A 46821-nucleotide genomic window follows, 5' to 3' on the forward strand; every position below is an offset into this window, starting at 1 on the left:
GTTAAGCTCCTTAGCGCCGATGGTAGTCGGACTTACGTTCCGCAAGAGTAGGACATTGCCAGGCAAACCGAACCCGAAAGGGTTCTTTTTTTACGGCTTAGAAAGAGCTTAACTTCTTTATTTATCTCCGTACGAATTATAATAATACTTAAAATAAAGTATAAAGTTTTATGTTTGAATTATGAATATTTATAACTTATTAGACATTTACTTTTTTATAAAAGTAAGATACATTAAGTATAGAAAAAGAAAAAGGAGAATTTCATCGTGGAACAAAAAAATGATACAAGTTTAAAAGTATTTATTATTCTAGGGTGGATTTTTAGTGTCATAGCTTTATTCATAGCACCAATTATTTTTGGTATTCTTGGTATTGTTTTTGGAGCTTTAGTAATAGCTAAAGGTAGAACAAAACACGGTATCATAATAATTGTAGCTGCAATTGTTTTCTCCATTATAAGCACTGTGGTTGGTACTATGATTTTAAATAGTGCTTCATCATTTATTTATTTTTAATAAAGTAAGAGGAGCCTAAGTGGGCTTCTTATTTCGTAATATTAATAACCTAAAATTTGATTTCTTTTATCCATGAAAGAAAATGGCTAAACTAAGTACATTAGAAGAAAAAGATATTTACTTCTCAATAGATATAGGCTATTATATAGAAAACGTTAAAGGAGAATAACAACATGACACAAACAACGAATACGAGTTTAAAAGTATTTATAATACTAGGATGGGTTTTTGCGGGAGTAGCGCTACTTCTTTTACCACCTATTTTTGGTATAGCAAGTATTGTATTTGGAGCACTAATTATTGCTAGAGGAAGAACGTTGCACGGAATATTAATGATAGTAGCAGCTATTATTTGTACACTTATTGGTTTAGTACTTGGAGCTATAGTTACAGAAATTCTATCATCAGCATTTATTCAGTTTTAACTTTGTGTTAGAGGGCTCCTTGCCCTCTTTTTTGATTTTACGCTTAAATCACTAAAGTATTAACTACTTTAATATGAAAGTTTCTCTAATAAATGTGTGGTATAAAACCAATTAATTGTCATCCACTGTTACTTCAACTACACTTTATTCAAACCCAAAGACCTTATAGAAAGAATAAAGATAGGTGGTAATAAATATGAATATACTACTCACAGGTGCGACAGGACATTTAGGTACGCATATCACGGAACAGGCGATAGAAGCTCTAATTCCTAACTTTTATATCGGTGTGCGTAACACGAATAAAGTGCCCAAAGAATGGACGCAATCAGTAAATGTTAGAACGTTGGACTATTTCGATAAAGACAAAATGGTAAAAGCCTTTGAAAATATCGATCTAGTCATCTTTATACCAAGTATTATTCACCCATCATTTAAACGACTTCCTGAAGTTGAGAATTTGGTGGCGGCAGCTCAATAAGCGCAAGTGTCACATATTATGTTTATCGGTTATTACGCAGATCAGCATAACAACCCGTTCCATATGAGTCCGTACTTTGGATATGCTGAAAGATTGCTTGCCTCAAGCCCGGTTGACTACACGTATGTGAGAATGGCGATGTATATGGACCCGCTCGTACCTTATTTACCTGAGTTAAAGGAACGTGGAAAATTAATTTATCCAGTAGGCGAAGGTAAGATCAATTACATTTCTAGAGCAGACATTGCGAAAGGTATTGTTGCGTTATTACAACAACCTGAGAAATGGGGGCAACGTTATTTGCTTGCAGGCTATTCATATACGATGAATGAGCTTGCTGACATTTTATCAGAAGTGGCTGGTAGCCCTATTCAATATGACCCTGTGACGCGGGAAGAATTTGGCAAGATGTATGATGAGCCTCGAGGATTTGGTCCGTTACTCGCTTCTATGTACCAAGCAGGCGAGATGGGACTACTTGATCAAACTTCTCATGACTTTGAACAACTTACAGGCGAACGACCTACACCTTTCAAAGATTATTTACAGCAACATTACACTGAGTAGTGCGAGTCATCATTCATTAATAATAGAAGTCCATCATGCGTGATATGCTTCAACAACGTATCATTTCGTTGAAGTCCACCGCATCTGTGGGCTTCTTTTAATATGCAAAGCTTCTCCCATCCCCCTAAAAAATGCTCACCACCTATGTCCCCCTCACTATTTAAAATTTGTCACAATAATACGAAATTAAAGTAAATTTTATAAAAATCTAAAAAAATCAAATAATATTATTAATTATGTGTTTAATGCATCTATCTTCGGTTATTACAAGAAAGGTGACTATTTTATGAAGAAATTGAAACACATCTAATCATAGATAATAGAAGGGAGTTTTTTGGGATGCAAATGCTACTAGGTGGAGGGACATTGCTACTCCTACTTGTAGCGATGATTCTATTCTTGAAATTTGCACCTTATGGTAAGTCGGGACTTGAAGCGCTATCAGGTGCAGCCTGTGCGACATTCCTACCTCAAGCCTTTCTCAGTTATGTGATTGGCGGTATTTTTAATATTGAATTTATGAAACAAATCGGGGACAATCTCGGTAGCTTAGGCGGACTCGCAGTCGGGGTGCTCACTTGTCTCAAGATGAAGACGAACCCTGTTTATGCGGTAATTATCGGTCTTGTGCTCTATAACTTCAGTTTACTACCAGCATTTATCGCAGCCTATCTCATCTCATTTGGACTTAAATTTATCGATAAGAAAGTGCCTGAAGGTTTAAATCTTATCGTCGTGATTCTCTTAGCGCCAGCGATTACATATGGAATTGCTAGCCTGATCAATCCAGGTATCACGCTCATGCTTGAAGCAATTAGTAACGCGGTGAATGTAGTAGGTGACAGCAACCCTTACTTACTTGCAGCGATTCTCGGTATCTTGATGCCTATTACAGGTATGACGCCGTTAAGTTCAATGGTTGTTGCCAGCTTCTTAGGCATTACAGGCAACCCAATGGCCATCGGTGCGTTAACTTGTATGGGTGCGTCATTCGTCAACTTTATCTTATTCAAACGCTTAGGTATCGGTAATTGGGGTACGAGCATTTCTGTCGGTATTGAGCCACTTACTCAAATTGACAAGATTGTTCAATATCCACTCCAACTTTATAGCGTGAATGCGATTGTCGGGATTATCAACGGCTGTATCATTACGTTTAGCGGTCTCATCATCAATGCTGAAGGTGTCGCAACGCCAATTGCTGGACCTATCGTGCTCTTCGGTTTCAACGGTCCAGTTCAATCTATTATTACCATCGTAGTTGTTGCGGTGAACAGCTTAGTTTGGAGCTTTATCTTTAGTATCATTATTAAACACTTCAATTTAGTGAATATCGATTTCAAATCGCTTTTCAAAGGTAAAAGTAAAGGCTCTCAAGGCAGTCAGTCTTAATTAGATTGAACGAGCCAGAAGAGTGATATAGACGGAGGTAGAATAGTCTTCTGCCTCTGTTTTTTATTTGTTGTAAAATGACTGAAGTTACCCGCCCATTTATGACATACTCAAGAACGTGCTATAATAATTTCTAAAAGTGCTAACTTACTTAACACAAAATTTTACAGAAAAAGGTGTCTGTATGACAACGCCACTTTATCAACGGCTACAACAATACATCAATAACGAAGCAATCTCACTACACGTGCCAGGTCATAAAAATAATACAATAGGTCAGCTCGATAAGCTGGACTGGTCGATGGATATGACGGAGATTACAGGGCTAGATGATTTGCATCAACCTGACGATGTCTTAGCACAAAGTATGGCGGGAATACATAAGCATCGCGACTACCAAGCTTACTATCTCGTTAACGGGACGACATCAGGTATTCTTGCGGTAATGCAAGCCTTTCAACACGTCAAAGGAGACTATTTACTCGCACGTAATGCTCATAAATCAGTGTTCAATGGTCTAGATCTCGTTGAAGGTCAGGCAGAACTTGCAGCAACTACAGTGAGTACTGACACGCATCAGTACGTCGCACCTCTATTTGATCAAGAGCGGTTACAGAATAAGCGTTTAGCTGTCGTTACCTATCCCAACTATTACGGTGAGACATTCGATATTGCAAGCCTCGTTAATGACGCACATCAATCAGGCGTCCCCGTATTAGTAGACGAGGCACATGGTGCGCATTTCGGTCTTGAAGGCTTTCCCGATTCAGCTCTGCAAACTGGTGCCGACTTCGTGGTGCAGTCGTATCATAAGACGTTGCCGACGTTAACGATGGGTTCAATCTTATTTATTCATAAAGATGCACCTCAGAAAGAAGCGGTTGAACGTTATTTAACGTATTATCAATCATCGAGTCCGTCGTATATAGTCATGGCGAGCTTAGAATTAGGGCATGCCTTTTACCAGAAGTTTCACGACACGCATTTTACCTGTAAAAGAAATCGACTCATCGCAGCGTTACGAGAATGTGGTTTAGTGGTAACAGAAGTGGCAGATCCGCTGAAGTTGGTAGTGTGTAGCCGGGGATATGATGGTGAAACGCTTCAACGTCTCTTCGAAGAGCAAGAAATTTACTGTGAGTTAGCAGATGATCAACAAGTACTACTGATATTGCCTCTATGGCATGAAGGAGATACGTTCCCGTTCGAGAAGCTCATTGAACGCTTGCGCCATATCCAAATTGAAGCGCGTGCTTCAGAGACTCCTGTTCAAGATTCGATGTGCTTAACGAGGACTCATGGTTATATCGCAAGTCAACGAATTGAAGAAGTTAAAGCGGTCCGTCTAGAGGACAGTCTCGGGTGCGTCTTAGCGGAATCACTAATTCCGTATCCACCAGGTATTCCGCTCATGTTTAAAGGTGAAGTGGTCACAACTGAAATGATTGAACAATTACGTCAATGGTCAGAGCGACAATTACGCGTCGAAGGCTTGAGACACGATACTATACGAGTGAAGGATGAGTGATATGTCAAAGTTTATTACCTTTGAAGGTCCAGAAGGTTCAGGAAAGACAACAGTCTTGCATGAAATTGCCCAACGTTTAGAATCAGAAGGCTGGGAAGTCATAGTTACACGTGAGCCGGGTGGGGTGAAGACCGGTGAAGATATCCGCAAGATTCTATTAGAAGGCGAAGCGATTGATGACCGTTCAGAAGCCTTGTTGTTTGCGGCGTCGCGTCGTGAACATTTGGTGAATAAAGTGTTGCCTTCATTGCGTGAGGGGAAAATCGTGCTGTGCGATCGTTATATTGATAGCTCTTTAGCATATCAAGGTTATGCGCGAGGTATTGGAGTAGAAGAGGTACGCAGTATTAACGAGTTTGCGATTAATGGGCTGTATCCTGACCTCACACTTTACTTAGATATTCGTGCTGCAGTTGGTATTCAACGTATAAATGATAATCAAAGAGCACAAAATCGTTTAGATCAAGAAAAGTTAGATTTTCATGAGAAAGTAGTTGAAGGTTATCGCCAAATTATCCATAATGAACCTAACAGATTTGCTGTGATTAATGCGGAACAAAGTATTGAAGAAGTAGTCAACTCTGCGTATGAATCTATCATCAAATACTTAGAGAAAATATGATATAATGTTACGAAGAGGTGTTATGTTGTTATGAAGATGATTATAGCAATCGTACAAGATCAAGATAGTCAAGAGCTATCAGATGAACTCGTAAAGCATGATTTCAGAGCGACAAAGCTTTCTACTACCGGAGGCTTCTTGAAAGCAGGAAACACGACGTTCTTATGCGGTGTAGAAGACGAACGTGTCGATGACATCCTCAAGGTAATTGACGATACTTGTGGTAACAGAGAACAACTCGTTTCTCCAATTACACCAATGGGTGGAAGTGCAGATTCTTACATTCCTTACCCAGTTGAAGTAGAAGTTGGAGGCGCTACAGTCTTCGTCATGCCTGTCGAAGCGTTCCATCAATTCTAACTATAACGGTTGCTTTATATGCCTTGGTTTCTGCGTCTAGATGAGATGATTGCTTCGCGCGATGTCTTTGAACAGCAATCATGCATATTGAGCAGCCTTTTTACATAAAGGAGTCAAAGTGATGGATGAACAACAAATGTTGACTCAAGCATACCAATCGAACCGACTCTCACATGCCTATCTCTTTGAAGGCGATGATGCAGAGTCGATGAAACAAGTTGCGATGGCGTTTAGTACCATGATTCTGTGTGACGATGCGGAACAATGCCGCTCGAAAGTAGAGCATCACAACCATCCTGACTTTCTCTACGTCTCAACAGATGAGAATACGATTAAGAAAGAACAGATTGAGCGACTCGTACGTCACATGAATCAATTGCCGATTGAAAGCACGCACAAAGTTTATATCATCGAATCCTTTGAGAAACTCAGTGTCCAAGGTGAGAATAGTATCCTAAAGTTTCTCGAAGAACCTCCAGAGAACACGATTGCGATACTACTCACTACGAAACCGGAGCAAATCCTAGATACGATCCACTCTCGCTGCCAACACATTCACTTTAAACCGATTGATAAACAGCGTTTCATCCAACGTCTAGAGGACCGTGATGTGCCTCGTGCGGCTGCTGAAATGTTGAGCACTTATACGACACAGATTGAGACGGCTCTAGCGTTACATGAGGAAACAGATCTTCTTGCTTTGCGTAAAATAATCTTAAAGTGGTGTCAGCAATTAATGACGCAGTATTCTATGGCACTCATCGGCATCGTCGACTTATTGAAACATGCGAAGAATCGACGTTTGCAATTGCTCACACTCGCTGCAATTAATGGGTTCTTTGAAGATATGATGCATGTTAAAGTAGGTTTGGATCAACAATTAATTTACTCTGATTTAGGTGAACAATTTGAGCATTGGGCTCAGAAACTGGACTATACACAAATTGTGTTAATGTATGATCGCATCACAGAAGCACATAAGAAGTTAAACCAGAATGTGAACCCTACATTAGTATTTGAACAAATCGTCATAAATGGGGTGAAATGACAATGCAAAATGTGGTAGGCGTATATTTTCCTAAAGCAGGAAAGCTTGAATATTATTCTCCACAAAGCTTCGATTTAAGTGAAGCACAATACGTCGTAGTTGAATCTACGCGTGGTATCGAAATGGGCTACATTAAATATGGACCGTTAAACGTGGCAGATGAGGATGTCACTTTGCCTTTAAAGCACATCATTCGTGTAGCTACAGAAGCGGATAAAGCCCAATTTGAACAGAATGAGCAGGATGCCGAAGCAGCATTCGACATATGTAAGACAGTCATCGATCAACTTAAATTGGATATGCGTCTCGTCAATTGTGAATATATATTGGACAAATCTAAAGTGATCTTTAACTTCACCTCAGATGACCGTGTAGACTTCCGAAAGTTGGTAAAAATACTCGCTCAGAAGTTAAAGACTCGCATTGAATTGCGTCAGATAGGGGTGCGCGACGAAGCAAAGTTGCTAGGTGGGATTGGCCCATGTGGCAGATCCCTATGTTGTTCAACCTTCTTGGGAGATTTCGAACCCGTCTCTATCAAGATGGCGAAAGATCAGAATCTCTCACTTAATCCAACAAAGATATCTGGAGCGTGCGGCCGTCTGATGTGCTGTCTGAAGTATGAGAACGATCACTACGAAGAAGCGCGCGCACAGCTTCCAGATGTAGGCGAAGCGGTCGTTACTCCAGACGGACAGGGGGAGGTCGTAGGACTCAATATTCTAGATATTTCAATGCAAGTGAAGATCGAGGGCGTTGAACAACCTTTAGAGTACAAGATGGAAGAATTAGAAGCATTGAAATAGGAGGCGTATGCACGTTGAATCGAACAGAAATATTTGAACGTTTAACGTGGTTAGAGAAGAACGTAGAGAGCATTAATCAGAATATGTCTGAGCTCAAGACATTAGCTGTTGAACTCGTAGAAGAGAACGTTGCGCTACAAATTGAGAATGAGAATTTACAAGCACTTATCGAGAAGAATGAGTCAGCTAAAGATACCGATGTGGAACAGCGTAAACCTAAGAAACCATTGAGAAGTAAAGATAACTTAGCGATGTTATATAAAGAAGGTTTCCACATTTGTAACGGGGAATTATTTGGAAAGCATCGCAAAGGTGAAGATTGTTTATTCTGTTTAAAGGTGCTAGACGATTAATTAAGTAATAGAGAGAAACGAAGGGATAGGATGTTTGCGATAGGCTTACTACAAGCATCGCCATCCTATCCTTTTAATTTGAATGGAGGACGTGGTAACACATGTTACGTGAGCACGAGCGTTTAGATTATTTAACGAAAGAACATTTGCGCATCATTCAGAATGATGAGGTCTTCTCTTTTTCAACAGACGCCTTGTTACTTGCGCATTACACGACTGTGCGTAAGAATGACAAGATAATGGATCTGTGTTCAGGGAATGGCGTGATACCTTTACTGTTAAGTGCGAAGAGTACGCAATCTATCGAAGGTATCGAAATTCAGTCACAACTCGTAGATATGGCTAAGCGTTCTTATCATTATAATCAACTTTCAGACCGGTTGATGATGCATCATATGGATTTGAGAGAAGTTTTCACGCATTTTCAACCTGCTCAATATTCATTAATTACGTGTAACCCTCCATATTTTAAAATGAACCAACAACATCAGCACCATAAAGAAGCGCATAAGATTGCACGACATGAAGTCATGTGTACGCTGGACGATTGCTGTAAAGCGGCACGCCATCTACTCAAAGAAGGCGGTCGTTTCATCATGGTTCACCGTGCGGACCGTCTCATGGATGTCTTAACGACGATGCGCCAGTATCGTTTGGAGCCAAAACGCTTAAAGATGGTATATAGTAAACCCGGCAAGTCTGCTCAGATGATGATCGTAGAAAGCCGGCGTGGCGGCCAACAAGGCTTGGAAATCACTCCGCCGTTCTATATTTATACAGCAACGGGTGAGTATTCTGAAGAAATGCGAGCGATTTATTATGGATAAACATTATGTGTATATCGTAAAGTGTAAGGACGACAGTCTTTATACAGGTTATGCTAAAAATGTGGAACAACGAGTGGAAAAACATAATAAAGGTTTAGGTGCCAAATATACGAAAGTAAGACGTCCTGTCGTGTTAGTTTATCAAGAAGTGTACGAGACAAAGTCAGAAGCGTTGAAACGTGAGTATCAAATCAAACAATATTCGAGAAATAAGAAGTTAGCGTTGATTAAGGAGGGATAGTGATGGCAACTTTATACTTAGTAGGTACGCCAATCGGTAACTTAGCTGACATTACTTACAGAGCGGTTCAGACACTACAGTCCGTAGATCTCATCGCATGCGAAGATACGAGAGTAACGCAGAAGTTATGCCAACATTACGAGATACATACACCATTGAAGTCCTACCATGATCATAATAAAGAGAAAGAGACCGCACATCTCATCGAGTTATTACAGCAAGGAAATGACATTGCGCTCGTTTCTGATGCGGGATTACCCTTGATTAGTGACCCAGGTTACGAATTAGTAGTGGCTGCCAGAGAAGCACAATTGCGTGTAGAAACGGTCCCAGGTCCTAATGCAGGGCTCACGGCATTGATGGCGAGTGGACTCCCATCTTTCACCTATACTTTTCTAGGCTTCTTACCACGTAAGGATAAAGAGAAAGTTGAAGTACTCAAGCAACGGATGTATGAAGATAGTACGTTGATTATCTATGAATCACCGTATCGCGTGAAAGATAGTTTACAAGCGATTGCACGTGTGGATGATGAACGTCAGGTTGCGCTTGGGAGGGAATTGACGAAGCGATTTGAACAAATTGAAACAGGAACGCCAAAGACACTGTTGCAGATGATTGAGCGAGACGACATACGTCTAAAGGGTGAATTTGTCATTCTAATACAAGGTGCTGCTCCAGAAGCTGATAATGCCTGGTTTGAAGACTTAACGATTCACGAACATGTCGACTACTACTGCGAACAAGGACAGAAACCAAAAGCAGCAATCAAACAAGTAGCGAAAGATAGACAGATGAAGACAGGCGAAGTCTACGATATTTATCATGAAGTGTAGTGGAAGATATCGGTAGTGTCCGGGATGGATAACGAGCCTGGGAGATAGTTGAAAATGTGTGGTAGAAATAAAATAAAGTCATTTGTGTTTAAATTTTATTCCAGACCATTTTACTATCGAAAAAATCAAGATGAATATGCCCATAGCCTACGTGAATTATGGTATTGTTAATAAGATAGGGCATTTGAAATACGAACGACAAATGATGATGATAATCAACAAATACGAAACTCAATATGTGACGAATATCCAATACTAACGAGGTGCCGGATTGGCTCAATCAGCCTACCATCGTCCATTGAAACCATAGTTGAAGTTAGCTATTATTTATAATGTAAGAAATGAGGAGGAACACTGATGGCTCAAGAAACATTTTACATTACAACGCCAATCTACTATCCTAGTGGCAATCTACACATCGGCCACGCTTATACTACAACAGCAGGAGATGTCATTGCGCGTTATAAAAGAATGCAAGGCTATGATGTGCGTTACCTAACTGGAACTGACGAGCATGGTCAGAAGATTCAAGAGAAAGCGCATAAAGCCGGCAAGACGGAGAAAGAATACTTAGACGAAATGATCGCGGGCATTCGCGCGTTATGGGACAAACTTGAAATCTCTAACGACGACTTTATTCGTACGACAGAAGAGCGTCATAAGCAAGTCGTGCAACAAATCTTTGAACGTCTGCTTAACCAAGGAGACATCTACCTCGGTGAGTACGAAGGTTGGTATTCTGTACCTGACGAAACGTACTATACTGAAACACAATTAGTAGATCCGGTATACGAAGACGGTAAGATTGTCGGAGGTAAAAGTCCAGATTCCGGCCATGAAGTTGAGTTAGTTAAAGAAGAAAGTTACTTCTTCAAACTTTCTAAATATACGGATCAACTCTTAGAATTCTACGACGAGAACCCAGATTTCATTCAACCTGCTTCTCGTAAAAATGAAATGATTAATAACTTTATCAAGCCTGGCCTTGAAGACTTAGCTGTGTCACGTACGTCATTCGATTGGGGTATTCGTGTGAAATCGAATCCTAAGCACGTAGTCTACGTATGGATAGACGCATTAGTAAACTATATTTCTTCACTTGGCTACTTATCAGATGACGATAGTTTATATCAAAAATATTGGCCAGCAGATATCCATATTATGGCGAAAGAAATTGTACGTTTCCACTCTATTATTTGGCCAATCTTACTCATGGCGTTAGACCTTCCACTTCCTAAGAAAGTCTTTGCGCATGGTTGGATTCTCATGAAAGATGGCAAGATGAGTAAATCGAAAGGTAACGTTGTGGATCCTAATGTACTTATCGACCGTTACGGCTTAGATGCGACACGCTATTATTTAATGCGTGAACTCCCATTCGGCTCTGATGGGGTGTTTACACCTGAAGGTTTCGTAGAGCGTACGAACTATGATTTAGCGAATGACTTAGGTAACTTAGTGAACCGTACGATTTCTATGATTAACAAATATTTCGATGGTGAACTTCCTGCTTACCAAGGTCAGAAACACGACATTGACCCAGACTTAGAACAACTTGCGACAGAAACAGTAGAAGTGTTCCACGAGAAGATGGATGAACTTCAATTCTCAGTCGCGTTATCTACAGTATGGAAATTGATCAGCCGTACTAATAAATATATTGATGAAACAACACCGTGGATTCTCGCTAAAGACGAGTCTCAACGTGATATGCTAGGCAATGTCATGGCGCACTTAGTAGAGAATATCCGCTACATTGCGGTCTTACTTCGTCCATTCTTAACGCATGCGCCTAAACAAATCTTTGAGCAACTTAATATCAATACACCTGAGTTATTCGAGTTTGAAAGTTTAACAACATATGGTGCCTTAACTGAACCTATTATGGTGACTGAGAAACCACAACCAATCTTCCCACGCTTAGACAGCGAACAAGAGATTGCGTATATTAAAGAATCTATGCAACCACCGAAAGCAGCTGAAAGTAACGAAAGTGAAGCGGCAGAAGAGAAAGAAGACAGTAAGCCACAAATTGATATCAAAGCTTTCGATAAAGTGGAAATCAAAGCAGCAACGATTACAGATGCGGAACAAGTGAAGAAGTCGGACAAACTTTTACGCATCCAAGTTGAACTTGCTAACGAACAACGACAAATCATTTCAGGTATCGCTAAGTTCTATCAACCTGAGGACATTATTGGTAAAAAGGTTGCAGTAGTGACGAACTTGAAACCTGCGAAACTCATGGGTCAGAAATCTGAAGGTATGATTCTGTCAGCTGAAAAGGATGGCGTATTAACGTTAGTCAGCTTGCCAAGTGCCGTACCAAATGGCGCAATCATTAAATAAACGACTAACAGGACGCAAGTCAGGGAATAAGTTGAATGATGACAGGCTGCGAGTAGCTGGAAGAGGGAGGATAATGTGAAATGTTTCTTTCCTAAATCATCGCAGCCTACCTTAATGGAGGAGTGTTAGTATGTTAATCGATACACATGTACATCTTAATGCAGAACAATACGACGAAGACTTAGAAGAAGTGATCCAACGCGCACGCGATAACGGCGTGGATCGCATGTTCGTTGTTGGCTTCGATACACCTACTGTAGAGAGAGCGATGGAACTCATCGATCAATACGATTTCCTATACGCGATTATTGGCTGGCATCCGGTTGATGCGATTGATTGTACAGAAGAGCGTCTCAACTGGATTGAAGAGCTTGCGCAACATCCTAAAGTAATAGGAATTGGTGAAACAGGTCTTGATTACCACTGGGACAAATCACCGAAAGATGTACAGCAAGATCTATTGCGCAAACAGATTGCATTAGCTAAACGTGTTAACTTGCCGATTATCATTCACAATCGTGAAGCGACACAAGACTGTGTAGATATCTTGCTTGAAGAGCACGCAGAAGAGGTCGGAGGCATCATGCACAGTTTCAGTGCCTCTCCAGAGATTGCAGATGTAGTGATTAACAAACTAGATTTCTACGTCTCTCTCGGTGGCCCTGTGACGTTTAAAAATGCGAAACAACCGAAAGAAGTAGCGGAGCACGTGCCATTTGATCGCTTGCTCGTCGAAACAGATGCACCGTTCTTGTCTCCGCACCCTTATCGAGGCAAGCGTAATGAGCCTGCCCGCGTGACTTTAGTAGCGGAAAAGATTGCTGAACTCAAAGGCGTTAGTTACGAGGAAGTTTGTCGTCAAACAACTGAAAATGCAGAACGTCTATTTAAATTATCATAGACAGAAACGAAAGATGTCGGTTAAGACTGAAGATCATCCATGTGTTGTCGTTCTTCATAGCCAACCGACATCTTTTTTAGTCAATAAAGCCACCAAAGGAAGGGATGAATCTCACACTTTAGCAGGTGTGAACAGAATGAGAGAAAGGTGTCATCTATAGTGAAGATTAATGAGTTTATCGTCGTTGAAGGACGAGATGATACAGCACGTGTTAAGCAAGCAGTGCAATGTGATACGATAGAGACGAATGGTAGTGCCATCAATCGGCAAACGCTAGAGGTCATCGCACAAGCACAAGAGACACGTGGTGTGATTGTCTTAACGGATCCAGACTTTCCCGGGGACAAGATTAGATCAATTATTACCGAACATGTGCCGGGCGTTAAACATGCATATCTCGACCGCGCTTTAGCTAAGAACAAGCGAGGTAAGATTGGTATTGAACATGCCTCAGAAGATGCGATTCGCCAAGCGTTAACACATGTGAGTAGTCCTTATGAAGAGGGCGAAGAATCGATTAGTAAGGCAACGTTGATTGATCTAGGGTTGATCATCGGACCGGATGCACGCAGACGTCGTGATTTGATTGGAAGTCGTTTGCACATTGGGCATTCTAATGGTAAACAGTTATTGAAAAAGCTTAATGCGTTTGGTTACACTGAAGCTGATGTGCGTCGTGCATTAGCTGAAAGCGAAGAAGAAAGGTAGGAACGTAATTCTATGGAGCATAAAGATATAGCGACGCCGAGTCGAACACGGGCGCTGTTAGAACAACATCATTTTAACTTTAAGAAAAGCCTTGGTCAGAATTTCCTTATCGATGTAAATATCATTCGTAAGATTATTGATGCCAGCGAGATTGACGCGACGACAGGTGTGATTGAGATTGGTCCAGGAATGGGTTCGTTGACTGAACAGTTAGCCAAGAAAGCGCAGAATGTCTTGGCGTTCGAAATCGATCAACGTCTCATACCGATATTGGATGAGACCCTCGCACCCTACTCTAATGTTCAAGTGATTAATGAAGATATTCTGAAAGCAGATATTGCCCACTACGTCCAAACCTACCTTGGCCATTGTGAACGTATCATGGTGGTAGCGAATCTACCGTACTATATCACGACACCGATCTTGCTCAATCTGATGCAGCGTTCACTTCCTATCGATGGATACGTGGTCATGATGCAGAAAGAGGTGGGCGAGCGTTTAAATGCGCAAGTAGGAACGAAGGCCTATGGTTCACTGTCTATCGTTGCGCAATATTATACAGAGACGAGCAAAGTCTTAACTGTGCCTAAGACGGTATTTATGCCGCCGCCGAACGTGGATTCCATCGTCGTGAAATTGATGCAACGTCCGTATCCGCAAATCGATATCGATGACGAAGATCGTTTCTTTAAGATGACAAAAGGCGCTTTCACGCAGCGACGTAAGACGATTAACAATAATTATCAGAGTTTGTTTGTAGATGGTAAAAAGCATAAAAAAGCGATTACGGCATGGCTTGAAGCGGCGAATATTAATCCGAAGAGACGTGGAGAAACGCTAACTATTGAAGAATTTGCGACACTTTATGAGCAGTTGAAAAATTTTCCGGAATTGGAAATTTAAAATATTGACATCCTTATAGTAGGTTGATAAAATTGAATGTTTGTTTGACAAATCGCTTCAAATTGTGTTATTATACAATATGTAGCGAGGTGGAGCAATATGCCAAAAAGTATTGGAGACATCAAAAATTCACTTGATTGTCATTTAGGAAACCGAATTGTACTTAAAGCAAACGGAGGACGTAAGAAGACGATTGAACGCTCAGGCGTATTAAAGGAAACATACGCTTCAGTATTTATTGTGGAGCTCGACCCTGAGAAACACAATTTCGGTCGCGTATCATACACTTACACAGACGTGCTTACAGATAATGTACAGGTTTCTTTCGAAGAGGATAATCAGCAAGAAGCAGTTGCACACTAATTGAAGACAGTGATGTGTTGTAGATGAAATGAGATACATAATGTACTGCAGAGTGAAACAAGCGTAGGATGAGAGCCTAGTCGGTAGACGAGATGCTTGTACGGCACGCAGACATCTACAATGAGAGGATAGGTTGAAGAGATATATTGGTAACGAGCTTGCCAATATATCTCTTTTTCATTATGTGAAAACTTGCTACACTGTTAACTAACGACGCAAACGAATGATAATAACACTTAATGCGCGATCCAAAGGAGTAGTAACTCTTTTTATAAAATAGTTAATAAATAGACGATTGTAAATTGGAAAATAAGGACGTCAATATGCGGATTATGTTAAAATTTAAAGCAGAGAATTATTGAAACGAAAGAAGGTGGGAAGATGATAATAGAAACGGCTCCAGCGAAGATCAATTTCACATTAGATACACTGTTTAAGCGACCAGACGGCTACCATGAAGTTGAAATGATCATGTCGACGATTGACTTAAATGATCGCTTGTCTTTCGAACGGCGACAAGATCGACGCATCGTTGTGGAAGTCGAACAGAATTATGTTCCTACCGATAGTAAGAATTTAGCGTATCGTGCAGCAAAGCTAATGACTGACACATATCATCTCGAGCAAGGTGTCACCATTACACTAGACAAAGATATTCCAGTTTCAGCCGGACTCGGTGGAGGCTCATCTGATGCTGCAGCTACCCTTAGAGGTATCAATCGACTATTTGATTTAGGATGTTCGATGGACGAGCTCTGCCAGCTTGCGATACAAATCGGTACGGACGTGCCTTTCTGCGTTCAAGGTCATACGGCTTTCTGTACGGGAAAAGGTGAGCATATCCAACCGCTCAACAAACCACCTTCTGCTTGGGTCATCGTGGCCAAGCCAGATTTAGGTATTTCTTCGCCAGATATCTTTCGAACGCTTAATTTAGAAGAAGAACACGAGGTATATACACAATCGTGTTTACAAGCGCTAGAGACCGGAGATTATGAACGCTTGTGTCGTAGTCTTTCTAATCGGTTAGAGCCGATATCTGGAGAGAAGCATCAAGAGATATTGAAGATTAAAGGTAACATGCTACGCAGTGGGGCAGATGGCGCTGTGATGAGTGGCAGTGGTCCTACTGTATATGCACTCGCACAGAAAGAACGCCAAGCCAAGAAGGTCTTTAATGCTGTTAGTGGTTGTTGTAACGAAGTATATTTAGTTAGATTGCTAGGATAGAAGGGATGAATAGAATGCGATTTAAGAGAAGTGAACGTATCGTCTTTATGACACAATATTTAATGAACCACCCAAACGAAGTGGTGCCACTCACTTTCTTCGTGGACAAGTTTAAACAAGCGAAATCATCAATTAGTGAAGATGTCCAAATTATTCGCGAAACATTTTTAAAGGAAGGGTTAGGCGTTGTGAAGACCGTAGCTGGTGCAAGTGGCGGTGTAACCTACAAACCTAAGATGGGCGCCGAGGAAGCGCGTAAAGTCGTTGACGAAGTGATTGACCGCTTACAAGAGAAAGATCGCTTGCTTCCAGGTGGCTATCTCTTCTTGTCAGACTTGATGGGTAACCCTGCTTTACTCAACAAGATTGGTAAATTGATGGCGACGCTCTATATGGATGAAGATTTAGACGCTGTTGTGACGATCGCAACGAAAGGTATTTCTTTAGCCAATGCGGTGGCAAACATCTTAAACTTGCCAGTTGTAGTTATTCGCAAAGACAACAAAGTCACAGAAGGCTCAACAGTTTCAATTAATTACGTCTCAGGCTCTTCACGTAAGATTGAAACAATGGTATTATCTAAACGAACATTACCTGAAGGTTCGAACGTTCTTGTCGTCGATGATTTCATGCGAGCAGGTGGCTCTATTAACGGCGTGATGAATTTAATGAATGAGTTTAAGGCACGCGTAAAAGGGGTATCAGTACTTGTAGAATCCAAAGAAGTTAAACAAAGATTGATTGAGGATTATACTTCCTTAGTAAGACTATCGAACGTAGACGAATACAACCAAGAATTTACGGTAGAAGAAGGTAATAGTTTAGATAAGTTTGTACAGGAGGAGAGTCAACAACATGAGAGTGATTAATACTACTAAAGCACCGGAAGCTTTAGGACCTTATTCACATGCAACAGAGGTCAATGGTGTTGTCTTCACATCAGGTCAAATTCCACTAACACTGGAAGGAGAAATTGTGAGCGACGATGTGAAAGCACAGACGAAACAAGTATTAGACAATCTTAAAGTTGTTCTTGATGAAGCAGGATCAGATTTAGATTCTGTCTTTAAAGCAACTATTTTTATTGCGGATATGAACGATTTCCAATTTATTAATGAAGTTTATGGTCAATACTTTGAACAACACCAACCAGCAAGAAGTTGTATCGAGGTTTCACGATTGCCGAAAGACGTAAAAGTTGAAATCGAACTTGTTGCTAAAGTAAAATAGTTTAAGGAATATAATTTTAATTAAAGATTGTTAAGCTTCTATACAAAGAGATACTAGGGGGGCTCACTACATGAAAGTGACAGATGTAAGACTTAGAAAGATAGAAACAGACGGTAGAATGAAAGCACTTGTTTCAGTTACGCTTGATGAATCATTCGTAGTTCATGACTTACGCGTAATTGAAGGCAACTCAGGTCTTTTCGTCGCGATGCCAAGCAAGAGAACACCCGACGGTGAATTCCGTGATATCGCACACCCAATCAATTCAGACATGAGACAAGAAATTCAAGACGCAGTCATGAAAGTATACGATGAAACTGATGAAGTTATTCCAGATAAGAATGCGAAACCATCAGAAGATGATGCGGAAACAAGTGACTCAGAAGATACTGAAGCATAAGATTGAATACAGATGTGTGGCATGACATGAAACATGGCACACACCCTATAGAGATAGATTAATTGAGTTCTGATAGCAAATAAAGCTGTCAGAACTCAATTTTTTTGGTTGAGTGAAGTGTAATGTTGGAGATAAAGTTCGCACAACGGGTATGGTTTTTATGAATTGTTTTGGCGTTTCTCCCTATGCGCTTGGCGTCTTTTTTCTTCGTCAGATAGGTGGTTAGGATATTTATGAGGATTTCTAACTCCATCTACTGCTCCAAAAATGAGCACGATGATAAAGCATACTGCTGCGATACCTATAGTAATAATCCACCACATTAATTACACACCTCCTCGTGTTGTCTTTCAATTCTACTTTAACATTTATAACAATAGAAAAATATACTAAACGTTAATAAAGAACAATAGTATAAATTTCGAAAACTTACTTTTGATTTTAAAAGATGTAATAAGTGCGCTATAAATTCCTACTGATGGAGAACTTCCCTAAATTTCAACTTCAATAGCGAGCTGGCATACATCTGCCCGAAAGAAATACCTTTCTAAATGAACTCCAATTTTTTGACGGAACAGTTAAATATTTTGAATTCAGTTTACATTCACCCTTTCGACCTTGAAAGGTAGTATTGCGTTAAATTATAATAGGATAGAAGTGTAATTTTTAATGGAGGGTTAGCATTCATGCATAGACGTGCAATCGTACTCGCAGCGGGCAAGGGTACACGTATGAAATCGAAGAAGTACAAAGTGCTACACGAACTTGCAGGCAAATCAATGATTGAACATGTGGTCAATAACGTGAAAGGTTCAGGCGTGGAGGACATTGTCACAATCGTCGGTCATGGTGCTGAGCATGTTAAGGAAACGTTGGGTGAGCAATCACAATACAGTTTCCAAGAAGAACAGCTTGGTACAGCGCATGCAGTGAAGATGGCTGAAGAACATTTTGCCAACCAAGACGGAACAACGTTAGTCGTATGTGGTGACACGCCACTCGTAACAGAAGAAACATTTCGCGCATTGCTCGAACATCACGAATCACATCATGCGCAAGCGACAGTGCTTTCGGCTACAGCGCCTAATCCATTTGGATATGGTCGTATCGTGAAAGACGAAGCAGGAAAGCTCGTAAAGATTGTCGAGCAGAAAGATGCAAGTGACGAAGAGCAAGCGATAGACGAAATCAGTTCAGGCATCTTCGCCTTTGACAACGCTGTGCTATTTGACAAATTAGCTCAAGTGAAGAACGATAATGCGCAAGGTGAGTACTATTTACCAGACGTGTTATCACTGATCTTGGAAGATAACGGAACAGTGGAAATCTATCATACTGATGACTTTGATGAAATTATGGGCGTAAACGATCGCGTCATGTTGAGTCAAGCAGCTCAAGCGTTACGTTTACGTATTAATGAGAAACATATGCGCAATGGTGTAACGATCATTGATCCAACAACTACATACATCGAAAGTGACGTCACAATCGGTATGGATACAGTTATTGAACCTGGTGTGAAACTGGCAGGTAAGACGTCTATCGGTGAAGATACGGTAGTCGGTCAGTATTCCGAAATCACAAATAGTACAATCGGCAACAATGTGTCTATTAAACAATCTGTCATCGATGCATCTCAAGTGGAAGATGACGTGAAGATTGGACCGTTTGCACAACTTCGCCCAGAGTCCAACATTGGTGAAGGCGTGAAAGTCGGTAACTTTGTTGAGGTTAAGAAATCCGACGTCAAAGCTGGAGCGAAACTGCCTCACCTCAGTTATATCGGCGACGCTGAGATCGGCGAACGCACGAACGTAGGCTGTGGCTCTATTACAGTGAACTATGATGGTAAAAATAAATTCAAGACGGTCATCGGTAAAGAAGGCTTTATCGGTTGTAATACGAACCTCATCGCGCCTGTCACTTTAGGTGATCGTGTAACGACTGCAGCAGGCTCTACGATTACGGATGACGTACCGGAAGATAGTCTCGCGCTCGCACGTTCACGTCAGACGACGAAAGAAGGTTATTTTACTGACAAGCGTTGATTCACAGTAAAGTAACGTAGTATCGTTATTGGATGTAAGCGTTTTTGCGTAAAAGGGTATAGTAAAGAAACAACATAAGAGAGGTAAGCAGAATTTCAGAATAATCGTATGGTAGGAAGAAGACGAATGAGCAGCGGTTGCGCTAACGTCTTTCAGTAAGGCCTTGGTAAGTATGTTGCGGATAACTTGTAAGGGTGATTGCAACTGCCATCTTTTATATTGAGAAATGGACTTAAACTTTCGCACATGTTAAAGCATATTCGAATTGAACAAACTAATTGGAGGACTATAAATGTTAAACAATGAATATAAGAATTCTTCTTTAAAAATCTTCTCGTTAAAGGGGAATGAACCACTCGCTCAAGAAGTTGCTGATAGTGTAGGTATTGAATTAGGTAAATGTTCAGTTAAACGTTTTAGTGACGGTGAAATTCAAATCAATATAGAAGAGAGTATCCGTGGCTGTGATGTCTTTATCATCCAACCCACATCTTATCCCGTTAACTTACATTTAATGGAATTGCTCATTATGATTGATGCTTGTAAACGCGCTTCTGCAGCAAACATCAACATCGTGGTACCTTACTACGGTTATGCACGTCAAGATAGAAAGGCACGTAGTCGTGAACCGATCACTGCGAAACTTGTAGCGAACCTTATTGAAACAGCAGGCGCTGATCGCATGATTGCACTTGACTTACACGCACCACAAATTCAAGGTTTCTTCGATATTCCAATCGACCACTTAATGGGTGTGCCTATCTTAGCAGATTACTTTAAAAACGATACACAAATCGATCCAGAGGAATGCGTCGTTGTATCTCCAGACCACGGTGGCGTAACACGTGCACGTAAACTTGCAGACATTTTAAAAACACCGATCGCAATCATCGACAAACGTCGTCCTAAACCAAACGTGGCAGAGGTTATGAATATCGTGGGTGAAATCGAAGGACGCACAGCGATTATTATCGACGATATTATCGATACAGCTGGTACAATCACACTTGCAGCTCAAGCACTTAAAGACAAAGGTGCTAAAGAAGTTTACGCTTGTTGTACACACCCTGTGTTATCAGGTCCAGCTAAAGAACGTATTGAGAATTCAGCGATTAAAGAACTCGTAGTGACTAACTCTATTAACTTAGACGAATCACGCAAACCAGAGAATACGAAACGCTTGTCAGTGGCTGAATTAATGGCTCAAGCGATCGTACGTGTTTACGAACGCGAATCTGTCAGTGTACTATTTGACTAATCGTAGCATTCTGTGTATAATAATTTCGTTCGTGATTTTACGGACAAATAAACACTTGCAAGCAACGGTAAAGTTGATGGGCAAGTGAGGAGCTCTAGATAGAGCAACTTTGAAAGGTGGAAATGAATATGGCTTCATTAAAGTCAATCATTCGTCAAGGTAAACAAACACGCTCAGAATTAAAGGCGTTAAGAAATTCTGGTAAAGTACCTAGTGTTGTTTACGGTTATGGTACTAAGAACGTTTCAGTTAAAGTTGATGAAGTAGAATTCATCAAAGTTATCCGTGAAGTTGGACGTAACGGGGTTATCGATTTAGGTGTAGGTTCAAAGACAATCAAAGTCATGGTATCTGACTACCAATTTGACCCACTTAAAAACAAAATCACTCACATCGACTTCTTAGCGATCAACATGAGTGAAGAACGTACAGTTGAAGTACCTGTACACTTAGTAGGTGAAGCTGTAGGTGCTAAAGAAGGTGGCGTAGTTGAACAACCACTATTCGACCTTGAAGTAACAGCTACACCAGAAAATATCCCTGAATACATCGAAGTTGATATTTCTGAACTTAATATCAACGACTCAATTTCAGTTGAAGACCTTAAGACTAAAGGTGACTTCACTATTGAAAACGACGAAAACGACTCAGTTGTTACAGTCGTTCCTCCAACTGACGAACCTTCTGAAGAAGAAATCGAAGAAATGGAAGGCGATTCTGAAGCGGAAGAACCAGAAGTTGTTGGCGAAAAAGATGACGAAGAAGACAGTGAAGACAAAGAAGAAGAATAATCTTCTCTCTACTTCACATGAACAACTTGATAAAGTTGTGATGATGCAAGGCGCTATCTCCTTAAATGGGGGTAGCGCTTTTTGTAGCTGTGAGAAGGTGAGTGGCGGGCGTTATGTGTAGTCTTTAGGACGGTGGCAATATAACTTGATGTATATAGCACTAGCATGACGTTGAGCGCACTCTCAACGAGGTTGCAGTGAATTCATTAAATTCGTTGTCCAAGTATACTTATTAATCTATTAAAGTAGACTTTTAAATAAAATCAATCTGTATTATACTCTGATAGGAACATATAATGAAATATTTTATAAATTTACATAAATTAATAAATTCGCTACTATAATTACCACTTTATAAAAATAGGTTAAACCTCAGACCTTAAAATAATTATCAATGAAAAATTTGACAAGATTTGCGGTTTGAATTACATTTAAATAGGATTTATAAGTGTGTAAATTTTTTATTAAGCAAAGAAAAGGGTAGTGTTTATGAGTAAAATTCAAAATCCATACATAAAGATTACATTATTGACGCTATTTTACCTCGTCATCATGGTTGTCTTGTATTTGATATACGGCACAGGCCAAACAGAGAATACATTTATTTATAACGAATTCTAAACTACATCGAGGAGTTTAATTAGATGAAAGACATATTACAAAGCATAGCGCACTTCAGTATAACTCAACCATGTACGAATGCGATACAACATGAAGATGAAACACTCACATATCAAGCATTAGACGAACAATCTACACGTTTAGCCCACATGATACAACAGAGTACGAAACCCATCTTAGTCTATGGTCATATGTCACCTTACATGATTGTAGGTATGATTGGCGCGCTTAAAGCGTATTGTGGTTACATTCCTGTAGATACTTCGATTCCTGAACAACGGATTCAATCCATTATTTCAAAGATTGAACCTGATTATATATTCAATACAACAGACGAAACTTTCACGAGTGATATAGCTGAAGTCATCACGATTGAGCAGCTTGAGGGTAGTTCGTCAACTGAAGCAGAACTACAAGGCATCCAAGGCGACTCAATTGCGTATACTATCTTTACTTCTGGCTCAACAGGCGAACCTAAAGGTGTGCAAATTTATTATGATAGTTTAGTAGAATTTGCGAATTGGGTCGTGACGTTAAATGAGAATAAAGAAGGGCAACACTGGTTAAACCAGGCACCGCTATCATTTGACCTTTCAGTGATGGCAATTTATCCGGCGCTATTATCAGGAGGCACAATTCAGCTCATCGATAAGACGATGATTAACAAACCGATGTTGTTGCACGAGTTATTCCAACGCGAAGACATCAACGTTTGGGTTTCAACACCGTCCTTTATGGAACTGTGTTTAATGTTGCCTAACTTAGACGAGGCGTCACAGACATCGATGGAGACGTTCCTCTTCTGTGGAGAAATATTAGGGCATAAAACAGCGACAATGTTATTAAACAAGTTCCCGAACGCTAAAGTCTGGAATACGTATGGTCCTACTGAGGCTACTGTAGCGGTGACGAGCGTGTTAGTTACTGACGAGCTACTAGCTAACCACGAAGTCATTCCTGTCGGTGTGCCACGCCCTGGTACAGAGTTGAGTTTGACTGAGGATAGTGAGCTCGTAATTACAGGTCAAAGTGTCAGTGCAGGTTATGTGAAAGATTCTGAACGCAGTGCGAAAGTCTTCTTTGAGCAAGATGGACGTCGCGCTTATTATTCCGGAGATAGTGCCGTTTATCGAGATGGTAATTGGTATATTCAAGGCCGAGTTGATAATCAGATTAAGTTTAACGGTTATCGCATGGAGTTAGAAGAAATCGAAGCGAAATTGAAGAAACAAACAGAAGTGAGAGAGGCGATTGTCGTTCCAATCTATCGCCGTGGTAAAGTTGGTCATTTACTTGGCGTTGTAGCGACTACAGCACCTATTGAAGATGAGAAGCAAGCAACGCATGACTTGAAAGCGCGTTTGAAGAGCGAACTACCGGATTATATGATTCCGCGTAAATTTGAGTTTGTCGACCAACTTCCTTTAACGAATAACGGTAAATTAGATCGCAAGAAAGTAAATGAGGTATACGGCTCATGACACCTTATGGCGACTTTCATTTCTTCTTAATTGCATTTATCGTTCTCATACCGATTATTCTGTTAGGTTTATTTGGCAAACGCTCAAAGATTTACAACTTTATTAGTACTGTAATTATGATTGTCTTGATCTTTTCAGATCACAAACATAATTTATTCGACAATGAATATCTCAGTTATCAACTGTTGAGTTTCATTCTATATATTATTTGGCAAGTCGTGATTATCAAAGGTTACGAACGCGTGCGTACGGTAACGAATTCAACTGCGCTTTATATCAGTGCCTTTGTATTGTCGATTATTCCACTCGCGATAGTGAAGATTTGTCAAAGCTCATGGTTAGGCCATGGTCAATTGCATTTGCATAGTTCACGCTTGGTCGAACTCTTCGGCTTCCTAGGTATCTCTTATGTGATGTTTAAAAGTGTACAACTCATCATGGAATTACGTGACGGCTCAATTAAGAATGTTTCAATTATGAAACTCGTTCAATTTATTACGTTCTTCCCAACGATATCTTCAGGTCCTATCGACCGTTATAAACGTTTCGTGAAAGACGACGACAAAACACCCGATGCGAAGACGTATCGCGGTTTATTGGAAAAAGCAGTGCATTACATCATGCTTGGCTTCTTATATAAATATATTATTGCGCATCTCATCCATAGTTATGGCATCGTGCCGTTACAAGCACATCATTTAACGACCTTTGTCGACTACTGGAAGTACATGTATGCATATAGTTTCTATCTGTTCTTTGACTTTGCAGGTTACAGTTTATTTGCTGTAGCGCTCAGTTACATTTATGGTATTCAGACACCAATGAACTTCAACCAGCCATTTAAAGCGAAGAACATTAAAGATTTCTGGAACCGTTGGCATATGAGCTTGTCGTTCTGGTTCCGAGACTGTGTTTACATGCGCATCGTCTTCTATATGACGAAGAACAAGATGATGAAGAAGCCGTTGAATATTTCCAATTTCGGGTTCCTCGTGAACTTCGGAATTATGGGGATTTGGCATGGACTTGAATGGTTCTACATCATATATGGTTTCTACCATGCCGCTTTATTTATTCTATATAGTTATTATGAAAAATGGCGTAAAAAACGCTTCGGTAAGCTTAAGCATCCAGTATTCAACATCTTAAGTATTATTATCACTTTCCACTTTGTAGCATTTGGTTTCTTGATATTCTCAGGTGTATTATTTAAATAATTACAAACAAAAAAGGATAGTTATAAAGGAGTACTCATATGGAATTTAGAGAACAAGTATTAGATATATTAGCAGAAGTAGCAGAAGACGACATCGTGAAAGAACAACCGGACATCGAAGTGTTCGAAGAAGGGATCATTGACTCCATGCAAACAGTTGGATTATTACTCGAAATCCAGAACCAACTTGGCATTGAAGTGTCTGTCATGGACTTTGATCGTGATGAATGGGCAACACCTAACAAGATTGTTGACGTATTGAACGACCTCCGATGAAGAAATATCCAGCAATGATAGCTTTGGTGTTGAGCGCCATCCTGTTTATTGGGTTTCTATTAACGCCCGCCCAATGGTACCAACAGAAGTGGACGACATCTAAGCTATGCAAACAAAGCGTGTCCCTTTCTGACAACGTACTTAAAGGCACGGAAATTCAAAGTGCTATGTTAAAGAATGATGATTTCTATCCCGTCTACGGATCAAGTGAGCTCAACAAAGACGATCCGTATCAGTCAGCTATCTTGTTGAAGCACAAAGATCAACACATGTTCTACGTAGGTAAAGGTGGATCGACGAGTTTGATTCAAGCCATTACATTAGGCGCGCAATATTCGAATTTAAAGGGTAAAAAGATGACGGTGTTAATATCACCTCAATGGTTCTCAAAGAAAGGCGTTAACGATAACAACTACACAGGACGTTCTTCTAAAGAGCAAGTTAACGCGATTTTTGAAAACAAAGATATCCCAGTTGAATTGAAGAAACGTTACGTGAAGCGTTTGTTAGATTTCAAAGCGAACAAGGATAATGATTTTCTTAAAGATTACGTCAATGGCGATACTTCAGGTCATTTTATGAGCCCGTGGAAGATGAACAACTGGCAGAAGATTGAGGCGATTAAAAGTCACAAGCCAATCTCACTATCACCACTTAGTCAACGTGTAGACAAAGCGCCGGAGAAAGAACGAGATTTGGATCAACTAGAACCACAAGCGGTGAAGTTTGGTGACAAGCACAGTAAGAGCAACGAATTCGGTATTAAAGATCCATACTGGAAACAGTTGCAAAAACATCGTCATTTCATCTCAAGAAATCATGAGTTTAAGATGAATTCACCTGAATTTAAAGATTTAGAGTTACTTACAGATACTTTAAATGCTTCAGGTGCAGATGTTCAATACGTGATCTTACCGGTCAATGGTAAATGGTATGATCATATCAATATCAAGCCGGAGAAACGCTATAAAGTGTACGACAAGATTCAACATGTGATTGAGCAACATGATAAGCATGGTACGATTTATGACATGCGTTCTGAAGACTACGAGCCGCATACGATGAGTGATGCTGTGCACATCGGCTGGAGAGGCTGGGTCGTGCTCAGTGAACATATTCAAGAACACATCGACGGTAAAGATAGAGCGCAGCAAACATCAGACAATCATTAATATTGTAATGAAGTTGGAATATCCTCAACGCATCGAAAGTTTAGGTTGATGTGTTTGACTAGTAGAGGATATTCCAACTTTTTCTATATCCATCGCATGATTCGCATACGACTTTGGGTAAAGAGTTATGTTATGATATACAGGAATACGTCTCGCGTGAGCAACGCGGAAATTAGCGCAACAAGCGGAGGTAACACAATGAAATGTATTGTTGGTCTCGGTAATATAGGGAAACGTTTTGAACTTACAAGACATAACATTGGATTTGAAGTGATCGATCACTTGATTGAACGACAACATTTTAAAATGGATAAACAGAAGTTTAAGGCGGCTTATACGATTGAACGTATAGGCAACGAGAAAGTGATGCTCGTGGAACCGCTGACGATGATGAACTTGTCGGGTGAAGCGGTCGCGCCACTCATGGATTATTATAATATTGATACAGAAGATTTACTCGTGCTGTATGACGACTTAGATTTATCTCAAGGGCAAGTGCGTCTGCGTCAAAAGGGTAGTGCAGGCGGCCATAATGGGATGAAATCAATTATTAAAATGATCGGTACAGATCAATTTAAACGCATTCGTATCGGCGTAGGACGTCCGACGAATGGCATGTCTGTTCCAGATTATGTATTGCAGAAGTTCTCCAAGGAAGAAATGAAAGTAATGGAGAAAGTGATTGAACATGCGGCATACGCAGTTGAAGATTATATCGAAACATCTGATTTCGATAATGTAATGAATAAATATAATGGTGAGGTCAATTGAAATCAATAATAACGAACTATATAAAGACAGATAAACGTTATCAAGAATTAGACAGTGTAGTTGGACAGAGTAATGTACTAGTGACAGGCCTCTCCGCTTCAGCGAAAGCTGCCATCATAGCGGAGAAGTTCTTGAACAGCCATGAGCAGATGCTCGTGGTGACGAACAATCTCTATCAAGCTGAGAAGCTAGAGCAAGATCTCTTACAATTTGTCGATTCGACAGAGTTATACAAATATCCTCTTCAAGATATCATGACTGAAGAGTTCTCTACTCAAAGCCCTGAGTTCATGAGTGAACGTGTGAGAACCCTCACTGCACTCGTAGAAGAACGACGAGGGTTATTTATCGTGCCATTAAATGGTTTGAAGAAGTGGCTCACACCTGTCGAATTATGGAAGAATCATCAAGTTGAACTCGAAGTAGGCGACGACATTGACGTTGATGAATTTCTCAATAAACTCGTCAACATGGGGTATCGACGTGAAAGCGTCGTGTCTCATATTGGTGAGTTCTCGTTGCGTGGGGGCATCATCGACATTTACCCACTGATTGGTGACCCCGTTCGTATCGAGCTGTTTGATACAGAAGTCGATTCAATCCGTGATTTCGACGTGGAAACACAACGTTCCAATCAGAATATCGAGCACGTGCACATCACGACAGCAAGTGACTATATTATCACAGACGAAGTGCTCAAACAGACGAAGCGCAACGTGCAAGCTGCCTACGAAGAGACACGTCCGAAGATTGATAAAGCTGTGCGCAATGATTTGAAAGAGACGCTTGAAAGCTACCAGCTCTTTGAATCGGACTTCTTCGATCATCAAGTGTTGCGACGTCTCGTTGCCTTTATGTACGAACAGCCCGCGACGTTGATTGATTATTTTAAAAGTAATGCGATTGTCATCGTGGATGAGTTCAACCGTGTGAAAGAGACAGAAGAAGCGTTAACAGTAGAAACCGAAGACTTTATGTCTCAACTCATTGAGAGTGGTAAAGGTTTCATTGGACAACAATTCCTAAAAGATGACAGTGTTGAATACTTGCTAGAGGATTACAAGATTACATACTTCACTCTTTTTACAGCAACGATGAATACGAAGATTGAGCATATCATCAAATTCTCTTGCAAACCTGTTCAACAATTCTATGGTCAATACGACATCATGCGTTCAGAGTTCCAACGCTACGTTAACAATGACTATACCGTCGTCGTGCTCGTTGAAACGGAGTCGAAGAAAGAACGTATTCAGTCTATGCTCAATGAGATGCACATTCCGACGTTCTTAGATACGGTGAGTAACGAGATTACTGGCGGTCAAGCAGTTATTACGGAAGGTAGTCTATCTGAAGGCTTTGAACTACCGTACATGCAATTGGCGATCGTCACAGAACGTGAACTGTTTAAATCTAAACAGAAGAAGAAACGCAAGCGTACGAAGACGATTTCAAATGCGGAAAAGATTAAATCGTACCAAGACTTGAAGGTCGGCGACTACATCGTGCACGTACATCACGGGGTAGGACGCTATTTGGGTGTCGAAACCCTCGAAGTGAACGGTATTCATAAAGACTATATTAAGCTTCAATATAAAGGTACCGATCAACTCTTCGTTCCTGTCGATCAGATGGATCAAGTTCAGAAATATGTCGCTTCCGAAGATAAATCACCAAGATTGAATAAATTGGGTGGTTCAGAATGGAAGAAGACGAAAGCGAAGGTTCAACAAAGTGTTGAAGATATCGCAGATGAACTCATTGAACTGTACAAAGAACGTGAGATGGCACAAGGTCACAAATTTGGTCCTGATACACCAGAACAACACGATTTCGAAATGGATTTCCCATTCGAATTAACGCCAGACCAAGCGAAGTCCATTGAAGAGATTAAAGGTGACATGGAACGCACGAAACCGATGGATCGCTTGCTATGCGGTGACGTAGGTTATGGTAAGACGGAAGTCGCCGTTCGCGCAGCTTTTAAAGCAGTCATGGAAGGCAAGCAAGTCGCTTTCTTAGTGCCGACGACGATTCTCGCTCAGCAACACTATGAAACGTTAATTGAGCGTATGCAAGATTTCCCAATCGAAATTCAGCTGATGAGTCGTTTTAGAACGAGCAAAGAAATCAAGCAAACGAAAGAGGGACTGAAATCAGGTTACGTCGATATCGTTGTAGGTACACATAAATTATTAGGTAAGACTGTCGAGTACAAAGATTTAGGCCTTCTCGTCGTCGATGAAGAGCAACGCTTTGGTGTGCGTCACAAAGAGAAGATTAAACAACTTAAGACGAATGTCGATGTGCTAACACTGACAGCCACACCTATCCCACGTACCTTACATATGAGTATGTTAGGTGTACGTGATCTTTCAGTAATTGAAACACCACCTGAGAACCGCTTCCCAGTGCAAACTTACGTAGTCGAGCAGAACTCTAATTTTATTAAAGAAGCCTTGGAACGTGAACTGTCACGTGATGGACAAGTCTTCTATTTATACAACCAAGTTCAGTCGATATATGAAAAACGTGAGCAGCTACAAATGCTCATGCCGGATGCGAATATCGCCGTTGCCCATGGTCAGATGACCGAGCGTGATTTAGAGGAAACGATGCTCAGCTTTATCAACCACGAGTTCGACATTCTCGTGACAACGACGATTATTGAGACGGGTGTCGATGTGCCTAATGCTAACACGCTGATCATTGAGAATGCAGACCGCTTCGGCCTCAGTCAGTTGTATCAATTACGTGGTCGTGTAGGACGCTCAAGTCGAATTGGCTATGCTTACTTCTTGCATCCGATGAACAAGGTGCTGACAGAGACAGCAGAAGATCGTCTTCAAGCCATCAAAGAGTTTACGGAGCTGGGTTCTGGATTCAAGATTGCGATGCGCGATTTAAACATACGTGGTGCAGGTAATCTCCTCGGTAAACAACAGAGCGGCTTTATCGATTCCGTCGGCTTTGACCTCTACTCTCAAATGCTTGAAGAGGCCGTTAATGAGAAACGAGGCATTAAGGAAGAGAAACCTGATGCGCCAGAAGTGGAAATTGAGCTCAATATTGATGCGTATCTACCAGCGCAATATATTCCTAACGAGCAAGCGAAGATTGAGATTTATAAAAAGCTTCGTCAACTAGAAACGATGGAACAACTCAGAGATGTTAAAGATGAACTCATCGATCGCTTTAACGAATATCCACCAGAAGTGGAACGCTTGTTAGATATGATGGAAATCAAAGTCTATGCTTTACATGCAGGCATTACTTCTATCAAAGAGCAGGGCAAACAAGTCGAAGTACTGCTCTCTCAACAAGGTACGAATGACGTGAATGGTGAAGCATTATTCAAAGCGACACAACCGCTTGGACGAGCGATGAAACTCGGTGTGAAAGAAGGACAAATGAAAGTGAATTTAAACAAGAGTGCCAACACCCTCGACAACTTGAAATTCTTAGTTAAATGTATAGAGGAGAGTATGACAGTACGAGATGAAGACTAAATCAAAGACCGCTTTCAATGGGGTAGTGGTTCTGACCGCAGCTTTGATTATTATCAAGATATTAAGCGCGCTTTACCGCGTACCCTATCAGAACATTCTAGGTGACTCAGGACTTTATGCTTATCAACAAGTGTATCCATTATTAGCACTTGGAGGCATCTTATCGGCAACGGCTATACCAAGTGCAATTACTCAAATCTTTGAGGCGGAACGCTCAAGTGCACGATACACACGAATGCTTCTTGTGGTACAAACGCTTGGCATCAGTTTATTTATTATCTGTTTTATTTGTGCACCATGGTTAACCCGCTTGATGGGCGATCCAAGTTTGACCACTATATTGAGAGTGGCGAGCGCTAGCTTTTTATTCATTGGAATATTAGGCGTCTGTCGTGCGTATTATCAATCTGCACAGAACATGAATCCGCCTGCTATTTCCCAGGTAATAGAGCAGCTCATTAGAGTAAGTATTATCTTTATCGCTATCGGCTGTTTTGTCAAGCAGGATTGGACCGTCTACCAAGCTGCAACACTCTCGATCGGTGGTTCCGTTATCGGTGCGTTAGGGGCAAGCATCTTTTTCATTTCACGTCGTCCCTTTAAACTTACGTTAGCCGAGGAAACGCGCACGCCGATTGAATGGCGCCATTTCTTCTTAGCCGTCGTTATCTTCTCGGTAAGTCAGATACTCGTCCTGTTGTGGCAAATCGTGGATAGCTTTACCGTTATTCGCCTGTTAAAAGCAGTAGGTGTTCCTTTTAAAGAAGCGATTGAACAGAAAGGGATCTTTGATAGAGGCCCATCCTTTATTCAAATGGGACTCATCATTACGACGACGTTTAGTTTCGTTCTCTTACCATTACTGTCTAAAGCAGTGAGAGAAGAGGCGCATCATCTCGTAAGTCGTTACATTAACGCCTCTTTAAAGGTAACGATTCTCATCAGTACTGCAGCAGGAGTGGGTTTGGTCAACTTAATGCCATCGTTAAACATCGTCTTCTTCGAGAATAACAGTCTACCAGGAACGTTGAGTGTCTTCATGTTGACGGTAATTTGCGTCTCGCTCATTATGATGGATATCGCATTACTGCAAGTGAAACAACAAGAGAAGACCGTTCTGATTGGTTTAGGTGTAGGTCTCTGTAGTAAAATAATAGGTAACCTAGTGCTCATACCTATGATTCACACGTTGGGCTTGAGCGTCAGTACGGTGCTTTCCTTAGCTATCTTTGCTGGAATCTTACATCGCAAAGTGATGCAGCTCTATCCATTGCATCGCATGAAAGCATTTGTGGGTAAACTCATCTTAGTGATGATAGGAATGACGATTGTCGTTCAAGTTCTCATGTTCTGCTTTCCAATACACGGTCGTATCAGCGGCCTGATTACGTTAATCATCAGTGCGTTAGCAGGTATCATTACCACGGTGATATTAGTAGTCAAATTGCGTTTGTTATCCTATAAAGAAGTGAAACATTTACCATTTGGCGACAAACTATATCAGTATAAGAGAGGAAGACGTCGATGACACATTCAATTACGATAGTAGGATTAGGAAATCATAGCTTAGAGGATATGACTTTAGGTGTTTATCGTTATTTGAAAGCGCAGTCGCTTGTCTACGCACGAACGTTAGAACACCCAGTCATCAATGAGTTGCAAGACGAAGTGCGCTTTGAAGGCTTTGATCATCTCTATGAGGCGCATGAACAATTTGAAGATGTCTATCAAGCGATTACAGATGAACTGATTACAACAGCTCATAAGCAAGATGTCGTTTATGCAGTTCCAGGTCATCCTCGCGTTGCGGAAACGACGACACGCTTGTTGTTTGAAGCAGCAGCTAAAGATGACGCGCTAACAGTACAAGTTCATGGAGGTCGCAGTTTCCTCGATGATGTGTTTGAAGCGGTTCAGGTAGACCCTAATGATGGCTTTACCTTACTTGATGCGACAGCGCTTAAAGCTGATCAATTAAATATTCGCAATCATACCTTAATCACGCAGGTCTATAGCAGTCTCGTAGCAGGCGATGTGAAGATTACCTTGATGGAGCGTTATCCCGATGATCATCCAGTTTCCATCGTTACAGGCGTGCATGCGACAGGGGCTACGCGTCAGACAGTGCCGTTACACGAGCTAGACTTTGAGAGTGACGCTTTTACGAACCTGACAAGTGTCTTTGTTCCACGTGTTGAAGCGGCACAAGCATACTACAGCGATTTCACTTATGCGACTGAAGTGATTGATTTGCTTGTGGATGATGAGAAAGGCTGTCCTTGGGATAAAAAGCAAACGCATGATTCTCTGAAACGTTATTTACTCGAAGAATCTTTCGAGCTCTTTGAAGCTATCGATAACGAAGATGATTGGCACATGATCGAAGAGTTAGGTGACATACTTTTACAAGTATTGTTACACACAAGTATCGGTAAGAAGGAAGGCTATTTCGATATCGGAGAGGTCATTGCAAGCTTAAATGATAAAATGATCCGCCGACATCCACATATCTTCGGTGAAGCACATGCGGAAGATGAATCGGATTTACAGGAGATCTGGGCTGAGGCGAAACGTAAAGAAGGTAAGCCAACACGAGTGAAGTTTGAAAAAGTATTTGCAGAGCATTTCTTGAAGTTGTATGATAAGACAAAAAATAAAGATTTAAGCGAAGAAGAATTGAAAGAATACATTGAGCGAGGAGGTCATGAAGCATGAGATTAGATAAATATCTCAAAGTGTCTCGCCTAGTGAAACGCCGTACTTTGGCGAAAGAAATTAGTAGCCAAGGACGCATCACAGTGAATGGCAATGTAGCCAAAGCAGGCACAGATGTCAAAGAAGGTGACGAACTCGTCATTCGTTTCGGTCAGAAGATCGTGACGGTCAAAGTGACTGGATTAAGCGAGCATGCGAATAAAGCGAATGCGAAAGGTATGTACGAAGTTGTGAAAGAAGAGAAAGTAAGCGAGTCTTAAGAGAGGGGCACGACATGAGTAAGAAAGTACAAGACATCGGCAATCAGTATACCTCATATGAGAATAAGAAGAAAAAGCGCATCCAAGCCAAGAAGCGCGTGGTCCGTCGCCGTATGACCTTTATCGGTGGCTTGTTACTACTCGTCATCATTGTCCTATCTATCATGGTTGTTGCGCAGAAGCATCAGAATGACCATGATGCACACATTCGACAACAAAAAGAACAGAAGTATCAGAAACAACAAGATGAAGAACTAGCATTGAAAGAGAAACTGAACAATCTTAATAAGAAGAGTTACATTAAGAAAGTCGCACGTGACGACTATTATTTAAGTAATGATGGAGAAGTCATCTTCAAATTGCCTGATGATCAATCTAAGAAGGATGATTCTGGATCGAAAGATGATAAGAAATAGTGACTGCTTGAGATCGTGTGGGCATTTTAACTCACGTGAGAAAGTGCGTATCATGCACTGCAATGCAATCATACAGGAGAAAAAATAATCTTTCGGTTCATTCTACCATTGTTAAATTATCTAAACAGGCATATAATAGTGATAACTTGAAATCATACCGGGAGGATTTATTTACAATATGTCAATCGAAGTAGGAAACAAGCTTAAAGGCAAAGTCACTGGAATTAAAAAATTTGGCGCATTCGTTGAATTGCCTGAAGGTAAGAGTGGCTTAGTGCATATTAGTGAAGTGGCGGACAATTACGTTGAGAACGTGGAAGACCATTTATCAGTAGGGGACGAAGTGGAAGTGAAAGTACTTTCTATTGCTGACGATGGTAAGATTAGTCTTTCAATCAAGAAAGCGAAAGATCGCCCACGTCGTCATAACCGCAGATCACATCATAGATCATCTCAAAATAAAGAAGCAGATTTTGAGAAGAAATTAAGCAATTTCTTAAAGGACAGTGAAGATAAATTAACGACAATCAAACGTCAAACAGAATCAAGACGTGGAGGTCGAGGTGCACGTCGTTAATTGCGATGTATCTTTCTAGAGCCGTACTTCACTCAATTGAATCATACCTGTGTTCTAATACGCTAACATACATCCGATATAGTTGATATATACGAACGTGTGATGTTAGGTGAGATAGAGGCTAGCTGAGCATTCGAGACAAAGGGAAGAGATGTTCAGACAGCCTCTTTTTTATGAATCTGATACATAAGTCGTGAAATAGTAAAGGATGGCGAGCGTCAATTCGCATTGGTGATTATTGAGGCTATTTGACAAGAGGTACGCTTATCATAATGAAAGGGGGTCAAGATCGTTGAAAGTGAACGAAACGTTATGGGACGTTCAAGATCATATCGTCCTAGCGGTGTCGGGCGGCATCGACAGTATGTGTTTGTTGCATACGTTAGTGCATGAGTTATCTGAGACTTATCAGCAGTTGAGTTGTTTGCATGTGAATCATGGATTGAGAGCGCAGTCAGAGGAAGAAGCTCAGCTATTACAAGACTATTGCGCGACGCATCAAATTCCGTTGTACTGTACGCGTTTGGATTTGTCAGCAACGGTGGCAACAGGTCGCAGTATTGAAGCTCAAGCGAGGCAGGCGCGTTATGAGTGGTTTGATCTACAGATGCGAGCGATTGCAGGTGATGTCTTACTCACAGCGCACCATCAAGATGACCAAATTGAAACCATTTTTTATCGCTTGTTCACTGGACGTTCTACGCGTAATAGTTTAGGTATGGCCGAAACGCAGCGTCGTCATAATTATCGACTCGTACGGCCTTTACTTGAAACGTCGAAAGCAACGATTCAGCAGTACCAACAGCAACACCAAGTTTCATTTTACGAAGATGGAACAAATGCCTCCAATGCGTATGTACGCAATGATATTCGAAATCGCATTTTACCTGAGGTGGATAACAACGTGCAACTAGACCCTGCACAACTGTTGCGGTTAAAAGGTTGGCACGACGCGCAACGCAGTCAAATTCAACAACAGGCACGGACCTTTATCCAACGACAAAGTGCAACAACACGGGGTCAAACATACTATGAAGTCAGCAGAGAGGCTTTCGGCGAGTTATCGTACAATGTTAAAGTAGAAGTATTGGATCAAATCTTCGCTTCCATCGGCGATCATCAACCGCTATCAGAGAAGATGTATCAAGCTTGGTTTGAACAAATTGAGGGGACGGTTGCTCAAGCTGAAGTCCACACTACAGATAAATGGATAATTCGTATAGCTTATGATAAATTTATAATAATGGCTAATTCAAGCAGTGGTGAACCATCATCTCCACTAACGATTCGTGAAGCGGGTACGTATCACTTTGATCATTATGAAATTGTAGTACGACAAGAACTACCTCAAGACATATTGCCATTAAGAGTGAGAACGAAGAAAGATGGAGATCGTGTTGCTCTCAATCATCATACAGGGACGAAGAAGGTCAGCCGTATATTTATAGACCAGAAAGTCTTGACCTCTGAAAGACAGCGTATGCCGATTGTCGAAGCGGCGAATGAAGAGATTATCGCTGTGGGCTCCCTTTATGTACGGAAGCCATTCCAGCAGCAATTAGCTATTCAAGATATAGGAGAGGTAGTATATGAAGAATGATTTACAAGAAATCCTGCTCACAGAAGCAGAGATTCAAACTTTATGCCAAGAGTTAGGACGTGAGATCACAGAAGCATATCGAGGTAAAGACTTGGTATGTGTTGGTATCTTAAAGGGTTCAGTGATGTTTATGGCAGATTTAATTAAACATATTGATACGCATGTTACTATCGATTTCATGGACGTTTCTAGCTATCATGGCGGTACTGAATCGACTGGGGAAGTTCAAATTCTCAAAGATTTAGGCGCTTCTATCGAAGGTAAAGATATATTGATCATCGAAGATATTCTTGAAACAGGCACAACGTTGAAGTCTATTACTGAATTATTGCAAGCGCGTCGTGTGAACTCTTTAGAGATTGTCACTTTATTAGACAAATCTAACCGACGTAAAGCAGATATCGAAGCGAAATATGTAGGTAAGAAGATACCGGATGACTTCGTGGTCGGCTATGGTCTCGATTATAACGAGAATTATCGTAACTTACCTTATATCGGTACACTTAAAGAAGAAATTTATAATAAATAATGCAGTAAGATTTAATCATCTATTGTGATGATATATACTTACTAATTAGGGCAGTATTTACATATTAATTGTGGTTCGCCCCTAACGTTGTCGTATGCCATGTCTGAGTGGGTTTCTGCCACTCAGCATGCTTATATATAACGTTGCTCATTTACTGAATCGTGTCTTTATACTTATTAGATGTATACGTAGATTTATATATTCAGAAATGCTCAGATCTTGTATAGAGATCGTTCATGCCTGAGTCTCTATCTGTGTTGTAGAGACTGTGGCGAGAGTTTGTTTGCTAGCTTGCAAATGAATAATTATGTTAAAATTTTGGTTAGTTTTATTATAGAAGTAGGAGGAAATCGCACATGCAGAAAGCCTTTCGCAATTTGCTCGTCATTGTAATTGTCGGCGTCATTATCTTTGGCTTATTCTCATGGATTAACGGTAACGGCAACTCGCCGAAGCAGTTGACGTACAACCAGTTCGAGAAAAAGCTTAACGATGGTGATTTGAAATCACTCGAAATTAAACCAGAGCAAAATGTCTACATGGTAAGTGGTAAGACGAAGAATGATAAAGATTATTCTTCAACAATTCTTTATAACAATGATAAAGAATTAGAAAAAATTACTGACAAAGCGAAAAGTCAAAAAGACTTGAAACTAACAGTTAAAGAGGAAGAAAAACAAGGTGTCTTCAGTCAAATCTTGACGTCACTCATTCCAGTAGTAGTCATCTTTATCCTCTTCTTATTCTTCATGAGCCAAGCCCAAGGTGGCGGTGGCGGCGGTCGTATGATGAACTTTGGTAAATCCAAAGCGAAGATGTACGACAGTCAGAAGAAACGTGTTCGCTTCTCTGACGTAGCTGGTGCTGATGAAGAGAAACAAGAATTAATTGAAATCGTTGACTTCTTGAAAGACAACAAACAATTTAAACAAATGGGTTCTCGTATCCCTAAAGGTGTTCTCTTAGTAGGACCTCCAGGTACAGGTAAGACATTACTTGCACGTGCTGTAGCTGGTGAGGCTGGCGCACCGTTCTTCTCTATTAGTGGTTCTGACTTCGTAGAGATGTTCGTAGGTGTCGGTGCGAGTCGTGTGCGTGACTTATTCGAGAATGCGAAGAAAAACGCACCTTGTATCATCTTTATCGATGAGATTGATGCAGTAGGTCGTCAACGTGGCGCTGGTGTTGGCGGCGGTCACGACGAACGTGAACAAACACTGAACCAACTTCTCGTTGAAATGGACGGTTTCGGTGAGAACGAAGGTATCATCATGATTGCCGCTACAAACAGACCTGATATCCTTGACCCAGCCTTATTACGTCCAGGTCGTTTCGACAGACAAATTCAAGTGGGTCGTCCTGATGTTAAAGGCCGTGAAGCAATTCTGCATGTTCACGCGAAGAATAAACCACTTGATGAAACAGTGGATCTTAAAGCGATCTCTCAACGTACACCAGGTTTCTCTGGTGCAGACTTAGAGAACTTACTTAACGAAGCATCACTCATTGCTGTACGTGAAGGTAAGAAGAAGATCGATATGCGAGACATTGAAGAAGCAACTGACCGTGTTATCGCTGGTCCAGCTAAGAAATCACGTGTTATTTCTGAGAAAGAGCGCAATATCGTAGCGCACCACGAGGCAGGACATACTGTCATCGGTATGGTGCTTGACGAAGCAGAAGTCGTACACAAAGTTACGATTGTGCCACGTGGTCAAGCTGGCGGTTATGCTATGATGTTACCTAAACAAGATCGCTTCTTGATGACGGAACCTGAACTGCTCGATAAGATTTGTGGCTTGCTCGGTGGACGTGTATCTGAAGATATTAACTTTGGTGAAGTATCTACAGGTGCTTCCAACGACTTTGAACGTGCTACAAATATCGCGCGTAAAATGGTTACCGAATATGGTATGAGTAAGAAACTCGGACCACTTCAATTCTCAAGCAGCAACAGTGGTCAAGTCTTCTTAGGTAAAGATATGCAAGACGATCCTGAATACTCAGGTCAAATTGCTTATGAAATTGATAAAGAAGTACAACGTATCATCAAAGAACAATATGAACGTTGTAAACAAATCTTGCTTGAGCATGAGTCTCAATTGAAACTCATTGCTAAGTCATTATTAACAGAAGAAACATTAGTAGCAGAACAAATTCAATCACTCTTCTACGATGGCGTATTACCAGAAGTCGATTATGATTCTGCTAAAGTAGTGAGCGAAGAAGATCCGGACTTCAAAGAAGGTAAGTACGGTAAATCTTACGAAGATATTCGCCGCGAACAACATGAACTCAGCAACACATCAGATAACGAAAGTTCTGATAGAGATCGTCGCGAATCTGAAGGGTCAGAAGATGAAGGTGAGTCAACAGGTCACGAACAAGCACCTAATATTGACAAACCAAGCAACCCAAGCGATCCTAACGATCCTAGCAATAGAAACGAATAAAGCAATCCGCTTGAAAAAGTCTCTTTCCACTATCAGTATTTGGTAGTGGAAAGAGTTTTTTTAACTTGAATATAAAGAATAAACGTTGTAAAGTTTATGACAACTTAAAATAAGTGTTAATAGATAATGATGAAAGAACATGATGAGTGATACGAACTCAAGTGGTCTTATTCAGTTAACCTAATCAAGAAATAGATAAAGGAGAAAGTAATTATGACACAAGATTATATCGTTAAAGCTCTTGCTTATGATGGACAAATTCGTGCCTACAGTGCGCTTACCACTGAAACAGTTCAAGAAGCTCAAACGAGACATTACACATGGCCTACTGCTTCAGCGGCGCTCGGACGTACGATGACAGCAACTTTAATGATGGGGGCTATGTTGAAAGGTGACCAGAAACTGACCGTCACTGTAGATGGCCAAGGCCCCATTGGTAAGATTACTGCTGATGCAGATGCGAAAGGGAATGTACGCGGCTACGTGAGCCAACCCCAAACGCACTTCCCGCTTAATGATGTAGGTAAATTAGATGTGAGACGTGCAGTCGGTGTAGATGGTGCACTTTCTGTAGTTAAAGACGTGGGTATGAAAGACTATTTCACTGGTTCAAGTCCTATCGTTTCCGGTGAGTTAGGCGACGACTTTACGTACTACTTTGCTAAAAGTGAACAAGTGCCTTCCTCAGTAGGTTTAGGTGTACTCGTCAATCCAGACAACTCTATCAAAGCAGCTGGTGGTTTCATCATCCAAGTGATGCCAGGTGCCGATGATAAAGTCATCAGTCAACTTGAAGATGCCATTACAAACATGACACCCATATCTAAACTTATCGAGCAAGGATTGACACCTGAAGAAATTCTTGAAGAAGTACTTGGTAAAGATAATCTTCAAATATTAGAAACAATGCCCGCACAATTCGAATGTAACTGTGGACATGACAAATTCCTAAATGCCATCCGTAGTTTAGGAGAAGCAGAAATTGAAAGTATGATTAAAGAAGATCACGGTGCAGAAGCGCAATGTCATTTCTGTCGTAATAAATATCACTACAGCGAAGAAGAACTCCGCGACTTACTCCCAAATTAGGGGAGTGAGTGCATTACAGTTGTTTTTACTGAAAAATCTGATAGAATTAAAGTATATCCGAGGAGACAAGTAAGTTTTAAAAAACTGTACTATAAAGGAGCTAATAACTATGGCAAAGAAACCAGTAAACAATGTTGTTGAAGTCATTGGAGATACACCTGTAGTCAAATTGAACCATGTCGTTGGTGAAGACGCTGCAGATGTATATGTTAAATTAGAATATCAAAACCCAGGCGGCTCAGTGAAAGATCGTATCGCTTTAGCAATGATCGAACAAGCTGAAAAAGATGGTAAGATTAAACCAGGCGACACAATCGTAGAGCCTACAAGTGGTAACACAGGTATCGGTCTTGCATTCGTATGTGCAGCGAAAGGTTACAAAGCAGTATTTACAATGCCAGAAACAATGAGTCAAGAACGCCGTAACTTATTAAAAGCATACGGTGCTGAACTTGTATTAACACCTGGATCTGAAGCGATGAAAGGTGCAATCAAGAAAGCGAAAGAATTGAAAGAAGAATATGGTTACTACGAACCACAACAATTCGAGAACCCAGCTAACCCTAAAATCCACGAATTAACTACAGGTCCAGAACTTGTTGAACAATTCGAAGGTAAGACAATTGATGCATTCTTAGCTGGTGTAGGTACTGGTGGTACGTTAACTGGTGCAGGTAAAGTCTTAAAAGAGAAATATCCTGACATCCAACTCGTAGCTATCGAACCAGAAGCTTCACCTGTCTTAAGTGGTGGCGAACCAGGTCCACACAAATTACAAGGATTAGGTGCAGGTTTCGTTCCAGATACGTTAGACACAAACATTTATCAAGAAGTTATTAAAGTCGGTAACGAAACAGCTATGGAAATGTCTCGTAAAGTTGCGAAAGAAGAAGGTATCTTAGGCGGTATTTCTTCTGGTGCAGCAATTTACGCGGCAATTGAAAAAGCAAAAGAATTAGGTAAAGGCAAGACAGTTGTTACTGTATTACCAAGTAACGGTGAACGTTACCTTTCTACACCTTTATATTCATTCGACGACTAATTGTTATCTTATTCAAGCGCTTGAAGTGGGGCTCCCATTTCAAGTGCTTTTTTAGATTATAATAGCGATCGGTGAGTAGAGATGTAGAGGTTGAGTTACCTTGATTGTATGCACTTCGATGGGGCGAAACGTTGTGATGATTTGAGTGACAGAATGAGGCGATTGAATCGCTAGTCTCAGGGACTCATTTTAACTTTACATATTTAACTACTGAAAAATGAGGCGTTTCAAGTTATCATGATAAAGTAGACTATTTTACCATACTAAAACGAATGGAGGCCGATGTGGGTGGCACATACTAAAATTATGGGAATCTTAAACGTCACGCCAGATTCGTTCTCTGATGGCGGCGAATATAATTCCGTAGAGAAAGCGCTACAAAGAGCGAAAGCGATGATTGAGGAAGGCGTAGACATTATAGACATCGGCGGTGTTTCTACACGCCCGGGACACGAAGAAGTTGCGCTTGATGAAGAAATGGAACGCGTCATTCCAGTAGTGAAAGCACTAGCAGAGTTAGATGTTCAACTCTCTGTAGATACGTTCAGAAGTGAAGTGGCTGAAGCGGCTCTGAAACATGGGGCAACGATGATAAACGATCAATGGGCGGGACTTTATGACCCAGAGATATTTAACGTTGTGGCGCAGTATGGCGGTGAAATCGTCTTGATGCATAATGGTGATGGTCAGCGCGATGAACCCGTGATGGAAGAGATGTTATTGAGATTATTGAAACAAGCGAACCAGGCTGAACTTGCGGGAATTCCGGAGCAGAAAGTTTGGTTAGACCCAGGCATAGGTTTTGCTAAGACGCGCGAAGAAGAGAAAGAGGTCATGGCGAGACTAGACGAACTCGTAGCTACCGGTTATCCCGTATTGCTTGCGACGAGTCGAAAGCGTTTTATCAAAGAAATGGCAAATTATGAGACGAGAGCGAAAGAACGCGACGAAGCGACAGCAGCAACGACAGCTTATGGCATCATGAAAGGTGTGAAAGCGGTCCGTGTACATAATGTGGCCATGAATTACAAGATAGGACAGAGTATGGATTACTTGAAGGAGAATGAAGATGCAAGACACAATCTTTCTTAAAGGGCTCGAATTCTATGCGTACCACGGGGCTTTAGCTGCTGAAAATGAAATCGGGCAACCCTTTATCGTTGATGTACGTCTGAAAGTTGACTTAAAAGCAGCGGGTGAATCCGACAGCGTAGAGGATACTGTGAACTATGCCGAAGTCTATGAGGACGTTAAAGCAATCATGGAAGGCCCGCCAGTCAACTTGATTGAGCACCTTGCTGAACGTATTGCAAAACGTATAAATTCACACTATAATCGTGTAATGGAAACGACTATAAGTATTACTAAGCCGAATCCACCGATTCCAGGACATTACCAAGGTGTAGGAATAGAGATTGTGAGGGAGAATACGAATGACTAAAGCGTATTTGAGTCTAGGTAGCAATATGGGTGATCGCGCGTATCATTTACGTGAAGCGCTTCGCTTATTAAATCAAGTGGAAGGTATTGAAGTGCGTGATGTTTCGCCTATCTACGACACTGCACCTATAGGATATACTGACCAAAATGCGTTCTTGAATCTTTGTGCGAGCGTTGAAACGACGTTAAGTGCACACGATTTACTATATCATTGTCTTGATGTAGAACAACAACTTCATCGCGTGCGTAAGATTCATTGGGGACCAAGAACTTGCGATATCGATATCATCTTATATGGTGAGGAGCAAATTCAGGACGATGAACTCACAGTCCCTCATCCTCGTATGGAGGAACGTGCCTTTGTGTTAGTGCCACTTCAAGACATCGCACCTGATGCCATCGAACCGAAGACACAACGTCGCGTTGGTGACATTCCTGTTCCCGATGACCGCGTGCAACGTACTGATTCGTAGAAGAGAAAGGGCGAAATTCCTTTATTACAACGCGCTAGTCTAGTAGAATTAATAAGGTGAATAAATTGGCGTAAAGATAATACGCAACTATGCTTCTGACTATCACATAGGTGGAAGTAGAAGTAATCGCGTCTGCAGAGCTTTTACCTTTTATAAAAGATAGGACATTAATTGGCGTAAATCAATAGCGTTAAGAATTCCTGATTTAAAGGTATGGAGAACGAAGTGGACAATACAACAAGCGTAAAGGAGAGAAAGAAATGTCAGAAGAAATGAACGACCAAATGCAGGTCCGTCGTCAAAAATTACAAGAATTATACGATTTAGGAATCGATCCATTTGGTCAAAAGTTTGATCGTACGGATATGGCAGAACCCCTACACGAACAATGGGATCAATATAGTAAAGAAGAGTTAAAAGAAAAAGAAGACGAAAGTCATGTTACTGTAGCAGGTCGTATCATGACGAAACGTGGTAAAGGTAAAGCAGGATTTGCACACATTCAAGATGTCACAGGTCAAATCCAACTGTATGTACGTAAAGACCAAATCGGAGAAGACCAATTTGCGATTTGGAAGAGTGCCGATTTAGGAGATATCGTCGGCATCGAAGGCGTAATGTTCAAGACAAATACAGGCGAATTGTCTGTTAAAGCAAAAGATTTCACGTTATTGACTAAAGCGCTTAGACCTTTACCGGATAAACATCACGGTTTACAAGACATTGAGCAACGTTACCGTCAACGTTATTTAGACTTAATAACGAACCAAGATAGCACGCAAACTTTTATCAACCGCAGTAAGATTCTTCAAGAAATGCGCAACTTCTTGAACAAGAAAGGTTTCTTAGAAGTTGAAACGCCAATGATGCACCAAATCGCTGGTGGGGCTGCTGCCCGCCCATTCGTAACGCATCATAACGCGTTAGACGCTACGCTTTACATGCGTATAGCTATCGAATTGCACCTCAAACGTTTAATCGTTGGTGGGCTAGAAAAAGTATATGAAATTGGACGCGTGTTCCGTAACGAGGGTGTGTCTACACGTCATAATCCTGAGTTCACTATGATTGAACTTTACGAAGCTTACGCAGATTTCCATGACATGATGGATATCACTGAATCTATGGTGCGTCATATTGCGCAAGAGGTATTAGGCGAAACGACAATTCCATATGGTGAAGAACAAGTGGACTTAGGTTCAAGCTGGAAACGTGTACACATGGTAGATGCAGTTAAAGAAGCTACAGGTGTGAACTTCTATGATGTGAAATCTGACGAAGAAGCACGTGAACTTGCGAAAGAACATGGTGTTGAGATTACAGATCATATGAAATATGGTCACATCGTTAACGAATTCTTTGAACAAAAGGTTGAAGAATCATTAATTCAACCAACATTCGTTTACGGTCACCCTATTGAGATTTCTCCATTAGCTAAGAAAAATCCAGAGGACCCACGTTTCACAGACCGTTTCGAACTATTTATCGTAGGTCGTGAGCATGCGAATGCCTTTACAGAATTAAACGACCCAATCGATCAAAGAGCGCGTTTCGAAGCACAATTAAAAGAGCGCGAAGAAGGTAACGATGAAGCGCACGAAATGGATGAAGACTTCTTAGAAGCACTAGAATATGGTATGCCGCCAACAGGTGGTTTAGGTATTGGCATCGACAGACTCGTCATGCTATTAACAAATTCACCATCTATTCGCGACGTATTGTTATTCCCATATATGAGACAGAAATAATATATTTGAGGAGGAGCAGTCTGACTGAGGTCGGGCTGTTCTTTTTTTGAAATGGTCACAAATAGTTCTATTGTAAGTAACGATGATTTAACAAAAACACTTAAAAGAGCCGTTTACGGTTATAACAACTGGAATAATATGCGGAATCGTTTAATAATTATCAACAAATTTTTCGCTTCTAAACCTAAGAAAGAGCTGAAGAGGAATAATATCGTTTAAGCTCAAATATAGGCTTACCAGTTCAATTTGAAATAAAGGGGCTTTTTTTATGTTTGAATAGAGGGATGAGTCTGGGAAGCGGGAGATTTGCGCGCAGTGGAGGAGGGAGGGTGGATCAAGGGGTGAGCGCATGCTGTTATTTAGAAAAATGAATCTTTAAAGTTGTCGGTAGTCGTTGTAAAGGAGAGTTGGATTATTAAGAGAAGTAGGAGTATTGAAGAAATAAAAAGATGAGCTCGAAAAGATATTTCTGTAAGTAAGATAGAAGCGAATAGGCGTAGAGTAGTAATCAGATAACAAGATAGAGTTTTTGAAAAGAATATATATGTAGATAACAAATAGATAAGTCTTCCGCGAAAATTGATAAGTCGATAGGATAGAGAGAACTGAGAAAGAAAATATTAAATTAGTGTAAAAGAATCACTAGTCAATGGGTGGTCATGTGTGCTAGACTATATAAGGTCTTGAAGAAGAAACGAGCGAAATTAAATCTCTCATAAAAAAGTTCAAGCAAACTGTTGACTTTTTAGCTGAGATGAATTACTATAATAAAGTCGTCTTAAACAAGACAGATTGTTTGTAAATGAATTGCAAAGAAATTTTAACAGAGTGTAAAATTAACTATTGCAAATGAGTTCAAAACAATGTAATATAAATAGAGTAAAGAAATTGTCTGGTGATGATGGCAAAGAGGTCACACCTGTTCCCGTGCCGAACACAGAAGTTAAGCTCTTTAGCGCCGATGGTAGTCGGACTTACGTTCCGCAAGAGTAGGACGTTGCCAGGCAGTAATATTTCGATGTGGAGGATTAGCTCAGCTGGGAGAGCATCTGCCTTACAAGCAGGGGGTCGGCGGTTCGAACCCGTCATCCTCCACCATTTAGAAATTACATATCGCCGGCCTAGCTCAACTGGTAGAGCAACTGACTTGTAATCAGTAGGTTGGGGGTTCAAGTCCTCTGGCCGGCACCATCTTTTGAGCCATTAGCTCAGTTGGTAGAGCATCTGACTTTTAATCAGAGGGTCAGAGG

At 40.9% G+C, this 46821-nt stretch carries 46 protein-coding genes, 2 tRNA genes, 1 rRNA gene and 1 pseudogene; 49 read left to right on the top strand and 1 reads right to left on the bottom strand.

Translation table 11 applies throughout. The features are described 5' to 3' along the window. The first annotated feature begins 267 nt into the window (after nt 1-267). From CD039_RS08725 to spoVG, 22 genes and pseudogenes are all read left to right on the top strand, one after another. The gene (locus CD039_RS08725; RefSeq protein ID WP_240595120.1) at nt 268-516 is read left to right on the top strand and encodes a hypothetical protein; all 249 of its coding nucleotides are present in this window, start codon (nt 268-270) and stop codon (nt 514-516) included. A gap of 173 nt (nt 517-689) precedes the next feature. After that, nucleotides 690-941, top strand: coding sequence for a hypothetical protein (locus CD039_RS08730; protein ID WP_103371994.1), 252 nt, complete (start codon nt 690-692; stop codon nt 939-941). Nucleotides 942-1137: 196 nt separating this feature from the next. Then, nucleotides 1138-1989: pseudogene (locus CD039_RS08735) on the top strand (SDR family oxidoreductase). A gap of 339 nt (nt 1990-2328) precedes the next feature. Beyond that, a complete protein-coding gene (locus CD039_RS08740) occupies nt 2329-3381 on the top strand; it encodes a PTS sugar transporter subunit IIC (RefSeq protein ID WP_103371995.1) in 1053 nt (350 codons plus the stop codon). Nucleotides 3382-3565: 184 nt separating this feature from the next. Next, nucleotides 3566-4909, top strand: a complete 1344-nt coding sequence (locus tag CD039_RS08745; protein WP_103371996.1) for an aminotransferase class V-fold PLP-dependent enzyme — start codon at nt 3566-3568, stop codon at nt 4907-4909. 1 nt (nt 4910) lies between these two features. Next, nucleotides 4911-5531, top strand: coding sequence for a dTMP kinase (gene tmk, locus CD039_RS08750; RefSeq protein ID WP_103371997.1), 621 nt, complete (start codon nt 4911-4913; stop codon nt 5529-5531). A 30-nt stretch (nt 5532-5561) separates the two neighbouring features. Further along, the gene (locus CD039_RS08755; protein WP_002473077.1) at nt 5562-5891 is read left to right on the top strand and encodes a cyclic-di-AMP receptor; all 330 of its coding nucleotides are present in this window, start codon (nt 5562-5564) and stop codon (nt 5889-5891) included. A 121-nt stretch (nt 5892-6012) separates the two neighbouring features. Further along, nucleotides 6013-6939, top strand: a complete 927-nt coding sequence (locus tag CD039_RS08760; RefSeq protein ID WP_103371998.1) for a DNA polymerase III subunit delta' C-terminal domain-containing protein — start codon at nt 6013-6015, stop codon at nt 6937-6939. A 2-nt stretch (nt 6940-6941) separates the two neighbouring features. Further along, nucleotides 6942-7745, top strand: a complete 804-nt coding sequence (locus CD039_RS08765) for a PSP1 domain-containing protein (protein ID WP_049405772.1) — start codon at nt 6942-6944, stop codon at nt 7743-7745. Between the two features lie 14 nt (nt 7746-7759). Then, nucleotides 7760-8098, top strand: coding sequence for a DNA replication initiation control protein YabA (gene yabA / locus CD039_RS08770; protein WP_049409971.1), 339 nt, complete (start codon nt 7760-7762; stop codon nt 8096-8098). A 101-nt stretch (nt 8099-8199) separates the two neighbouring features. After that, on the top strand, nt 8200-8925 hold the full coding sequence (locus CD039_RS08775; RefSeq protein ID WP_103371999.1) for a tRNA1(Val) (adenine(37)-N6)-methyltransferase: 726 nt from the start codon (nt 8200-8202) through the stop codon (nt 8923-8925). Further along, complete coding sequence (locus CD039_RS08780; RefSeq protein ID WP_103372000.1) at nt 8918-9166, top strand: GIY-YIG nuclease family protein; 249 nt, start codon at nt 8918-8920, stop codon at nt 9164-9166. Before CD039_RS08775 ends, CD039_RS08780 begins: the two co-directional genes overlap by 8 nt. A gap of 2 nt (nt 9167-9168) precedes the next feature. After that, a complete protein-coding gene (rsmI, locus tag CD039_RS08785; protein WP_103372001.1) occupies nt 9169-10002 on the top strand; it encodes a 16S rRNA (cytidine(1402)-2'-O)-methyltransferase in 834 nt (277 codons plus the stop codon). A 357-nt stretch (nt 10003-10359) separates the two neighbouring features. Next, nucleotides 10360-12351 (top strand): methionine--tRNA ligase, encoded by a 1992-nt coding sequence (metG, locus tag CD039_RS08790; protein ID WP_103372002.1) that lies wholly within the window; start codon nt 10360-10362, stop codon nt 12349-12351. Between the two features lie 130 nt (nt 12352-12481). Beyond that, on the top strand, nt 12482-13252 hold the full coding sequence (locus CD039_RS08795) for a TatD family hydrolase (RefSeq protein ID WP_103372003.1): 771 nt from the start codon (nt 12482-12484) through the stop codon (nt 13250-13252). Between the two features lie 159 nt (nt 13253-13411). Then, on the top strand, nt 13412-13960 hold the full coding sequence (gene rnmV, locus CD039_RS08800; protein ID WP_103372004.1) for a ribonuclease M5: 549 nt from the start codon (nt 13412-13414) through the stop codon (nt 13958-13960). Between the two features lie 12 nt (nt 13961-13972). Continuing rightward, on the top strand, nt 13973-14863 hold the full coding sequence (gene rsmA, locus CD039_RS08805; protein WP_103372005.1) for a 16S rRNA (adenine(1518)-N(6)/adenine(1519)-N(6))-dimethyltransferase RsmA: 891 nt from the start codon (nt 13973-13975) through the stop codon (nt 14861-14863). A 99-nt stretch (nt 14864-14962) separates the two neighbouring features. Continuing rightward, nucleotides 14963-15226 carry a Veg family protein gene (locus CD039_RS08810; protein ID WP_002473059.1) on the top strand — a complete coding sequence of 88 codons (264 nt, stop codon included), beginning with the start codon at nt 14963-14965 and terminating at the stop codon, nt 15224-15226. Nucleotides 15227-15607: 381 nt separating this feature from the next. Beyond that, nucleotides 15608-16456, top strand: coding sequence for a 4-(cytidine 5'-diphospho)-2-C-methyl-D-erythritol kinase (gene ispE / locus CD039_RS08815; RefSeq protein WP_103372006.1), 849 nt, complete (start codon nt 15608-15610; stop codon nt 16454-16456). Nucleotides 16457-16470: 14 nt separating this feature from the next. Beyond that, a complete protein-coding gene (gene purR / locus CD039_RS08820) occupies nt 16471-17325 on the top strand; it encodes a pur operon repressor (RefSeq protein ID WP_002473054.1) in 855 nt (284 codons plus the stop codon). Next, entirely contained in the window at nt 17312-17686 is a 375-nt protein-coding gene (locus CD039_RS08825; RefSeq protein WP_103372007.1) for a RidA family protein, read from the top strand. Before purR ends, CD039_RS08825 begins: the two co-directional genes overlap by 14 nt. 70 nt (nt 17687-17756) lie before the next feature. After that, nucleotides 17757-18086, top strand: a complete 330-nt coding sequence (gene spoVG, locus CD039_RS08830; RefSeq protein ID WP_002473066.1) for a septation regulator SpoVG — start codon at nt 17757-17759, stop codon at nt 18084-18086. Nucleotides 18087-18244: 158 nt separating this feature from the next. Here spoVG and CD039_RS11895 read toward each other — a convergent pair whose 3' ends face one another. Further along, nucleotides 18245-18409: a hypothetical protein gene (locus tag CD039_RS11895; RefSeq protein WP_167386250.1), complete on the bottom strand. Its 165-nt coding sequence runs from the start codon at nt 18407-18409 to the stop codon at nt 18245-18247. A gap of 363 nt (nt 18410-18772) precedes the next feature. On the opposite strand from CD039_RS11895, the gene glmU reads away from it, so the two are divergent. From glmU to CD039_RS08965, 27 genes are all read left to right on the top strand, one after another. Next, the gene (glmU, locus tag CD039_RS08835) at nt 18773-20134 is read left to right on the top strand and encodes a bifunctional UDP-N-acetylglucosamine diphosphorylase/glucosamine-1-phosphate N-acetyltransferase GlmU (RefSeq protein ID WP_103372008.1); all 1362 of its coding nucleotides are present in this window, start codon (nt 18773-18775) and stop codon (nt 20132-20134) included. A gap of 292 nt (nt 20135-20426) precedes the next feature. Then, the gene (locus CD039_RS08840) at nt 20427-21392 is read left to right on the top strand and encodes a ribose-phosphate diphosphokinase (protein ID WP_002473064.1); all 966 of its coding nucleotides are present in this window, start codon (nt 20427-20429) and stop codon (nt 21390-21392) included. Nucleotides 21393-21520: 128 nt separating this feature from the next. Beyond that, nucleotides 21521-22183, top strand: a complete 663-nt coding sequence (locus tag CD039_RS08845; protein WP_002473042.1) for a 50S ribosomal protein L25/general stress protein Ctc — start codon at nt 21521-21523, stop codon at nt 22181-22183. Nucleotides 22184-22672: 489 nt separating this feature from the next. Next, a complete protein-coding gene (locus CD039_RS08850; RefSeq protein WP_002473071.1) occupies nt 22673-22804 on the top strand; it encodes a teichoic acid D-Ala incorporation-associated protein DltX in 132 nt (43 codons plus the stop codon). A gap of 23 nt (nt 22805-22827) precedes the next feature. Next, nucleotides 22828-24285 (top strand): D-alanine--poly(phosphoribitol) ligase subunit DltA, encoded by a 1458-nt coding sequence (gene dltA, locus CD039_RS08855; RefSeq protein ID WP_103372009.1) that lies wholly within the window; start codon nt 22828-22830, stop codon nt 24283-24285. Beyond that, nucleotides 24282-25502, top strand: coding sequence for a D-alanyl-lipoteichoic acid biosynthesis protein DltB (dltB, locus tag CD039_RS08860; RefSeq protein ID WP_103372010.1), 1221 nt, complete (start codon nt 24282-24284; stop codon nt 25500-25502). The genes dltA and dltB overlap by 4 nt, the downstream gene beginning before the upstream one ends. Before the next feature lie 38 nt (nt 25503-25540). After that, nucleotides 25541-25777, top strand: coding sequence for a D-alanine--poly(phosphoribitol) ligase subunit 2 (gene dltC / locus CD039_RS08865; protein WP_002473079.1), 237 nt, complete (start codon nt 25541-25543; stop codon nt 25775-25777). After that, a complete protein-coding gene (gene dltD / locus CD039_RS08870; RefSeq protein ID WP_103372011.1) occupies nt 25774-26949 on the top strand; it encodes a D-alanyl-lipoteichoic acid biosynthesis protein DltD in 1176 nt (391 codons plus the stop codon). Before dltC ends, dltD begins: the two co-directional genes overlap by 4 nt. 198 nt (nt 26950-27147) lie before the next feature. Next, nucleotides 27148-27720 carry an aminoacyl-tRNA hydrolase gene (pth, locus tag CD039_RS08875; protein WP_002473074.1) on the top strand — a complete coding sequence of 191 codons (573 nt, stop codon included), beginning with the start codon at nt 27148-27150 and terminating at the stop codon, nt 27718-27720. Further along, nucleotides 27717-31229 carry a transcription-repair coupling factor gene (mfd, locus tag CD039_RS08880; protein WP_103372012.1) on the top strand — a complete coding sequence of 1171 codons (3513 nt, stop codon included), beginning with the start codon at nt 27717-27719 and terminating at the stop codon, nt 31227-31229. The genes pth and mfd overlap by 4 nt, the downstream gene beginning before the upstream one ends. Continuing rightward, a complete protein-coding gene (locus CD039_RS08885) occupies nt 31219-32757 on the top strand; it encodes a polysaccharide biosynthesis protein (RefSeq protein WP_103372013.1) in 1539 nt (512 codons plus the stop codon). The genes mfd and CD039_RS08885 overlap by 11 nt, the downstream gene beginning before the upstream one ends. Further along, a complete protein-coding gene (locus tag CD039_RS08890) occupies nt 32754-33944 on the top strand; it encodes a MazG nucleotide pyrophosphohydrolase domain-containing protein (RefSeq protein WP_103372014.1) in 1191 nt (396 codons plus the stop codon). The genes CD039_RS08885 and CD039_RS08890 overlap by 4 nt, the downstream gene beginning before the upstream one ends. Further along, the gene (locus CD039_RS08895; RefSeq protein ID WP_002473046.1) at nt 33941-34204 is read left to right on the top strand and encodes an RNA-binding S4 domain-containing protein; all 264 of its coding nucleotides are present in this window, start codon (nt 33941-33943) and stop codon (nt 34202-34204) included. The genes CD039_RS08890 and CD039_RS08895 overlap by 4 nt, the downstream gene beginning before the upstream one ends. A 14-nt stretch (nt 34205-34218) precedes the next feature. After that, nucleotides 34219-34620 carry a septum formation initiator family protein gene (locus CD039_RS08900; protein WP_103372015.1) on the top strand — a complete coding sequence of 134 codons (402 nt, stop codon included), beginning with the start codon at nt 34219-34221 and terminating at the stop codon, nt 34618-34620. Nucleotides 34621-34798: 178 nt separating this feature from the next. Next, on the top strand, nt 34799-35197 hold the full coding sequence (locus CD039_RS08905; protein WP_002473075.1) for a S1 domain-containing RNA-binding protein: 399 nt from the start codon (nt 34799-34801) through the stop codon (nt 35195-35197). 298 nt (nt 35198-35495) lie between these two features. Further along, nucleotides 35496-36797 carry a tRNA lysidine(34) synthetase TilS gene (gene tilS, locus CD039_RS08910; protein ID WP_326847739.1) on the top strand — a complete coding sequence of 434 codons (1302 nt, stop codon included), beginning with the start codon at nt 35496-35498 and terminating at the stop codon, nt 36795-36797. Next, on the top strand, nt 36787-37326 hold the full coding sequence (gene hpt / locus CD039_RS08915; protein ID WP_103372017.1) for a hypoxanthine phosphoribosyltransferase: 540 nt from the start codon (nt 36787-36789) through the stop codon (nt 37324-37326). Before tilS ends, hpt begins: the two co-directional genes overlap by 11 nt. A 356-nt stretch (nt 37327-37682) precedes the next feature. Further along, nucleotides 37683-39779, top strand: coding sequence for an ATP-dependent zinc metalloprotease FtsH (ftsH, locus tag CD039_RS08920; RefSeq protein WP_103372018.1), 2097 nt, complete (start codon nt 37683-37685; stop codon nt 39777-39779). A gap of 213 nt (nt 39780-39992) precedes the next feature. Next, a complete protein-coding gene (hslO, locus tag CD039_RS08925) occupies nt 39993-40868 on the top strand; it encodes an Hsp33 family molecular chaperone HslO (RefSeq protein ID WP_103372019.1) in 876 nt (291 codons plus the stop codon). A 109-nt stretch (nt 40869-40977) separates the two neighbouring features. Beyond that, on the top strand, nt 40978-41910 hold the full coding sequence (gene cysK / locus CD039_RS08930; protein WP_002473056.1) for a cysteine synthase A: 933 nt from the start codon (nt 40978-40980) through the stop codon (nt 41908-41910). A gap of 288 nt (nt 41911-42198) precedes the next feature. Continuing rightward, a complete protein-coding gene (gene folP, locus CD039_RS08935; protein ID WP_103372020.1) occupies nt 42199-43002 on the top strand; it encodes a dihydropteroate synthase in 804 nt (267 codons plus the stop codon). Continuing rightward, on the top strand, nt 42980-43351 hold the full coding sequence (gene folB / locus CD039_RS08940) for a dihydroneopterin aldolase (protein WP_103372021.1): 372 nt from the start codon (nt 42980-42982) through the stop codon (nt 43349-43351). The genes folP and folB overlap by 23 nt, the downstream gene beginning before the upstream one ends. Beyond that, complete coding sequence (gene folK, locus CD039_RS08945; RefSeq protein ID WP_103372022.1) at nt 43344-43823, top strand: 2-amino-4-hydroxy-6-hydroxymethyldihydropteridine diphosphokinase; 480 nt, start codon at nt 43344-43346, stop codon at nt 43821-43823. The genes folB and folK overlap by 8 nt, the downstream gene beginning before the upstream one ends. A gap of 260 nt (nt 43824-44083) precedes the next feature. Beyond that, complete coding sequence (gene lysS, locus CD039_RS08950; RefSeq protein ID WP_103372023.1) at nt 44084-45571, top strand: lysine--tRNA ligase; 1488 nt, start codon at nt 44084-44086, stop codon at nt 45569-45571. A gap of 891 nt (nt 45572-46462) precedes the next feature. Continuing rightward, nucleotides 46463-46577 (top strand): 5S ribosomal RNA (rrf, locus tag CD039_RS08955). A gap of 16 nt (nt 46578-46593) precedes the next feature. Further along, nucleotides 46594-46669: transfer RNA gene (locus CD039_RS08960), tRNA-Val, on the top strand. Between the two features lie 17 nt (nt 46670-46686). Then, nucleotides 46687-46762: transfer RNA gene (locus CD039_RS08965), tRNA-Thr, on the top strand. Nucleotides 46763-46821: the final 59 nt, after the last annotated feature.

The sequence above is a fragment of the Staphylococcus argensis genome (assembly GCF_002902305.1).
GTDB classification, from domain to species: Bacteria; Bacillota; Bacilli; order Staphylococcales; family Staphylococcaceae; genus Staphylococcus; species Staphylococcus argensis.

Coding starts and splice junctions, on each gene's coding strand:
- purR (WP_002473054.1), top strand. CDS start 16,471: ATGCGATTTAAGAGAAGTGAACGTATCGTCTTTATGACACAATATTTA.
- CD039_RS08740 (WP_103371995.1), top strand. CDS start 2,329: ATGCAAATGCTACTAGGTGGAGGGACATTGCTACTCCTACTTGTAGCG.
- dltD (WP_103372011.1), top strand. CDS start 25,774: ATGAAGAAATATCCAGCAATGATAGCTTTGGTGTTGAGCGCCATCCTG.
- glmU (WP_103372008.1), top strand. CDS start 18,773: ATGCATAGACGTGCAATCGTACTCGCAGCGGGCAAGGGTACACGTATG.
- CD039_RS08895 (WP_002473046.1), top strand. CDS start 33,941: ATGAGATTAGATAAATATCTCAAAGTGTCTCGCCTAGTGAAACGCCGT.
- CD039_RS08840 (WP_002473064.1), top strand. CDS start 20,427: ATGTTAAACAATGAATATAAGAATTCTTCTTTAAAAATCTTCTCGTTA.
- metG (WP_103372002.1), top strand. CDS start 10,360: ATGGCTCAAGAAACATTTTACATTACAACGCCAATCTACTATCCTAGT.
- folB (WP_103372021.1), top strand. CDS start 42,980: ATGCAAGACACAATCTTTCTTAAAGGGCTCGAATTCTATGCGTACCAC.
- CD039_RS08810 (WP_002473059.1), top strand. CDS start 14,963: ATGCCAAAAAGTATTGGAGACATCAAAAATTCACTTGATTGTCATTTA.
- rsmI (WP_103372001.1), top strand. CDS start 9,169: ATGGCAACTTTATACTTAGTAGGTACGCCAATCGGTAACTTAGCTGAC.
- CD039_RS08850 (WP_002473071.1), top strand. CDS start 22,673: ATGAGTAAAATTCAAAATCCATACATAAAGATTACATTATTGACGCTA.
- hslO (WP_103372019.1), top strand. CDS start 39,993: ATGACACAAGATTATATCGTTAAAGCTCTTGCTTATGATGGACAAATT.
- CD039_RS08765 (WP_049405772.1), top strand. CDS start 6,942: ATGCAAAATGTGGTAGGCGTATATTTTCCTAAAGCAGGAAAGCTTGAA.
- folK (WP_103372022.1), top strand. CDS start 43,344: ATGACTAAAGCGTATTTGAGTCTAGGTAGCAATATGGGTGATCGCGCG.
- tmk (WP_103371997.1), top strand. CDS start 4,911: ATGTCAAAGTTTATTACCTTTGAAGGTCCAGAAGGTTCAGGAAAGACA.
- lysS (WP_103372023.1), top strand. CDS start 44,084: ATGTCAGAAGAAATGAACGACCAAATGCAGGTCCGTCGTCAAAAATTA.
- CD039_RS08845 (WP_002473042.1), top strand. CDS start 21,521: ATGGCTTCATTAAAGTCAATCATTCGTCAAGGTAAACAAACACGCTCA.
- cysK (WP_002473056.1), top strand. CDS start 40,978: ATGGCAAAGAAACCAGTAAACAATGTTGTTGAAGTCATTGGAGATACA.
- CD039_RS08775 (WP_103371999.1), top strand. CDS start 8,200: ATGTTACGTGAGCACGAGCGTTTAGATTATTTAACGAAAGAACATTTG.
- CD039_RS08780 (WP_103372000.1), top strand. CDS start 8,918: ATGGATAAACATTATGTGTATATCGTAAAGTGTAAGGACGACAGTCTT.
- CD039_RS08795 (WP_103372003.1), top strand. CDS start 12,482: ATGTTAATCGATACACATGTACATCTTAATGCAGAACAATACGACGAA.
- CD039_RS08905 (WP_002473075.1), top strand. CDS start 34,799: ATGTCAATCGAAGTAGGAAACAAGCTTAAAGGCAAAGTCACTGGAATT.
- CD039_RS08885 (WP_103372013.1), top strand. CDS start 31,219: ATGAAGACTAAATCAAAGACCGCTTTCAATGGGGTAGTGGTTCTGACC.
- dltA (WP_103372009.1), top strand. CDS start 22,828: ATGAAAGACATATTACAAAGCATAGCGCACTTCAGTATAACTCAACCA.
- CD039_RS08745 (WP_103371996.1), top strand. CDS start 3,566: ATGACAACGCCACTTTATCAACGGCTACAACAATACATCAATAACGAA.
- CD039_RS11895 (WP_167386250.1), bottom strand. CDS start 18,409: ATGTGGTGGATTATTACTATAGGTATCGCAGCAGTATGCTTTATCATC.
- CD039_RS08755 (WP_002473077.1), top strand. CDS start 5,562: ATGAAGATGATTATAGCAATCGTACAAGATCAAGATAGTCAAGAGCTA.
- CD039_RS08760 (WP_103371998.1), top strand. CDS start 6,013: ATGGATGAACAACAAATGTTGACTCAAGCATACCAATCGAACCGACTC.
- ispE (WP_103372006.1), top strand. CDS start 15,608: ATGATAATAGAAACGGCTCCAGCGAAGATCAATTTCACATTAGATACA.
- dltB (WP_103372010.1), top strand. CDS start 24,282: ATGACACCTTATGGCGACTTTCATTTCTTCTTAATTGCATTTATCGTT.
- CD039_RS08900 (WP_103372015.1), top strand. CDS start 34,219: ATGAGTAAGAAAGTACAAGACATCGGCAATCAGTATACCTCATATGAG.
- CD039_RS08730 (WP_103371994.1), top strand. CDS start 690: ATGACACAAACAACGAATACGAGTTTAAAAGTATTTATAATACTAGGA.
- dltC (WP_002473079.1), top strand. CDS start 25,541: ATGGAATTTAGAGAACAAGTATTAGATATATTAGCAGAAGTAGCAGAA.
- hpt (WP_103372017.1), top strand. CDS start 36,787: ATGAAGAATGATTTACAAGAAATCCTGCTCACAGAAGCAGAGATTCAA.
- pth (WP_002473074.1), top strand. CDS start 27,148: ATGAAATGTATTGTTGGTCTCGGTAATATAGGGAAACGTTTTGAACTT.
- CD039_RS08890 (WP_103372014.1), top strand. CDS start 32,754: ATGACACATTCAATTACGATAGTAGGATTAGGAAATCATAGCTTAGAG.
- rsmA (WP_103372005.1), top strand. CDS start 13,973: ATGGAGCATAAAGATATAGCGACGCCGAGTCGAACACGGGCGCTGTTA.
- CD039_RS08825 (WP_103372007.1), top strand. CDS start 17,312: ATGAGAGTGATTAATACTACTAAAGCACCGGAAGCTTTAGGACCTTAT.
- ftsH (WP_103372018.1), top strand. CDS start 37,683: ATGCAGAAAGCCTTTCGCAATTTGCTCGTCATTGTAATTGTCGGCGTC.
- spoVG (WP_002473066.1), top strand. CDS start 17,757: ATGAAAGTGACAGATGTAAGACTTAGAAAGATAGAAACAGACGGTAGA.